A 56,505-nucleotide genomic window follows, 5' to 3' on the forward strand; every position below is an offset into this window, starting at 1 on the left:
GGGGCCGTTCTCTCAGGCTGCCGACGCCTAGTCACCAGAAACCCTTCAGGGTTCCCTCAGTTGTCGTCCTCGTCGATCAGGAAGCCGCGCATGGGCGAGGGCGCCTGACCCATCGGGGCCGGGCCCTGCGGACGCACCGGGGCCATCGGCTGGGTCATCGCCGGGGCCATCTGCTGCTGACCGCCGTAGGACGGACCGGACGGGCCGGGTGCACCGCCCATCGGCTGGCCGCCGCCGTACGACGGGGCGCTCGCGCCGGCCGGGGCCATGGAGGGCGCCGGGGACGGCGGGAGGGACGGGGCCGCAGGCGTGCGCGGCGGGGCGAGGGAGTCGTCGGCCTGGGTCTCCAGCTGACGCAGCTGCGACTCCAGGTACGACTTCAGGCGCGTGCGGTACTCGCGCTCGAAGCCGCGCAGGTCCTCGACCTTGCGCTCCAGCGTGGCGCGGGCGGACTCCAGGGAGCCCATCGCGACGCGGTGCTTCTCCTGCGCGTCCCGCTCCAGGGCGTCGGCCTTGGCACGGGCGTCACGCTCCAGACCCTCGGCACGCGAACGCGCCTCGCCGACGATCTTGTTGGCCTCGGACCGGGCCTCGGCGATCGCCTGGTCGGCGGTCTGCTGGGCCAGCGACAGGACGCGCGCGGCGCTGTCGCCACCGGGACCCTGACCCATCGGACCGGGGCCGCCCATGGGACCGGGACCCTGACCCATCGGACCGGGACCCTGACCCATCGGACCGGGGCCGCCGCCCATCGGGCCGGGACCCATCTGGCCCTGCATCTGACCCGGCATCTGGCCCTGCATCTGACCCGGCATCTGACCCTGCATCGGTCCCTGGCCCATCGGACCCTGGCCCATCGGACCCTGGCCCATCGGTCCAGGACCCATCTGGCCGGGGCCGGGGCCGGGACCCTGAGGGCCCTGGCCGCCCGGGCCGGCGGGCAGCTGCGGGGCGCCGCTGGGCAGCTGGGGCGGACCACCCATGGGGCCGCCCATCTGCTGCTGCGGCGGGCCCGATATCCCGGCGGGCACCGGAGCGCCCGGCCCTCGCATGCCCTGCTGCTGAGGATGCGGTGGTTGCTGGTCCTCCGGAGGCTTGCGCATGTTCTGCTGATTCTGGGCAGCAGCGCGCGTGGCCGCGGCCAGTTTGGCGCGCAGGTCCTCGTTCTCACGGAGTAGTCGGGTCAGCTCGGCTTCGACCTCGTCGAGGAAGGCATCGACCTCGTCCTCGTCATAGCCTTCTCGGAGGCGGACGGTCGTGAACTGCTTGTTCCGCACGTCCTCGGGGGTCAACGGCATCTCTTCACCTCAACGTAGTCATCGGCAGTCGGCAAGACCGTATCGTCCACAGTCACCTCGCGAGGTTCCCCACGACGGAGATCAGGATGTAGACGATGATCATCAGTACGAAGAAGGACAGGTCGAGCGCCACGCCCCCGAGACGCAGCGGCGGGATGAACCGCCGCAGAAGCTTCAGCGGTGGATCGGTGACAGTGTAGGTGGCCTCCAGAACGACCACCATCGCCTTGCCGGGTTGCCATGAGCGGGCGAACTGGAACACATAGTCCATGACCAGCCGAAAGATCAGCACGATGAGGAACACCATCAGCGCGATGTAAAGAACCTCCATGGCCACACGCATGATCGGTGCTTCCCTCTCCCCTGTTCCGTGCCAGTTCTACGGTGGTGCGTCTCAGCTCTGGTTGAAGAACCCGCCCTCTGCGATGCGGGCCTTGTCCTCCGCCGTGACATCGACGTTAGCAGGCGACAACAGGAACACCTTCTGCGTCACCCGCTCGATACTGCCGTGAAGACCAAACACCAAACCGGCGGCAAAGTCGACAAGTCGCTTCGCGTCTGTGTCATCCATCTCAGTCAGATTCATGATCACCGGGGTGCCCTCACGGAAGTGTTCCCCGATGGTACGGGCCTCGTTGTAGGTCCGGGGGTGAAGTGTGGTGATCCGGTACGGCTCTCGTTCCGACACGACCTTGGGCATGATCACCGGTGCGTTCTTCTCCAGGCTTGCGCGGTCTTGTGTGATGGACGCCACGGGCGCGATGCGCGCCGGACGCCCGGATTCCGCCGGGAGCGAAGCGGAATGCGACACCGGTTCGCGGGGCGTCGGAGGCTGCACCACTCGCACCGGTTCATCCCTTTGGGGCTGATGCACCCCATGCGACTGGTGCGGTGGGTCGTGCCGTCGGCGGTCCCGCTCGGGTTCCGGGTCCAGCTCGGGTTCGAAGTCGTCATCGGGGTCGAATCCCCGGCCGTCGTACCCATCGTCCTCCACGAGGCCGAGGTAGACCGCCATCTTGCGCATCGCGCCGGCCATGCTCTGAGTCCTCCGCTCTGTGGTGGATCCGCTGACGACCGCCAAGTGCCCGCGATCCACGAGGTCGTTGCGCCCCGTTGGGCGATATTGACCATATTTTCTGCTGTGGTCCGACTTCTTGGCGACGTTACCCGAGCCTGGGGCGGACTCCGAGTACCGCGCTTCCGACGCGCACATGTGTCGCACCGGCGGCCACGGCCTGCTCGAGGTCCCCACTCATCCCTGCCGAGACCATGGTGGCAGCCGGATGGGCCGAGCGCAGGTCGGTCGACAAATCCACGAGGCGCTCGAACGCGGCCTGTTGCCGGCCGGCGTACTCCCCGGTCAGCGGGGCGACGGTCATCAGCCCGTCGAGCCGGAGCGCTTCGGAGCGGGCGACGAGGTCGGCCAACTCTTCGATTCCGCCGGGCCCGACGCCTCCCCGCTCCCCGCGTCCGCTCTCCCCCGCGTCCAGCGCCACCTGGATGAGACAGCCGACCTCGCGCTCCGCCCGCACGGCCTCCCTGGAGAGCGCGGTGATGAGCCGGGAACGGTCGATCGACTGTACGACGTCGGCGTAACCAACCACGGATCGCACTTTATTGGTCTGAAGTTGACCAACAAAATGCCACGTCAGGGGCAAATCAGCACAGTCGGCGGCCTTGGGCGCCGCCTCCTGGTCCCGGTTCTCGGCGGTGTGGCGCACACCGAGTTCCGACAGGATCCGCACATCCGAGGCCGGGTACGTCTTGGTGACCACAATGAGGGTCACCTCTTCCCGCGCCCGGCCCGCGGCCGCGCACGCGGCGGCGATACGCCGCTCCACCTTCGCCAGGTTCGCGGCGAGTTCGTTCCTACGGTCCGTCATGCCCCATCAGTCCAGCCAGACATAGCCCGCGAGCCGACCGGTGGTGCGGTCGCGGCGGTACGAGAAGTGATCACTCGATTCCCGCGTGCACACCGGCGACTGCTCCCGGTCGTGCACCCCGAGGCGCTCGAGTTGCGCGTGCACGCCGGCGCTCACGTCGACGGCCGGTGTACCCCAACTCGTCTCGGAGTGCGCCGCCGGCTCGACGGCGGCCACCTCGGCGCGCATCGACTCCGGCACCTCGTAGCACCGGCCGCACACGGCGGGTCCGGTGCGGGCGGTGATGCGGTCGGGCCGGGCGCCGAGCGACTCCATCGCGTCGACCGCGGCCGGGACGACCCCCTTGACCATGCCGGGCCGCCCGGCGTGGACGGCGGCGACCACACCGGCGACCGGGTCGGCGAGCAGTACCGGAACGCAGTCGGCGGTGAGCACGGCGAGGGCGAGCCCGCGGGTCGCGGTCACCAGGCCGTCGACCGGCGGGATGAATCGCGTGGTCCACGGCCCGTCGACCTCGGCGACGTCGTTGCCGTGCACCTGGTTCATCCAGACCACCCGGTCCGGGTCGAGTCCGAGGGACTTGGCGGCCAGTTCGCGGTTGGCGCGTACCGCGCCGGGGTCGTCGCCGACCGCGCCGCCGAGATTGAGCTCCTCGAACGGAACGGCGCTCACCCCGCCCCACCGGTCGGTGAAGGCGAAGTGCGCGCCGCTCACGGTGTCGTGCCGACCTATCACTTGAGGAAGTCCGGTACGTCCAGCTCCTCCGCCGCGCTGTCGGAGTAGCTGCGCGGCGACGGCGTGATGGGCGGGGTCACGGGCTGCAGGTCCTGCACCGGCTCGGGGGCCACGGGCTCCGGCTCCTCCTTCGGCGTCACGCTGCCGAGCGAGCCGAAGGTCGGGCGGCTCTCGGGCTGGCGCACCGGGGCCGTCTCCTCGCGGCGGGCCGGGGGCGGGGTGGAGGACGAGCCGAGGACGTTGTCCCGCCGGGCCGGAGGCTGCCCGCCGTCGAAGCCGGCCGCGATCACGGTGACCCGGACCTCGTCGCCGAGGGCGTCGTCGATGACCGCGCCGAAGATGATGTTGGCCTCGGGGTGCGCCGCCTCGCTGACCAGCTGGGCGGCCTCGTTGATCTCGAACAGACCGAGGTCCGAACCGCCGGAGATGGACAGGAGCACGCCCCGGGCGCCGTCGATGGAGGCCTCGAGGAGCGGGGAGGAGATCGCCATCTCGGCCGCGGCCACCGCGCGGTCGTCACCGCGGGCCGAGCCGATGCCCATGAGCGCCGAGCCGGCCTCGGACATGACCGACTTGACGTCGGCGAAGTCGAGGTTGATCAGGCCGGGGGTGGTGATCAGGTCGGTGATGCCCTGCACACCGGACAGCAGTACCTGGTCCGCGGACTTGAACGCGTCGAGCACACTGACCTGGCGGTCCGAGATGGACAGCAGCCGGTCGTTGGGGATGACGATGAGGGTGTCCACCTCTTCGCGGAGCTCGGCGATACCGTCCTCGGCCTGGTTCGCCCGGCGCCGCCCCTCGAAGGTGAACGGGCGCGTGACCACGCCGATGGTGAGGGCACCCAGCGAGCGCGCGATGTTGGCCACGACGGGCGCGCCGCCGGTACCGGTGCCGCCGCCCTCACCGGCCGTCACGAAGACCATGTCGGCCCCCTTGAGGACCTCCTCGATCTCCTCACGGTGGTCCTCGGCGGCCTTGCGGCCGACGGCCGGGTTGGCCCCGGCGCCGAGTCCGCGCGTCAGTTCGCGGCCGACATCGAGCTTGACGTCGGCGTCGCTCATCAACAGCGCCTGCGCGTCGGTGTTGATGGCGATGAACTCGACGCCCTTGAGACCGACCTCGATCATCCGGTTGATGGCATTGACACCACCGCCGCCGACACCGATGACTTTGATGACTGCGAGGTAGTTCTGCGGTGCTGCCACGTCGAAGGCCTCTCGCCTCGAGTTACGTGTCGCCGCCTCGCGGTCCTGCCGCGATCCGACGACTGATGCCGAATGGGACGGTCCGAACGCCGACCCGAACCCTAACCCTGAAGTTTAGGGTTACCAGTGTGTCTGTTCCCTGAAGTCTTCGGAACAGGACACTAAGTCGACAAGTGGCGCCCGTTCAACGAACACGCCGAACCTCCCGTTTTTCTTTTCACCCTATGTGATCAGCCATAGCGGCGCTCAACCAGGGTGTTGGCCTGCGCTGATGTGCGTCAACTCCCCGATGACGCCGGGGCGGTGGGGACCCTGACGTCGAAGTGCCGTGCGCCGGGCGCCGCTTTCATCAGCGCGGTCAGGGTGCGGGCCTTCAGCCGGCCGTTCTCCCCGCTGCCCCAGGCGACGGTGCGGCCGCCCGTCAACTCCAGCGAGATGTCGTCGTAGGTACGGACCTTGACGACCCGGGTCTCACGGGCGACCGCGGCGGGAATCCGCCCGGCGACCACGACGGCCTCGCGCACCAGCCGGGCCTCGCCGAAGCGCCGCAGGCTCGCGGCGGCCGTACTCGAGCGGGAAAGCGACAATTCCAGCAGGGGCACGCCTTTCGGTGCCTGTGAAACCGTGGCGAACCGGACACCCTTCGCGTCCACTTCGACGAACTTTCCGCCCTTTTCCTCCACCATGACCGGAGTGCGCTCGACGACTTTCAACGCGATTCCGTGCGGCCATGAACGCACCACGTCAACCGAGTCAATTCGGGGCAATTCACGGCGCAGCCGGGTCTCGACCGCATCGGTGTCGACGGAAATCAGCTGCGTTCCGAGCCGTACGCCGGCGGTCGCGCGCACCTGGGTGGGCGTCAGAACCGTGGTACCGGAGACGGATACGTGCTCCACGCGCGTCCACTGCGAGCCGTACAGCACCCACAGGGAGCCGGCGCCCAGGCAGATCAGGGCCAGCGAAAGGATGACGATCGTACGAGGGCTCATCCGTCTCAGCCGGTGGACCAGAGGCGGGCCGGACGACGACTCCTGCTGACGTTCACCGCGCTCCGCGGTCGCCGGTCCGGCCACGCTCTCAAGCCCTTTCGTGCATACGGTCCTAACGGTGCGAGGCGATGGCCTCGTACACCATGCCGACGAGCAGGTCGTCGGCGTCCCGGCGGCCGAACTCCCCGGCGGCGCGGGACATCTGGTACAGCCGGTGCGGATCGGCGAGCACGGGCAGGACGTTCTGCTGCACCCACTCGGGGGTGAGTTCCGCGTCGTCGACCAGCAGTCCGCCGCCGGCCTTGACCACCGGCTGGGCGTTCAGCCGCTGTTCGCCGTTGCCGATGGGCAGCGGGACATAGGCGGCCGGAAGCCCGACGGCGGAGAGTTCGGCGACGGTCATCGCGCCGGCGCGGCAGAGCATCATGTCGGCCGCGGCGTACGCGAGGTCCATCCGGTCAAGGTAACTTACCGGGATGTAGGGCGGCATTCCCGGCATCTGCTGTACCTGGGGCAGTTCGTTCTTCGGGCCGACCACGTGCAGGATCTGGATGCCCGCCTGCTGCATCCAGGGCGCGACCTGCTGGACCACCTCGTTGAGCCGGCGGGCGCCCTGGGAGCCGCCGGAGACCAGCAGCGTGGGCAGGTTCGGGTCGAGCCCGAACGCCGCACGGGCCTCGGGGCGCACGGCCGCCCGGTCCAGGGTGGCGATGGCGCGGCGCAGCGGGATACCGATGTAACGCGCGCCGCGCAGCTTGCTGTCGGGCGTGGAGACGGCGACCTGCGCGGCGTACCGCGAACCGATCTTGTTGGCCAGGCCCGGGCGGGCGTTGGCCTCGTGGATGACGATGGGCACACCGAGCCGCTTGGCGGCCAGGTAGCCGGGCAGGGCGACGTAGCCGCCGAATCCGACCACGGCGTCCGCCTTGGTGCGCTCCAGGACCTGCTCGGCCGCCTTGATCGTGCCGCGCAGCCGGCCCGGGACGGTGATCAGCTCGGGGGTGGGCTTGCGCGGCAGCGGCACCGCCGGGATGAGCGCGAGCTCGTAGCCCCGCTCGGGGACGAGCCGGGTCTCCAGGCCGCGCTCCGTGCCCAGGGCCGTGATCCCCACGGTCGGGTCCTGCCTGCGCAGGGCGTCCGCGAGGGCGAGCGCGGGCTCGATGTGGCCCGCGGTACCTCCGCCGGCGAGTACGACATGCACCGAAATTCACCGCTCTCCGGACGGACGCGCCGCCGAGGCACGCCGTCGCATCGTGTTCCATCTCCGAGGCTCGCGACCGGATCCGCGGTCGGATCTCCGGCCGGGCGCGGAGCCTCCTGCCCGCTTTCTACCAAAGCGAGGTTGCCGCATGGCAAGCGCCGCCCGCGCAGCGGGCTCTTCACGCGCGAAGGCGATCAGCAGCCCGATGGCGAACATGGTCGGCAGCAGGGCGGATCCTCCGTAGGAGAACAGCGGGAGCGGGACGCCGGCGATCGGCAGCAGACCGAGCACCGCACCGATGTTGATCACTGCCTGCGCGGTGATCCAGGTGGTCACGCCTCCCGCGGCGTACCTCACGAAGGGGTCCTCCGTGCGTCCGGCCACGCGGATGCCCGCATAGCCTAGAGCGGCGAACAGGGCGAGCACCGACAGCGTCCCCCCGAGGCCCAGTTCCTCGCCGGTGACGGCGAAGATGAAGTCGGTGTGAGCTTCGGGGAGTTGACCCCATTTTTCCACGCTTGCACCGAGTCCGGAACCGAACAGTCCGCCGGAGGCCAGGGCGTAGATGCCGTGCACCGCCTGCCAGCACTTGTCCGCGTCGCTGGAGCCGACGCAGGCGAACCGGCCGAGGCGGTTGGGGCTCGTCTGGATCAGCAGGAAGCCGATCACGCCGGCGAACGACAGCACCCCCACGAAGAGCCGGGTGGGCGCCCCCGCCAGCCACAGCAGGCCGAACAGGATGGCGGTGAGGATGATCGCGGTCCCCATGTCGCCGCCGAGCATGATCAGCCCGAGCAGCATGAAGGCGACCGGGACGAGCGGCACCAGCATGTGCTTCCACTGGGCCAGCAGCCGCTTGTCCTGTTTGCGCGCGATCAGGTCGGCGCCCCACAGGACCAGCGCCAGCTTGCCGATCTCGCTGGGCTGGATCTGGAAGGAGCCTCCGAGCGAGATCCAGTTCTGGTTGCCGTTGACCGCCATCCCTATCCCCGGCACCTGCACCAGCGCCATCAGGGCCACCGCGCCCGCCAGGATCGGGTAGGCCAGCGCCCGGTGCAGCCTGACCGGCATCCGGGCGGCGAGCAACAGCAGCCCGGCGCCGATCGCGGCCGCGAGCAGCTGCTTGCGGAAGAAGTAGGAGCCCGGCAGTGCCTTCTGCAGCGCGGTGATCTGGGAGGCCGAGTAGACCATCACCAGACCCAGCACGGTGAGCAGCAGACTGGCGCCGAGGATCAGGTAGTAGGCGGTCAGCGGCCGGTCCCAGGCCCGGCGCGCGCGATCGATCAGGCTCCCCGAGGGACGCCGGCCGGGGGTCCGGCCGGCCGTCGGGCGCTTGACGGTCCGCTGCACGGGCGGGCGACCGGTACGGCTGCTGCCGGGGCTACCGGGCATCGGGTCCTCCGCTGTACGTCGGCCGCGCAAGTCCGGCTCGGCTCACGGGTCCCACGCCTCCCTCCCGAGGTCGCCCGGCAGCGGGGGCGGCCGGGATCAGGCGCCGAGTCCGGATACGGCCTCCGCGAACGCCTCGCCGCGCCTGTTGTAGTTGGCGAACATGTCCATGGAGGCGCAGGCCGGGGCCAGCAGTACCGTGTCGCCGGGCCGTGCGAGCCGCCGCGCCTCCTGGACGGCCTGGAGCATCGCCCCAGTGTCGGTCCGGTCGAGGTCGACGACGGGTACCTCCGGGGCGTGTCGCGCGAGGGCGTCACGGATGAGCGCGCGATCGGCACCGATGAGGACGGCGCCGCGCAGCCGCTTCGCCGAGTTCGCGACGAGCTCGTCGAAGGTCGCGCCCTTCGCCAGACCGCCCGCGATCCACACGATCGACTCGTACGCCGCCAACGAGGCCTGAGCCGCGTGGGTGTTGGTGGCCTTGGAGTCGTCGACGTAGGCCACGCCGTCCACGTCGGCCACGTGCGCGATGCGGTGGGCGTCCGGGGTGAAGGCCCGCAGACCGTCCCGGACGGCCTGCGCCGGGACGCCGAAGGCGCGTGCCAGGGCCGCCGCGGCGAGGGCGTTGGCGATGTTGTGGGGGGCGGGCGGGTGGACGTCGGAGACCTCGGCCAGCTCCTGGGCGTTCTTGTGCCGGTTCTCGACGAAGGCGCGGTCGACGAGGATGCCGTCCACGACGCCGAGTTGGGAGGGGCCGGGCGTGCCGAGCGTGAACCCGACGGCGCGGCAGCCCTCCTCGACGTCCGCCTCGCGCACCAGGTCCTCGGTGGCCTTGTCGGCGGCGTTGTAGACGCAGGCGACGCGGTTGCCCTCATAGATACGGCCCTTGTCGGCGGCGTAGGCCTCCATGGAGCCGTGCCAGTCGAGGTGGTCGGGGGCGAGGTTGAGGACGGCGGCGGAGTGGGCGCGCAGCGAGGGCGCCCAGTGCAGCTGGTAGCTCGACAGCTCCACCGCCAGTACATCAAGATCGCTGTAGCGCTCCTCGCCGAGGACGGCGTCCAGCAGGGAGACGCCGATGTTGCCGACGGCCGCCGTGCGCAGGCCCGCCGCCTCGAGGATGGAGGCGAGCATCTGCACGGTGGTGGTCTTGCCGTTGGTGCCGGTCACGGCGAGCCACGGAGCGGCGTCCGGGCCGCGCAGCCGCCAGGCGAGTTCGACGTCCCCCCAGACGGGTACGCCGGCCTGCCCGGCGGCGCGGAAGAGCGGCTTGTCCGGCCGCCAGCCCGGTGCGGTGACGATCAGCTCGGTGCCCTCCGGCAGGGTGTCCCCGTCACCGAGGCGCACGGTCACACCGAGCGCCTCCAGCTCGGCCGCCTGGGTCCGGGCGCGCTCGTCGTCGCCGTCGTTGACGACGGTGACGTGCGCGCCGAGACCGTGCAGGACCTTGGCCGCCGGGACACCGGAGACGCCGAGTCCCGCGACGGTGACGTTCTTACCCTGCCAGTCGATCACTTGTCCGCTGCCCATCCCGCATAGAAGAGGCCCAGTCCGACAATCACACAGATGCCTTGGATGATCCAGAAACGGACCACGACAAGCACTTCGGACCAGCCTTTGAGTTCGAAGTGGTGCTGGAGCGGTGCCATCCGGAAGACCCGCTTCCCGGTGAGCCGGAAGGAGCCGACCTGGATGACCACCGACATGGTGATGAGCACGAACAGACCGCCCAGCAGCGCGAGCAGCAGCTCGGTGCGGGAGCAGATCGCCAGACCCGCGAGCACACCGCCGAGCGCGAGCGAACCGGTGTCGCCCATGAAGATCTTGGCCGGCGAGGTGTTCCACCACAGGAAGCCGAGGCAGGCGCCCATCAGCGCGGAGGCCACGACCGCGAGGTCGAGCGGGTCGCGCACCTCGTAGCAGGCGTTGGGGTTGGTCAGCGTCATCGCGTTGGCGCAGGACTCCTGGAACTGCCAGACGCCGATGAAGGTGTAGGCACCGAAGACGAGCACGGAGGCACCGGTGGCCAGACCGTCCAGACCGTCGGTGAGGTTCACGCCGTTCGACATCGCGAGGATCATGAACAGCGCCCAGATCACGAACAGCACCGGGCCGATCGTCCAGCCGAAGTCGGTGATGAACGACAGTTTCGTGGAGGCGGGGGTGTTGCCGCGGTTGTCGGAGAACTGCAGCGCGAGCACCGCGAAGGAGATGCCGACGATCAGCTGGCCGGCCATCTTCGCCTTGGCGCGCAGACCCAGCGACCGGCGCTTGACGATCTTGATGTAGTCGTCGAGGAAGCCGACCAGGCCCATGCCGACCATCAGGCCCAGCACCAGCAGACCCGAGTAGGTCGGGGTGTAGCCGGTGATCACCTTGGCCAGGAAGTAGGCGGCGATCGTGGCCAGGATGAAGGCGATGCCGCCCATGGTCGGCGTACCGCGCTTGCTGGCGTGTTCACGCGGTCCGTCGTCGCGGATGTACTGGCCGTAGCCCTTGCGGGCCAGGAGCTTGATCAGCAGCGGGGTGCCGACCAGCGTCAGGAAGAGGCCAATGACTCCCGCGAACAGGATCTGCTTCATCATCGGGCTGCGACCTCGCCCTCGGTACCGGTCTCGAGCAGCGCCTGGGCGACACTCTCCAGGCCGACCGAACGGGACGCCTTCACGAGGACGACGTCCCCCGGGCGCAACTCGCTGCGCAACAGGTCGATCGCCGCCTGTGCGTCGGACACGTGCACCGACTCCTCACCCCACGAACCCTCGTTATATGCGCCCAGTTGCAGCCAGGACGCTTCCCTGCCCCCGACCGCGACGAGCTTGCTGACGTTGAGCCGGACGGCGAGCCGTCCGACCGCGTCGTGCTCGGCTAGCGCCTCGTCCCCGAGCTCGGCCATCTTGCCGAGCACCGCCCAGGTCCGCCGTCCCCCGCCCATGGCCACGAGCGCGCGCAGAGCGGCCCGCATGGACTCGGGGTTGGCGTTGTAGGCGTCGTTGACGACCGTTACGCCGTCCGGGCGCTCGGTGACCTCCATCCGCCAGCGGGAGAGGGAGCCCGCCTCGGAGAGCGCGGTGGCGATCTCAGTTACGGACATGCCCAGCTCATGGGCGACGGCGGCCGCGGCGAGCGCGTTCGACACGTGATGCTCACCGTACAGGCGCATCGTCACATCGCTTGCACCGGAGGGTGTGTGAAGCCTGAAGGCGGGCTGCCCGCTGTCCGTGAGTCTCACGTTCTCGGCGCGTACGTCCGCTTCGCCGGACTCTCCGAAAAGGATCACCTTCGCCTTCGTACGGGAGGCCATGGCCCGTACCAACGGGTCGTCGGCGTTGAGGATCGCGGTTCCGCCGTCCTCGGCCGCCGGCAGGCTCTCCACCAACTCGCCCTTCGCCTGGGCGATCTGCTCACGGCCGCCGAACTCGCCGATGTGGGCGGTGCCGACGTTGAGCACCAGGCCGACCTTCGGCGGGGTCAGTTCGGTCAGGTAGCGGATGTGGCCGATGCCGCGGGCACCCATCTCCAGCACGAGGAACCTCGTCTCCTCGGTGGCGCTCAGCGCGGTCAGCGGCAGCCCGATCTCGTTGTTGAGGGAGCCGGGCGTGAACACGGTCGGCGCCTTGCGCCGCAGCACCTGCGCGATGAGGTCCTTGGTGCTGGTCTTGCCCGCGGAGCCGGTGAGGGCCACGAGGGTCGCGCCCAGCCGTTCGACGACGTGACGGGCGAGGGCGCCGAGCGCGGCCTGCACGTCCTCGACGACGATCGCGGGCACGCCGACCGGGCGGGACGCCAGCACGGCGACCGCGCCCGCCCCGACGACGGCCGCGGCGAAGTCGTGGCCGTCCACGCGCTCGCCGACGAAGGCGACGAAGAGGCTGCCGGGCACCACCTCGCGGGAGTCCCGGACCACGGGCCCGGTGACCTCCGCGGACGGATCCGGTATGTCGTACGTCTGCCCGCCGACGACTGCTGCGATCTCGGCGAGGGAGAGGGCGATCACAAGTTCATCCCTGGGTCTTCTGGATAGCTTCGCGAAGCACCTGGCGGTCGTCGAAGGGACGGACCACTCCGGCGATGTCCTGGCCCTGTTCGTGGCCCTTGCCCGCGACCAGCACGGTGTCCCCGGGCTGCGCGCGGTCGACGGCGGCGGCGATCGCGGCGGCCCGCTCCTCGAAGAGGAGCACCTCGCCGCGCTCGTGCGCGGGCACCGAGGCCGCGCCCTCGAGCATGGTGGCGAGGATCGCCAGGGGATCCTCGGAGCGGGGGTTGTCGGAGGTCAGCACGACGATGTCGGCGAGCCGGGCCGCGGCGGCGCCCATCGGCGCGCGTTTGGTCCGGTCGCGGTCCCCGCCGCAGCCGAGCACGATGTGCAGCCGGCCCTTGGTGACCTTGCGCAGCGCCTTGAGGACCGACTCGACGGCGTCCGTCTTGTGCGCGTAGTCGACGACCGCGAGGTACGGCTGGCCGACGTCGACACGCTCCAGCCGGCCCGGTACGCCCGGAACGGCGGCGATGCCGTCGGCGGCGGACTGCGGGTCGAGGCCCGCGGTGGCCAGGGCGACCACGGCGGCCAGCGTGTTGGCGACGTTGAAGGGGCCCGGCAGCGGCGACCTGGCGGCGATCCGCCGGCCCTCGGGGCCGACCACGGTGAAGGTGGAGTCGACCGGGCCGACCTGGACGTCCTCCGCGCGCCAGTCGGCGTCGGGGTGGCCCTCGGCGGAGAAGGTGACGACCGGGACCGTGGCCTCCCCGGCCAGCCGGCGACCGTACTCGTCGTCGAAGTTGACCACGCCGAGCCTGCTGCGTTCCGGCGTGAACAGCTGCGCCTTGGCCCGGAAGTAGTCCTCCATGTCGGAGTGGAACTCCATGTGTTCCGGGCTGAGGTTGGTGAAGACACCGATGTCGAAGACGCAGCCGTCGACACGGCCGAGCACGAGGGCGTGGCTGGAGACCTCCATGGCGACCGCCTCGACCCCGCGCTCGCGCATGACCGCGAACAGGGCCTGGAGGTCGGTGGCCTCGGGAGTGGTGCGCTCGGACTTGATGCGCTCCTCGCCGATGCGCATCTCGACGGTGCCGATCAGTCCGGTGGACTTCACGGTCTTCAGGCCGCCCTCGACGAGGTAGGCGGTGGTGGTCTTGCCGGAGGTGCCGGTGATGCCGATCTGGAGCAGGTCGCGGCCGGGCCTGCCGTAGATCGTGGCCGCCAGCTCGCCCATCCGACCGCGCGGGTCGTCCACGGCCAGCACCGGCAGGCCGGTGGCGGCGGCGCGCTCGGCGCCGGACGGGTCCGTGAGCACGGCGACCGCGCCCAGGCTCGCCGCCTGGGTGACGAAGTCGGCGCCGTGCGTCCGGGCGCCTGGCAGGGCCGCGTACAGGTCGCCGGGGCGCACGGCGCGCGAGTCGTGGGTGATGCCGGTGACCTCGGCGGCGCCGTCCGGAGCGGTGACCCCCAGCTGATCGGCGAGCTCCGCGAGGGGTGCGGCGGAGGCCTGAACCGGTCGCGGCGGTCCCGGATATGTCACGGAAGCGCCCTTCTGGGTGGTTTGGGACTGATCAGCGTGTGGCACGGCGGTGAGCGTACCGGGCGTACCCGCCGTGGAGCTAAAAAGGGGATCGCGCGCAGCGCCGTCCGGCGCGGACGAGGGCCGGTGCGACGGGCGGTTCCCGGGGCCGGGAGTGATCGTTGTCACGGGCTGGTTCCTGGTCGTTCTGTTCCGGTCACGGCTTGAAGTCGACGGGCAGGTTCGCGGCCTGCGCACCGGTCGGTGGCACCTGGAGCGTCTTCAACGCGAACTCCATGACCTCCTTGTAGATCGGGCCGCAGATCTGGCCGCCGAAGTAGCTGCCCTTGGTGGCGTTCTGGATGGCGCAGTAGACGGTGACGCGGGGGTTGTCGGCGGGTGCGAACCCGGCGAAGGAGGAGGTGTAGCCGCGGTACCGGCCGGTGGCCGGGTCCACGCGGTTGGCCGTGCCGGTCTTGCCCGCCACCCGGTAGCCGGGGATGCGCGCCTTGGCACCGGTGCCCTGCTCGTCGTCGACCACGGATTCCAGCATGTGCGCGAGCGTCTTCGCCGTCCTGGCGCTCACGACCCGCGTCTTCTCCGGCTCGTCGGCCGGTGCGAAGCGGCCGTCGGCCCCCTTGGTCCCGCGCACCAGCGTCGGCTGCACGCGCACTCCGCCGTTGGCGATCGTGGAGTAGACGGAGGCCGCCTGCACGGCGTTGATGGAGAAGCCCTGGCCGAAAGGAATCGTGTACTGCTGCGAGGTGGACCACTTGTCGGGGGGCGCGAGGATGCCCCGGGTCTCGCCGGGGAAGCCGAGTCCGGTCGGCTCGCCGATGCCGAACTTGCGCAGGTAGGAGTAGAGGACCTTGTTGGCCTCCGGCTGGGTCCTGCCGAGCTGGCCGGTGGCCAGTATGGTGCCGATGTTGCTGGACTTGGCGAGCACGCCGTTCAGCGTGAGGTACCAGGTGTTGTGGTCGACGTCGTCCTGGAAGAGGCGGTCGCCGCGGTGCAGCCGGTTGGGCACAACGACGTGGGTGAGCGGCGTCGCCGCGTTCTCCTCCAGTACGGCGGCCATGGACATGACCTTGGCGGTGGAGCCGGGCTCGTAGGCGTCCTGGACGGCGGCGTTGCCGAGCGCGGCCGGGTCGGCGTGGGACAGGTCGCCCGGGTCGAAGCCCGGGGAGTTGGCCATGGCGAGGATCTCGCCGGAGCGGGTGTCCTGCACGATGACGTAGCCGCGGTCCGCCCCGGACTTCGCCACCTGCTCGGTGATGGCCTTCTGGGCGGCCCACTGGATGTCGCGGTCGATGGTGAGCTCGGTGTCGGAGCCGGGCACCGCGCGCGTCTCGGTGGAGCCCGCGGTGGGCACCTCGCGGCCCCCGGACTGGGCATAGCGGATCTTGCCGGGCTTGCCGGCCAGCTGTTCGTTCAGTAGCTGCTCGATACCGCCGCCGCCCTTGCCCTCGGCGTTGACCCAGCCCAGTATCCCGGCGGCGAGACCGCTGTTGGGATAGACCCGCTTGCTGCTGGGGTCGGAGAAGACGCCGGCGAGCACGTTGACGGTGGTCTTGTCCTTCTGGGCCTTCTTCGCCAGGGCCGTCTTCAGGTCCTTGATCTGCTTCCAGACCTGCGGGGTCTCGTGCCGGGCGAGCAGCACGTAGCGGGTGTTCGGCGTGCGGAGCTTCGCGGTGAGGGCCGCCTGGTCCTGGCCGAGGATCGGGGCGAGGAGCGCGGCCGCCTGCTCGGGGCCGTCGCCGATGTGCAGCTGGTCGCGGCTGAACATGGTGGGGTCGGCGGTGATGTCGTCGGCGTCCACGCTGGTCGCCAGGTCGACGCCGTTGCGGTCGGTGATGCGGCCCCGCTCGGCGGCCAGGGTGTGCACCACGTACCGGTTCTCCTCGGCCTTGGCGGCGTACGCGCTCGCGTCGACGGCCTGCACCTGCAACAGCCGTACGGCGAACACGAGCAGCACCAGGGTCAGCGCGAGGGCGACCAGCCGCAACCGGGGACGGGGGCTGCCGAGCCGGATGCGCGCGGCCTGGGGCCGGGCCGGGGCCGGGCGTCGGGCCGGCCGGGCACCGGGGCCGGGCCGCTGCCGCGCGGCCGGACGCGCCTGCCTGGCGGGTCCGGGCACCCGGCGACGCGGCGGTTCCCTGTCGGACACGTCCGTCACCTGCCGAAAGTCGAGATCGAAGCGAACCGGGACACAGCGACGCCGGCCGGGGCGCCGACCACGCCCCCCGAACACGACGGCACCCCCGGCCCAGCAGCCCCGGACAGGTCAGACACCCGGCGACGCGGCGGCTCCCTGTCGGACATGTCGGGCGTGGACGGCCCGGGGACCGGACGGCGCGGCCACTCCCCACCGGACACGCCCGCCAGCCTGCCGAAAGTCCAGGTCGGATCGGACCGGGACACAGCGACGCCGGCCGGGGCGCCGACCACGCCCCCCGAACACGACGGCACCCCCGGCCCAGCAGCCCCGGACAGGTCGGACACCCGGCGACGCGGCGGCTCCCTGTCGAGCGCGTCGGGCCCGGACGGCCCGGGGACCGGACGGCGCGGTGGTTCGCGGTCGGACACGTCCGTCACCTGCCGGGGGTCGGGATCGGGGCGGGGGGAGGTGCGGCCGGGAGGGCCGGGGTGGTGTTCTCCGGGGTCGGGGCGGGGCCCTGGGCGGGTGGCGGTGCCAGGCCCGCGGTTGCCGGGGCGGTGCCCTCCGTGGCGGACGGTGAGGGGGCCAGCGCCACGGGCGGCAGGAGCGACAGCGGCGTCTCCTGCGCGGGGGCGGCCGAGGGGACGCCCTTGACGGTCCCGTCGGCGCCCAGGAAGGCCGGGTCGCCGCCGGGCACCATGCCCAGTTGCCGGGCGCGGAGCTGGAGGGCGTCCGGGGCGGAGTAGGAGTCGATGTCCCGCTGGAGGGCCTGCTCCTCGTCGGTGAGGTTCTTGGTGTCCCTCTGGAGCGCCTCCCGCTGGAACGCGCCCTCGCTGAGGGCGGAGTTCAGCATCAGCAGCCCGATGAGGCCGCCGCCGAGCAGGAGCACGACGAGGAGGACGAACGGGGTGCGGGCGGCCTGGCCCCGGCCGGCCGGGAAGAGCCGGGCGAGTCGGGCGGCACGGCCCCTCAGTTCGGGTTTCCTGCTCACTGGTCCCCCTGGCTCACTCGACGTCCTCCCTGACGCGCTCGGCGCCGCGCAGCCGGGCCGGCGCCGCCCGCCGGTTCTCGGCGATCTCTTCCTCGGTCGGAAGTTCGGCACCGCGGGTGAGCAGCTTGAGCCGGGGCTGGTAGCGCTCGGGCACGACCGGGAGCCCGGGGGGCGCACTCGACGCGGCGCCGGCCGCGAACACCTGCTTGACCAGGCGGTCCTCGAGGGACTGGTACGACAGCACGGCGATCCGCCCGCCGACCTCCAGCGCCTTCACCGCGGACGGGATCGCCCGCTCCAGCACGGCGAGCTCGCCGTTGACCTCGATCCGCAGCGCCTGGAAGGTGCGCTTGGCCGGGTTGCCCCCGGTGCGCTTGGCGGCCTGGGGCAGCGCGTCGCGGATCAGCTCCACCAGCCGGGCGCTGTTGGTGAACGGCTCCTTCTCGCGTTCGCGCACGACGGCGGCCACGATCCGCTTGGCCTGCTTCTCCTCGCCGTACGCCCGCAGGATGCGGACCAGCTCGCCGGGCGGGTAGGTGTTGAGGACCTCGGCGGCGCTCATCCCGGTGCTCTGGTCCATGCGCATGTCCAGGGGGGCGTCCTGGGCGTAGGCGAAGCCGCGGTCGGCCTCGTCGAGCTGCATCGAGGACACCCCGAGGTCGAACAGGACGCCCCGCACGCGCGGGACGCCCAGCCGGTCGAGCACGTCGGGCAGCTCGTCGTAGACGGCGTGCACCAGGGTGGCCCGGTCGCCGAAGGGGGCCAGGCGCTCGCCGGACAGGCGCAGGGCCTCCTTGTCGCGGTCGAGGGCCACCAGCCGCGCCTCGGGGAAGCGGGTGAGCAGCGCCTCGCTGTGTCCGCCGAGGCCGAGGGTGCAGTCGACGACCACCGCTCCCGGCCGCTCCAGGGCGGGCGCCAGCAGATCCAGGCACCGCTGGAGCATCACGGGGACGTGTCGGCTGTCGCTCAAGGAGCCCTCTCAGTCCGGCGCGTCCCGCACGCACCGCCGGATCCCCGACCGCTCAGGAAAGAAACAGGGCCTGCCGGCGCCGGAAGCGTCAGCCGACCGGAAGCGGGAGGAGGCCGAGCCGTACGTACGCGCCGCGCACGTGGGGAGACCGCCGGCGCGTAGGCCGGGGTCTGTCGGGAATGCAGTCCAGCAGGAAGAGCCACGCCTCCCGCTTCGCGTCACTTTAGTGCACCCTGTCTCGCGGTCAATCAACCGGCCTGCGCGTCGCCCGACGGAGCAGCGACCCGCACGCCACGACGAGAATTCACTCGTACGGGTGTGGGTTGGCCCTGCGTGTGGGGTGCCTCACAACAAGCCATGACGGGGTTCTTTGTACCGTCTCACGACAGGACCCGGGCCCTGGCGCCCACTAACGTCATGAGTATGACGACTTCTGCATCAGTTCCCGCCGGGTCCGAGGGCGCCATAGACCGGCGTGGCACCGTCACCGACCGTCTCGCGGAGGCCAACCAGCAGTACGCGGCCGCGTTCAGCGATCCGGGGATGGACGCCCGGCCCGTGCTGAGGGTCGCCGTCGTGGCCTGCATGGACGCCCGTCTCGACCTGCACGCCGCGCTCGGCCTGGAACTCGGTGACTGCCACACCATCCGCAACGCGGGCGGTGTGGTCACCGACGACGTCATCCGCTCGCTCACCATCAGCCAGCGGGCCCTGGGCACGCGCAGCATCGTGCTGATCCACCACACCAACTGCGGCATGCAGTCCATCACCGAGGAGTTCCGGCACGACCTGGAGATGGAGGTCGGGCAGCGTCCGGCCTGGGCCGTGGAGGCCTTCCGTGACGTGGACCAGGACGTGCGGCAGTCGATGCAGCGCGTACGCACCTCGCCGTTCCTGCTGCACACCGACGACGTGCGCGGTTTCGTCTTCGACGTCAGGACGGGCCTGTTGCGCGAGATCGACCCCGTCTGACCGCCGCACGCGCGCCGGAAGTCCGGTGCGCGGCATGCCTCCGTCACCAGCGAAAGCCGCAAGACCCGACATATCGCGGCCAGTTGTCCACAGGCGAGTGACACGAATCGGTAACGGCGGCAAGAATGCGGGGGTGGCCTCACGCGGAACGTTTCACGCGTGGTGCCTGATTCGGGGTGGGCCGGTCCGCACAGCAGAGCGTCGGCCCGGAAAGTTGGGGTATCCCCCGCTCGCCGAAGAGCGTGGGGAAGGGCCGAGGAGGGCCGCCGGGTGACGACCTATGACGATCGAGCGAGCCATGGGGGTGCCCCCGCTCGAGCGGAGCCGAGAGTGGGGGACGATCTGACCGCCACGGTGGAGCGGGTCCGCCGTTCGGTGGAAGAAGTGATCGAGGGCAAGCCCGAGGTCGTACGGCTTTCGCTGACCGTGCTGCTCGCCGAGGGGCATCTTCTGATCGAGGACGTTCCCGGGGTGGGCAAGACGATGCTCGCCAAGGCGCTGGCGCGGTCCATCGACTGTTCGGTGCGGCGTATCCAGTTCACGCCCGACCTGCTGCCGTCGGACATCACCGGCGTCTCCATCTGGGACCAGCAGCGCCGGGACTTCGAGTTCAAGCCGGGCGCCATCTTCGCGCAGATCGTGATCGGCGACGAGATCAACCGGGCCTCGCCCAAGACCCAGTCGGCGCTGCTGGAGTCCCTGGAGGAGCGGCAGGTCACCATCGACGGGCAGACCTACGAACTGCCGTCGCCGTTCATGGTGGTGGCCACCCAGAACCCGGTCGAGATGGAGGGCACCTATCCGCTGCCCGAGGCCCAGCGCGACCGCTTCATGGCCCGGGTGTCCATCGGCTACCCGAGCCCGGACGCCGAGTTGCAGATGCTGGACGTGCACGGCGGGGTGAGCCCGCTGGACGACCTCCAGCCGGTGGCGCACGCGCACGAGATCGTGAAACTGATCGAGGCCGTGCGCGGGGTGCACGTCGCCGAGACGGTGCGGCGGTACGCGGTGGACCTGGTCTCCGCCACCCGCACCCATCCCGACCTCAGACTCGGCGCCTCGCCGCGCGCGACGCTGCATCTGCTGCGCGCGGCGAAGGCGTCCGCCGCGCTGAGCGGCCGGCAGTACGCGCTGCCGGACGACCTGCAGGCGCTGGCCGTGGCCGTCCTGGCCCACCGGCTGCTGCCCACCGCCCAGGCCCAGCTCAACCGCCGCACCGCCGAGCAGGTCGTCCAGGAGATCCTCCAGCGCACCCCGGTGCCCGCGGCGCCCCAGCAGTCCGGCGGCTTCGGCCTGGGCCGCGGCGCGCCCGCGTACGGCCAGCAGCCGCCGCGGGGTCTGTGATGGCCGACGCGGGGACGGCGCACGCGGACGACGACCGCAGGGACCGGGGCGGCGTCCGCACCGCGCTGGCCGGTCTGACCACCCGCGGGCGCTCCTTCCTGGCCGCCGGAATCGCCGCCGCGATCTGCGCCTACGTCCTCGGCCAGAGCGACCTGCTGCGGGTCGGGCTGCTGCTGGCGGCGCTGCCTCTGGTGTGCGCCACGGTGCTCTTCCGCACGCGCTACCGGGTCGCCGGTAGCCGCCGGCTCTCCCCCGCGCGCGTGCCCGCCGGCAGCGAGGCCCGGGTGCATCTGCGGATGGACAACGTCTCACGGCTGCCCACCGGCCTGCTGATGCTCCAGGACCGGGTGCCGTACGTGCTCGGACCGCGGCCGCGTTTCGTGCTCGACCGGGTCGAGCCGGGCGGCCGCCGCGAGGTGTCCTACCGGGTCCGCTCCGACCTGCGCGGACGGTATCCGCTGGGCCCGCTGCAACTGCGGCTGACCGACCCCTTCGGGATGTGCGAACTGACCCGTTCCTTCTCGGCCCACGACACCCTGACCGTGATCCCGCGGGTGGAGCCGCTGTCGCCGCTGCGCCTGAGCGGGGAGGCCAAGGGGTACGGCGACGGGCGGCAGCGCTCGCTGGCACTGGCCGGCGAGGACGACGTCATCCCGCGCGGGTACCGCTACGGCGACGATCTGCGCCGTGTGCACTGGCGGTCCACCGCGCGCTACGGCGAGCTGATGGTGCGCCGCGAGGAGCAGCCGCAGCGCGCCCGCTGCACGGTGCTCCTCGACACCCGGGCGCTCGCCTACCGGGGCGCGGGACCCGACTCGGCCTTCGAGTGGGCCGTGTCCGGCGCCGCGTCGGTGCTGGTGCACATGCTGGAGCGGGGCTTCTCGGTACGGCTGCTGACCGACACCGGCAACTCCGTGCCAGGCGAGGGCGGCGACGGGTTCGCGGGCGCCAGCCAGGAGTCGGCGGACGCGGCCGGACTGATGATGGACACCCTCGCCGTGATCGACCACTCCGACGGGGCGGGCCTGTCCCGCGCCTACGACGTGCTGCGCGGCGGCAACGAGGGACTGCTGGTGGCCTTCCTCGGCGACCTCGACGAGGCGCAGGCCGACGTCGCGGCCAAGATGCGGCAGCGCAGCGGCGCAGCGGTCGCCTTCGTCCTGGACAGCGAGACCTGGGTCCGGGAACCGGGCGACGTACCGGGGCCGGCGTCCCGGACCGACGACCGCCTCCGGCTGCTGCGCGACGCGGGCTGGACAGCCGTGCCGGTGCCCCGGGGCGCCGGCCTGGACGACCTGTGGCGCCGCGCGGACCAGGAGCGCACCAGCGCGGGCGCGGCCGGCGGGACGGGGCCGGGCGGGGGATGGTCATGATCGACGTGACGGTCGATGTGACGGACGGGGCAACCCCGGGCCGGCGCCGGAACCAGCGCGACGTGCCCACGAGCGGCACCCGCACGATGACCATGAACGGCGTGACGGACCGGGCGACCCCGAACCGACGTAAGAACCAGAGCGACGTGCCCACGAGCGGCACCCGCACGATGACCATGAACGGCATGACGGACCGGGCGACCCCGAACCGACGTAAGAACCAGCGCGACGTGCCCACGAGCGGCACGGGCGTCGTGGAGGGGCGGGTATGAGCGGGCGGACGCGGTTGGCGCTGTGTGCGGCGGCGGCGACGCTGGCGGCGTCGTGCGCGCTGCTGCCGCTGGTCTCCCCCGCCTCGTGGATCCTCCAGGCCATCCTGATGCTGGCGGTGCAGTCGGGGGTCGGCGCGGTGGCCCGGCGGGTGCCGCTGGCGCGGCCGCTGACCGTGGCGGCGCAGGCCCTGGCCACGCTGATGCTGCTCACCCTGGTCTTCGCCCGGGGACAGGCCTTCGCCGGGCTGTTCCCGGGCCCGGAGGCCTTCCGGCACCTGGCCGAACTGCTGCGGGAGGGCGCGGACGACGTCGGACGGTACGCCATTCCGGCGCCGCAGACCGACGGCATCCGCCTGATGCTCGTCGGCGGCGTCCTGGTGATCGGGCTGATCGTGGACACGCTCGCGGTGACCTTCCGCAGCGCGGCCCCGGCGGGCCTGCCGCTGCTCGCCGTGTACTCCGTGGCCGCGGGCCTGTCCGACGGCGGCGCCGGCTGGTGGTGGTTCCTGATCGCGGCCGCCGGCTACCTGGTACTGCTGCTGGCCGAGGGCCGGGACCGGCTCTCGCAGTGGGGGCGGGTGTTCTCCGGGGCACCGCGCGCGGGGGGCGGCGAGCAGGGCGGCGCGACCGCTCCGGTGCGCACCGGGCGCCGGATCGGCGCCCTCGCCCTCGGCATCGCCCTGGTGGTGCCGCTCGCCCTGCCGGCGATGCAGGGCGGGCTGCTCGGCGGCACCGGAACCGGAGTCGGCTCGGGCAGCGGCAACGGTGGCACGATCTCCGCGGTGAACCCGCTGGTTTCCCTGCGCGACAGCCTGAACGTCGACGAGGATCACACGGTCATCACCCTGCGCACGGACACGTCCGACACCTCGAACCTGTACCTGCGGATCCTGTCCCTGGACGACTTCGACGGCACCACCTGGAAGCCGTCCCAGCGGCACATCGTGAGCGTGCCCGACCCGCTCCCCGCCCCGCTGGGCCTGGACGGCGGCGTCAAGCGTACGGAGATCACCACGACGATCTCGGCGGCGGACTCGTACGTCCAGGACTGGCTGCCGATGCCGTACCCGCCGAGCGCCGTGCGGATCAAGGGCAGTTGGCGCTACGAGCCCGTGGGCATGACCCTCGTCGGCGACCACAAGCAGACCACGCGCGGGCTGACCTACGAGGTGAAGAGCCTTCAGGTGCGGCCGACCGCCGAGCAGCTCGCCACGGCGCCGGAGCCGTCGGCGGCACTGAGGCGCGAGTACACCAAAGTGCCCAAATCTCTGCCGGCGGACGTCGCGAGCACCGCCCGCCGGGTCACCGAGGGCGCGACGAACCACTACGAGCAGGCGGTCGAGCTCCAGGACTGGTTCGCCCTCGACGGCGGCTTCCAGTACGACACGCAGGTCGAGGCGGGCAGCGGACCGCGGGCCATCTCGCGGTTCCTGAAGGACAAGCGCGGATTCTGCGTGCACTACTCCTTCGCGATGGCCGCCATGGCCCGCACCCTCGGCATACCGGCCCGGGTCGCGGTGGGCTTCGCGCCCGGCACCCTGCAGAGCGACGGAACCGTGGCGGTGGGCCTGAAGGACGCGCACGCCTGGCCCGAGCTGTACTTCGAGGGCGTCGGCTGGACCCGCTTCGAGCCGACCCCGACGCGCGGCTCGGTGCCGGCGTACACCCAGTCGGACACGCCGGGCACCAGTCTGCCGGAGCAGACGGCGCCGTCCCAGGACGCGAGCACGGCGCCCTCCGCCGCGCCGTCGGCGAACCAGAGCTGCCCGCCGGAGCTGCGGCGGCTCCAGGAGTGCGGCGGCCCCTCCGCGCAGGCCGGGCAGGTCCAGGGCGACGGCGGCCCGAAGTGGTACGCCGTCCTGGGGTGGACGCTGGGCGGCCTGCTGGTCCTCGCCCTGCCGCTGTCCCCGCTCCTGTGGCGCCGGCGGATGCGCGCCGTGCGGCTGGGCGCGCACGGGCGCGGCGAGGCGGACGCGGGGCCGCACATCCTGGCGGTCTGGCAGGAACTGGGCGACACCGCCTGGGACTTCGGGATCCTGCCGGACGAGTCGCAGACCCCGCGCAGGGCGGCCGCCCGGATCGTCCGCCTCGGGCGCCTCGACGAGGTGGCCGCCGCCTCGGCGCACCGGCTGGCGGACGCGGTGGAGCAGGTCCTCTACGCGCCGCGCCCGCGTCCGGTGGCGGGGCTCGCCGAGGACGTCCGGCGGGTCGCCGGCGGCCTGCGGGACACGTCGTCCCGGCGCACCAGGCTGCGGGCCGCGCTCGCCCCGCGCTCCATGGCGCGCGTGGTCTGGGCGGCGTCGGCCCGGTGGAACGCGCTCGGGTCCCGTGTCAGTGCCCGTGTCGCCGCCCGGACGACGCTGCGCGGGCCGTCGGAGCAGCAGGGCTCGGGGGACGGGGCCGGGGCCTCCGGCTGAGGGGCCCTGCCGAGGTCTCGGGCTGGGGGTCCGGCCGGCTGAGGTTCCGGCTGAGGCGGCCGGCTCCCGTTCCGGCTCCCGGACATGCGTGAGGGGGTGACCACCAGTGGTGGTCACCCCCTCACGCACAACCGTGGTGCTCGGCGGGCTAGCGGCCGCCCTGCTCGTCGCGGCGGCGCTGCCAGCGCTCCTCGATGCGGTCCATCATGGAGCGCTTCGCACGGGCCTGACGGCGGGCCTGCGGGCCGCCGGCGGCCTGCTCGCCCGGCTTGGGCGCCTTGCGCCAGCCGGTCACGACCAGTACGGCGCAGCCCAGCATGACCAGGAAGCCCACCACACTGACCCAGATGAGCTGCTGGACGACCATTCCTGCCATGAGGAGCGCGATACCTACGAGGAAGCCCACGACCGCCTGGTAGACCCGCCGCCGGGTGTACGTACGCAGCCCGCTTCCCTCGAGCGCCGACGCGAACTTGGGATCTTCGGCGTACAGCGCTCGCTCCATCTGCTCGAGCATGCGCTGCTCGTGCTCCGAGAGCGGCACGGAGTCCTCCTCATCGTGCAGTCGCCGGGGCGACTCGGGGGGTCCCTTCAGGATAGGCAGGGAATCGCCCCCGTGAAACCCGCCCCTCTGCGCCAATTGGCCAACCGGAATCCGCCATGTCGTCCCGGTCCGCTGAGGCTTGCATTCCCCGGCGGGCGGGCCGTCATGCCGGACGGTCTCCCTCGATCATACGGCGCGAAGCGGCCGACCGGGCGGCCTGTGGCGGACTGCATGCCCGGCCGAAGGGCCGGTCGGCGGCCCGCCCCGCGAAGCGGCTCAGTCCTCCGCCGCACCCCGGGTCTCACCGAGTACGTGGAGCTGCGTGGCCACGGAGTGGAACGCGGGCCGTTCGGCCGCCGCCGCCTCCAGTTGCAGCAGGGCGTCCAGCGCTCCGGGCTCGGTGTCCACGAGCACCCCGGGCACCAGGTCGGCGAAGATCCGCACCCCGTGCACGGCGCCGACCCGCAGGCCCGCGCCCTCGACGAGCGCGGTGAGCTGCTCGGCGGTGAAGCGGCGCGGCACCGGGTCGCCCTCGCCCCAGCGCCCGTCCGGGTCGTCGAGCGCCTGCCGGGCCTCCTTGAAGTGCCCGGCCAGAGCGCGCGCGAGCACGGCCCCGCCGAGACCGGCGGCGAGCACGCTCAGGACGCCCTCGGCGCGCAGGGCGGCCACCGCGTTGCGCACGCCCTCGGCGGGGTCGTCGACGTACTCCAGGACGCCGTGGCACAGCACGGCGTCGTAGCCGCCGCGCTCGACCACGTCGAAGAGGCCGCGGGCGTCGCCCTGGACGCCCCGCACCCGGTCGGCCACGCCGGCCTCGGCGGCACGGCGCTCCAGCGCGAACAGCGCGTTGGGGCTGGGGTCGACGACGGTGACCCGGTGGCCGAGCCGGGCGGCGGGCACGGCGAAGTTGCCGCTGCCGCCGCCGGTGTCGAGGACGTCCAGGGACTCCCGGCCCGCGGCCTTGACCCGGCGGTCGAGGGCGTCGTGCAGGACCTCCCAGACCACGGCGGTACGGAGAGAAGCGCGGGGGCGAGAGGGATCGGGGCGCGGCGACGTCGGCTGAGGGTGGTGGGAGACGGGCGGGCGCATCGGGTCCGACACGGCAGTTGACTCCTCGGCGCGGCACCGCCTCTTGCACGGCGGAGCGATCGGACTGCCCCTCCCCGCCCGGCGCACGGGAACTGGAAGGGCTTCAGGCGCCTTCCACCCTATTGCCTCCACCCCCCGACCTGCCGCTCGGCTCCGCCGCCGCCGCAGGCGCCACCCCGCCGTGGCCGTTCGCCGGGGCGGCAACTGCCGTACGGGCGCGCGCCGTGCGTGTCAGCCCGCGTCCGGCAGGTCGCGGCACGGGGTGCGCTCGGGGTGGGAGGGGTTCGCTCCGGTCGGTTCGCCCGCCCCGGTCGCGGGGTCGATGTCGGTGTCGGGGCGGGGCTGGGGCAGGACCGGCTGGAGGAGGAGCATGCGTTCGACCAGGCGGATGAACATCGCCACGTCCCGTATCAGGTCGTCGGCGTCCCGCCGGCCGGCCGCGCCCCGGATCCCGGCCTCCGCACGGGCGCGGCGCGCGGCGCCCGCGGCGAACAGCGCGCTCCACTCGGCGAGTTCGGGTGCGATCTCGGGGAGCACTTCCCAGGCACTCCTGATGCGGGCCCGGCGGCGCGGGGTGGGATCCGGACGTCCCCGCGCGGCGAGTACGGCGGCGGCGGTGCGCAGCGCGGCGAGGTGGGCCGTCGCGTACCGCTCGTTCGGCGTGCGGTGGGTGGTGGCCTCCTCCAGGCTCGCGCGGGCCTGGGCGAGCAGGCCGAGGGCGGCGGGAGGGGCCGGGGAGCGGCGCGGGACGGGGTGCACGTCGCTCGCCGGGCCGGTCAGTGAGGGGGCAGGGCCGGTGGCGCGGTGCCGACGGGCGGCGGCTGCGGACGAGTTGGCCATGACGAACCTCCTGTCGTCTGGGTGACGGCACGGGTGCCGTATGTGCCCATCGTGAGGTATGGCACTGACAATCCGTTCTGACCTGGGATTCTGCTTCGCCCGTACGTTCGGCTGCCCGGGGTCGGCGGCTCTCGGGGCGCGCCCCCCCCCGACCGCGCCGCCGGCCTCGCCTTCCGCGTCCTGCGGGAGGTGCCGACCTGTGACAATCAGGGCCATGGAACGCAGCAGCGCCACGCCGGGCGGCCGTACCCGCCGCGAGGCCACCCGGCAGAAGCTCTACGAGGCGGCCGTCACCCTCATCGCCGAGCAGGGGTTCTCCGCCACCACGGTGGACGAGATCGCCGAGCGGGCGGGGGTCGCCAAGGGCACGGTCTACTACAACTTCGCCAGCAAGTCCGTCCTCTTCGAGGAGTTGCTGCGGCACGGCGTGGGACTGCTCACCGCCTCCCTGCGCGAGGCGGCCGAAGAGACGGCGCGGGAGGGCGGCAGCCGGGTGGACGCCCTGGACGCCATGGTCCGCGCCGGGCTCGTCTTCATCGACCGCTACCCGGCCTTCACCCAGCTCTACGTGGCCGAGCTGTGGCGCACCAACCGGTCCTGGCAGTCCACGCTCCTGGTGGTGCGGCAGGAGGCGGTCGCGGTCGTCGAGGGCGTACTGCGCGACGGCATGGCGAACGGGGAGTTCGGCGAGGACGTCGACGTGCCGCTGACCGCGGCCGCGCTGGTCGGCATGGTGCTGGTGGCCGCGCTGGACTGGAAATCCTTCCAGCCCCAGCGTTCCCTGGACGACGTGCACGCGGCGCTGTCCCGGCTCCTTCAGGGACGGGTCGGCGAGCGCCTCTGATGCCGCGGCCGCCAGGCGCGCTCGGGCCGGGCGGGCGACAACGCCGGTGCGCCGTGGCCGCGTCCCCCGCGGGCCACCGCGCACCGGCGTTTCCCGTACCCCCGTCGAGCCCCGTCCGGTCGTTTCCCCCGGGCTCCCCCGTGCCTCGCTCCCGGCGGCCTGGGCCGGCGGAAGGAGCGGTCGAGGGCCGCGCCGTTCCGCCGCCCCGTGTCGGCGGGGCCGGCGCCGTGCCCCCTTCCGTGCTCCCACTCTCTCGTGCACGCGGTTCGCGGCCCATCCGCGCGCGTACTCATCTCGCTTGCTAGGTACGGATACTCACTCCTGTGTGCCCGCGCCCAGGACGCCGGGCGGCCCGCTGACTACGATCGCCTCCGTGTCCGTACTCCCCATGGTGTTCACAAGCGGCTGGGCCAGCGGCATCAACGCGTACGCGGTGGTGCTGCTGCTCGGTGTGTTCGGCGCGACGGGACTGAGCGACGACGTCCCCGGCACCCTGCAGCGGCCGGAGGTGCTGATCGCGGCGGGCGTGCTGTTCCTGCTGGAGGCGGTCGCCGACAAGATCCCCTACGTGGACTCGGTGTGGGACACGGCGCACACCGTGATCCGCCCGGTCGCCGGGGCCTGGGTCGGCGCGCTGCTCGCGGGGCAGAGCGGCTCGCTGTCGGACGTCACGGCGGGCCTGGTCGGTGGAGGTACGGCGCTGGCCAGCCATCTGGTGAAGGCCGGGACGCGGATGGCGGTCAACACCTCCCCCGAGCCCGTGAGCAACATGCTCGTGAGCCTGGCCGAGGACCTCGGAGTGGCCGGACTCGTCACCTTCGCGATCTTCCATCCGGTGGCCGCGGCGGTCGTCGCGGGCGTCCTGCTGCTCGCCGGGGCCGTGATCGTCGCCTTCCTGGTCTCCCGGATCCGCCGCTTCCTGCGCCGCCGGGCCCAGCGCCGGGAGGAGAAACGCCGGCTCGCGGCCGAGGCGGGGTCACCGCCGGGCTGACCGCGCCCGCGGCCCCGCGCATCCGGGGAAACCACTGGTCAACGCCCCCGTGGCCGGGGTTGTCGGTGGCGGCCGATAAAGTCGCGCACATGGCACGGATTGCGGTGATCGGCGCCGGGATGGGCGCGATGGCGGCCGCCGCCCGGCTGGCCGTCGCGGGCCACCGGGTGACGGTGTACGAGCGTACGGAGACGTACGGCGGCGCGCTGCGCCGTTTCGAGCGGGACGGTTTCGCCTTCGACACCGGCCCCGGCCTGCTCCCGCTGCCCGCGGTCTACCGCGATCTGTTCCTCAAGACCGGCAAGGAGCCGCTGGAGGACCGCGTCGAGCTGGTCCAGGTGGACCCGTCCGCACGGCACGTCTTCGCCGACGGCACCGAGGTGTCCCTGCCGAACGTCTCGCGCGCGGGCGTCGTCGCCGCTCTGGACGAAGCCCTCGGCGCGGGCGCAGGACGGCGCTGGGGCGACTTCCTGGTGCGGGCCCGCGAGGCCTGGGACCGCGCCCGCCGCCCGCTCCTGGAAGAGCCGCTGTGGCCCAACTGGCAGGTGCTGGCCGAGCGCGAGCCCTACCCGGCGGTGCCGCACAAGCGCCTGCTGCGCACCCGGCAGGCCGGCACGCTCGCCGAGGTGGGCGCCTGGGAACTGCGCGACCCACGCCTCGCCGCCCTCCTGGAGAGCCACGCGCTCGCGTACGGCCTCGATCCGCGGACCGCCCCGGCGAGCGCGGCCGTACTGCCGTACCTGGACCACGCCTTCGGCACCTGGTACGTGCGCGGCGGCCTGCGCGAACTGGCGCGCGCGGTGTACGAGCGGTGCCTGGACCGCCGGGTCGAGTTCGTCCTCGGCACCGAGGTCACGGGGATCGTCGACAAGGACGGCCGGGCGGCGGGCGTGGAGCTCGCCGACGGGACCGTGGCCGAAGCGGAGTTCGTGGTCGCCGGTGTGCCTCCCCGGACGCTGGACGGCATGGTCCGGGGTACGGCCCTGCGCGATGCGGGCGAGGTGCCGCCGCAGCCCGGAGCGCCCAGCCGCCTGACCGTGCTGCTGGCACTGCGCGGCGGCCGTCCCGAGGGGACGGCCCACCGGACCGTGGTGCACACCGAGGACCGCGCAGCCGAACTCGACGCGCTGTTCGGTACGGCCCCGGAGCTGCCCGAGCGGCCCACGGTCGCGGTGTCGCGCCCGGGCGATCCCGCGCTGGTCCCGGACCCGGAGCACGAGGCGGTCACGCTCACGGCGACGGTCCCGGCATCCGCCTCGGCGGATCCGCGGAAGCAGGCCGACCGCATGATCGCCGTCGCCTCGCGGGCGATACCCGGGCTCCGCGACCGCCTGCTCTGGCACGAGGTGCGCACCCCGGCCGACATCGCCCGGGTGACGGGCGCGGAGGGCGGGGCCGTCCCCGCGCCGGCGTTCGCGGCCGCCGGGGGGCGCCTGCTGCACCCGGCGAACACCACGGGACTCACCGGCCTGTTCACCGTGGGCGGCTGGTCGCACCCCGGGGGCGGGCTGCCGCACGCCGGGATGTCGGGGGCGCTGGTGGCCGGACTGATCGTGGAGGGACCGGAGTTCCGCGGCTCCCAGTGAGCCGGGGAGCGTTCAGAAACGGTACTGCTCGTCGAAGCCCGTGCCGTGCTGCGGCTGACCGTGGTTGTTGTCCTGGTACGGGTAGGACTGCTGCTCCTGCGGGAGTTCGCCGCCGTAGGACTCGTCGGTGCGCTGCTGCGGGACCCACACCCCGCCGGCCGGGGTCTCACCGCCGTAGCCACCGGCGTAGGCGTCCTGGGTGCCGTAGCCCTGCTGCCCGTACCCCTGCTGGCCGCCGTAGCCGGTGTCGTAGGAGCCGCCGCCGTAGGTCTGGGTGCCGGCGTACGGGTCGGAGTAGGCGGCGTACTGCTGCTGGCCGGAGGCGTCGTAGCCGTAACCCTGCTGCCCGTAGCCGGAGTAGTCGTAGGTGTGGCTCTGGTCGGCGCCCTGGGCCGCGGTGGCGTACTGGTCCTGGGTCTGGTCGGCCCCCGGGTAGGGCGACTGCGTGCCGTCCCGGTGGGCCGGGTCGCCGTAGACGCCGTAGGAACCGGTGTCGTCGGGCAGGGGCTGCGGCTCGTACACCGCGGTGGCCTCGGCGGCCGCGGGCTGGCCGGGGCGGGCGGGGGTGAAGACGTCGTCGCGGTCGTCGTCGCCGTGGCCGTAGGACAGGCCCTCGTGGCTGGGCAGGGCCTGCATGGTGCCGGTCTCGCCGTCGGACACCTCGAGGTCGGAGACCTCCAGGGTCGGGTCCTGGTACTCGGCCTTGCCGCGGCGGCGCGGCTTGTCGCCTTCGGCTCCGGGACGGTTGACCGCCCAGCCCGCCGCGAAGCCGCGCCGGAAGGACAGCGTGACGTAGGTCTGGCCGACCGCGAAGGCGGCCGCGCCCAGACCGATCACGACGACGGACGGGATCAGGACCCCGAGGACGACACAGAGGAAGCCGGCGAAGGCCAGCAGCCGCCAGCGCAACCGTGCCTTGTACTGCAGCAGCACCTCGCCCAGCAGCCACAGCGCGACGATGCCGAACGCGATGTAGAGGACCGTCCAGCCCATGTACGCCCCTCTCCCAGTGGCCGCTACGCAGTGTGTCGTACGCGGGTGCGGCCGGTCTAGGTCCGCGGCCGGTGGTGCAGACCCAGGTTTTCGTAGATTTCCAGCGTCGCCGTGGAGTTGTTGAGCGTGATGAAGTGCAGCCCGGGCACTCCCTCGGCCTGCAGTCGTGCGCAGAACTCGGTGGCGAACTCGATCCCAAGGGAGCGTACCGCCGCCGGATCGTGCTCCGCCGCGCGGATCCGCTCTTTGAGGTCGTCCGGGATGGCGGCGTTGCTGAGTTGGGGCAGCCGCTCGAGCATCTTCACGCTCGTGACCGGCATGATCTCGGGAATGACGGGTGTCGCGCAACCGGCCGCGGCAACGCGGTCGCGCAGGCGGAGGTACGACTCCGGATCGAAGAACATCTGCGTGATGGCGTAGTCGGCGCCCGCGCGGCACTTGTCGACGAAGTGCGCGACGTCGGTGTCCCAGTCGGCGGAGCGGGGGTGCATCTCGGGGAAGGCCGCCACGCCGACGCAGAAGTCGCCCGACTCCTTGATGAGCCGGACGAGTTCGGCGGCGTACGTCAGTCCGCGGGGGTGCGGGACCCACTCGCCCATCGGGTCGCCGGGCGGGTCGCCGCGCACGGCGAGCATGTTGCGGATCCCGGCGTCGGCGTACTGGCCGATGATGTTGCGCAGCTCGGCCACGGAGTGGTTGACGGCAGTGAGGTGCGCCACAGGGGTGAGCGTCGTGTCGGACACGATCTGCTCGGTCGCCCTCACCGTGCCCGCGCGGGTGGAGCCGCCGGCGCCGTACGTGACCGAGACGAAGTCGGGGGCGACGGCCTCGATCCTGCGCAGCGCGTTCCACAGGCTGCGCTCGCCCTTCGCCGTCTTCGGCGCCCAGAACTCGAAGGAGTACGTGCTCTTGCCGGTGGCGAGCATGTCACGCACGGTGCGCGCGCGATCAGTCCTGGTGGATGCGGTTCCGAGGGCCATACTGGCAGGCTATCCAGGGTGCGGCGGTCTCCCAACCGAGCCCTGGAAATTTGCCTGAATTGTCGGCTTCTTGTCCATCCCTCGGACAACAGGGCCGGAAATGAGCGGGTCGGGCCGGGTCTGCCGTCCGAGCTATGAGACGACCGCTGCCGCGCCCGGCCGTGTCGCGCCGCGCCCTACCCCGCCTGGCGCAGCCGCGCGGCGAACTCGGCCGCCGCCGCTCCGGGGTCGTCGGCCTCGGTGATCGCCCGGACCACGACGACGCGGCGGGCGCCGGCCTCCAGGACCTGGTCCAGATTGCCGAGGCCGATGCCGCCGATGGCGAACCAGGGCCGGTCGGTCCCGAGCGAGGCCGTGTACCGGACCAGGTCGAGGCCGGGGGCGGGGCGGCCGGGCTTGGTGGGCGTGGGCCAGCAGGGTCCGGTGCAGAAGTAGTCCACGCCGGCCTGCACGGCCGCGGCGGCGGCCTCGTCCTCGGCGTGCGTGGACCGGCCGATCAGGACGCCGTCGCCGAGGATCGCGCGGGCGTCGGGCACGGGAAGGTCCCCCTGCCCCAGGTGCAGCACGTCGGCACGGGCCGCGTGGGCGACGTCCGCGCGGTCGTTGACCGCGAGCAGCTTCCCGTGCCGGGCACAGGCGTCGGCGAACACCTCCAGCCGGTCCAGCTCCTCCCCGGCCTCCATGCCCTTGTCCCGCAACTGCACGACGTCGACCCCCGCCGCCAGCACCGCGTCCAGGAACTCGGCCAGGTCCCCCTGCCGCCTCCGGGCGTCCGTGCACAGATACAGGCGCGCGTCACCGAGCCGGTCACGGGCGTCGGCTGCGGCAGCGGTCTCAGGCATACGCGGGTTCCCCCCGGCTCGTCGGTCGGGTGGTTCGTCCGACCACCCGAACGGACCCTACCCGCCGCGCCCACCGGGCCGACGAGGACACCGAGGCCCCGGCGGGGGGCCGGGGCCGGGTGCGCAGGCGGGTGGCCGGGTCAAACGGCGAGGGCCTGGGCGCGGCGCTTCACCTCTGTGCCGCGGTTCTCACTCAGGGCCTGGGCGGGGGTGCCCGGCAGGGTCGGGTCGGGGGTGAACAGCCATTCGATCATCTCTTCGACCGTGAAGCCGTCGTCCCTCAGGAGCGTCAGGGTGCCGGACAGGCCCTTGACGACCTTGTCGCCGTCGATGAAGGCGGCGGGGACGTGCAGCGCGCGGTTCTCACCCCGGCGTACGGCGATGAGCTGGCCCTCCTTGACCAACTGCCGCACACGTGTCACCTCGACGCCGAGTTGTTCGGCGATGTCGGGAAGGGTGAGCCAGGCAGGGACGAGAGCGTCGATCTTCGTGTCAATCTCGGTCACGGAAACAAGCGTGCCATCTGCCACTGACACTCGGAAGCCAGGCCCGTCCACTCGGGGCCGCGCGCCTCACGCCGTCGCCGCCTTCAGGGGCTTCGCCGGGTCCGCCAGCAGCCGCGGATCCATGGGCGTGCCGGACTCGATCAGCCGCCGTCCCTGCGCCAGATCCCGCGGTCGGCCGACGGCCAGCAGAGCGACGAGCCGGCCCTCGCGGAGCCAGCAGACCGTCCACGCCGGTCCGGTGCGATCGCCGCGCCAGACGACGGTGTCGGCCGACGCGTGGTGGCCGGCGTACTGCACGAAGCGCCCGAACTGCTCGGACCAGAAGTACGGGACCGGGTCGTAGACCACGGGGGTGAGGCCGACGATGTCGGCCGCGACCGTGCGCGGGCCCTGGAGCGCGTTGTCCCAGTGGTGGATCAGCAGGCGCTCGCCGTACCTGCCCGAGGGGAAGGAGGCGCAGTCGCCGACCGCGTACACGTCCGGCACGGACGTGCGCAGGTGGTCGTCGGCCAGCACGTCCCCGTGCCGGCCCAGCTCGATGCCGGAGCCGGCCAGCCAGCCGGTGGCGGGGCGCGCGCCGATGCCCACCACGACGGCGCCCGCGGGCAGCCGCGCCCCGTCGTCGAGCACCACCACGCCGGGTTCGACGCGCTCCACGCGCGCGTGGGTGCGCAGTTCGGCGCCGCTGTCGGCGTACCAGGCGGTCATCGGCTCGGCCACCTCCGCGGGCAGCGCCCCCGCGAGCGGCCGGTCCGCGGCCTCCACGACGGTCACGGCGCAGCCCGCCTCGCGCGCGGCGGTGGCGAACTCGGCGCCGATCCAGCCCGCGCCGACGACCACGATGTCGTGCTGCCCGGTGAGCACCGGCCGCAGCCGTTCGGCGTCGTCCAGGGTGCGCAGCAGGTGGACCCCGGGAACGCCCTCCGCGCCGGGCAGCCGGATCGGTTCGGCACCGGTGGCCAGGACGAGGACGTCGTACGGCACCGGACCCGCCGAGGTCTCCAGCACATGCGCGTCGGGCCGCACGGCCAGCGCCTCGCAGCCGAGCCGCAGTTCGAGGCCGAGCGCCTCGAAGTCGATGTCGAAGGCGGAACCCTCGGCCTTGCCCAGCAGGACGGCCTTGGACAGCGGCGGCCGGTCGTAGGGCTGGTGGGGTTCGGCGCCGATCAGTGTCACGGTGCCGGTGAAGCCCTGCTCGCGCAGGGCGACCGCGGTCTGCACCCCGGCCATGCCCGCGCCCGCGACGACCACGCGCCGCGGCCCTGATGTGCCCTGTTCCTGCGTCTGGTCGCTCACCTGATCACCATAAGTCAACTGACAAACCGTCAGTCAGGGGCGTGCGAGGTGACCTGCTCCACAACCTCTTCCACCACGCTCGTCCCACTGCCGGGCTGCGACTCCCAGCGCCAGGTCTCCTCCAACCGCATCCGCCCGTCGGGCAGTTCGACCACCGTCGACACGCAGTGCCCGGAGGAGGTGGTCCCGTCCTGCTTGAGCTGGACGTACCGGAAGTCGAGCCGGTCACTTTCCCTGGTACCCACCAGATGGCCGCGTACGACGTCGCCGCCCGCGTACTCGGCCCAGATCTCCCCGCTCCGCTCGTGATACGTGAAGCGGGTGCGCGTGCCCACCTGGCCCGGGGCCTGGTCGGCGACCGGGGCGAGAACGCGGCCGTCGAGCGAGGGAAAGGGCCGGGCGGAGCCACCCGCCCGAGAGTCGTGACGGGAGACGGGCGGGCGGGTCATGGCGAGAGGCTCCCTTACCAGGGCAATGCTCTGCGGGCTAGGGTGGCCACCGTACAAGCACTCGCGGGAGCCCGGACGCACCGGGCTGAGAGGGAGGCTGGCGGCCTCCGACCGTACGAACCTGATCCGGGTCATGCCGGCGAAGGGAGGGGCTGGACGCCCATGTCGTTGCCACGTACGTCAGACGTCCTCGTCGTGGGGGGCGGGATCATCGGGCTGGTGACGGCCTGGCGCTCGGCGCAGCGCGGGTTCACCACGGCCGTGGTGGACCCCGAGCCGGGCGGCGGGGCCGCACAGGTGGCCGCCGGGATGCTGGCCGCCGTCACCGAACTGCACTACGGCGAGCAGACCCTGCTCGGACTCAACCTGGCCTCCGCCCGCCGCTACCCCGACTTCGTGGCCGAGCTGACCGGGCTGACCGGCCACGACCTCGGCTACCGCCGCTGCGGCACCCTCGCCGTGGCGCTGGACGCCGACGACCGCGCCCACCTGCGGGAACTGCACGACCTTCAGCGCCGTTCGGGCCTGGACTCCGAGTGGCTGTCCGGGCGGGAGTGCCGCCGGCTCGAGCCGATGCTCGCGCCGGGCGTGCGCGGCGGGCTGCGGGTGGACGGCGACCACCAGATCGACCCGCGGCGGCTCGCCGGTGCCCTGGTCGCGGCCTGCGAGCGGGCGGGGGTGGTCTTCCACCGCGGCTGGGCCGAGCGGCTCACCGTCACCCGCGACCGCGCCACGGGTTGTGTGCTGCGCGACGGCACCGCGCATACCGCGGACCGGGTGGTGCTCGCGGCGGGCAGCCACAGCGGACGGCTCGGGGGCGTCCCGGACGACGTGCTGCCACCGGTGCGGCCGGTGAAGGGGCAGGTGCTGCGGCTGACGGTGCCGAAGCGGTACGCGCCCTTCCTGAGCCGTACCGTGCGCGCCGTGGTGCGCGGCAGCCAGGTCTACCTGGTGCCGCGGCTCAGCGGCGAGCTGGTCGTCGGGGCCACGAGCGAGGAGCTGGGCTGGGACACGACGGTGACGGCGGGCGGCGTGTACGAGCTGCTGCGCGACGCGCACGAGCTGGTACCCGGGATCACCGAGCTGCCGCTCACGGAGACCCGGGCGGGACTCCGGCCCGGCTCCCCGGACAACGCGCCGCTGCTCGGCCCGACCGGGCTTGACGGCCTGCTGCTGGCCACCGGGCACTACCGCAACGGCGTGCTGCTCACGCCGGTCACCGGTGACGCCATGGCGCACGTCCTGACCACCGGCGAGCTGCCGGACGAGGTCCGTCCCTTCTCCCCCGGGCGTTTCCACGCCAGGGCACTCACGGAGCAGCCCGTATGAACATCTCCGTCAACGGCGAGCCCCGCCGGGTCACGCCCGGCACGTCCCTCGACACCGTCGTGCGGACCCTGAGCGCGGCGCCCTCCGGGGTGGCCGCCGCCCTCAACGAGACCGTCGTCCCGCGCGCGCGGTGGTCGTCCACGGCCGTGACCGAGGGCGACCGCGTCGAAGTGCTGACCGCCGTCCAGGGAGGCTGAGCCATGGCCGACGATCCCTTCGTCCTCGGTGGTACGTCCTTCACCTCCCGGCTGATCATGGGCACCGGCGGCGCGCCCAGCCCGGAGGTGCTGGAGCGGGCGCTCACGGCCTCCGGCACCGAGCTGACCACGGTCGCCATGCGGCGGGTGGACCCCTCGGCGCACGGCTCCGTGCTGTCGGTGCTGGAGTCGCTCGGGATCCGGGTGCTGCCCAACACCGCGGGCTGCTTCACCGCGGGTGAGGCGGTGCTCACCGCCCGGCTGGCGCGGGAGGCGCTGGGCACGGACCTCGTCAAGCTGGAGGTCGTCGCCGACGAGCGCACGCTGCTGCCGGACCCGATCGAGCTGCTGGACGCGGCGGAGACGCTGGTCGACGACGGGTTCACGGTGCTGCCGTACACGAACGACGATCCGGTGCTGGCGCGGAAGCTGGAGGACGTGGGCTGCGCCGCGGTCATGCCCCTGGGCTCGCCCATCGGGTCCGGGCTCGGCATCCGCAACCCGCACAACTTCCAGCTGATCGTGGAGCACGCGCGCGTGCCGGTGATCCTGGACGCCGGGGCCGGTACGGCCTCGGACGTGGCGCTGGCCATGGAGCTGGGGTGTGCCGGGGTGATGCTCGCCTCGGCGGTGACGCGGGCGCAGGAGCCGGTGATGATGGCCGCGGCGATGCGGTCCGCCGTGGAGGCGGGGCGGCTGGCCCGGCTGGCCGGGCGGATCCCCAAGCGGCACTTCGCTCAGGCGTCGTCCCCGGCCGAGGGCCTGGCCGGACTGGATCCGGAGCGGCCGGCCTTCTAGGCCCACCTCCTCCCACCGGCGCGTGGGCCGCGTCACAGGTCGGCTTCAGTCCCGCCGCGAGAGCGTCCGCGATCGGTGCGTGTCCGTGGCGGCTCGTAGACTCGCCTGCGTGGATACGACCCTTCAGGACCCTCTCGTCGGGCAGGTGCTCGACGGCCGTTATCGCGTCGACGCGCGGATCGCCGTCGGCGGGATGGCCACGGTCTACCGGGCCCTGGACACCCGCCTGGACCGGGTCCTCGCGCTCAAGGTGATGCACCCCGCGCTCGCGGCCGACGGCTCGTTCGTGGAGCGGTTCATCCGGGAGGCCAAGTCGGTCGCGCGGCTGGCCCACCCGAACGTCGTGCAGGTCTTCGACCAGGGCACGGACGGGTCGTACGTGTACCTCGCCATGGAGTACGTGGCCGGCTGCACCCTGCGCGACGTGCTGCGCGAGCGCGGGGCGCTCCAGCCGCGCGCGGCGCTGGACATCCTGGAGCCGGTGCTCGCCGCGCTGGGGGCCGCGCACCGGGCCGGGTTCGTGCACCGCGACATGAAGCCGGAGAACGTCCTGATAGGCGACGACGGCCGGGTCAAGGTCGCCGACTTCGGGTTGGTGCGGTCCGTGGACACGGTGACGAACACCACCGGTGCCGTCCTCGGCACCGTCTCCTACCTGGCGCCGGAGCAGATCGAGCGCGGCACCGCCGACCCCCGGGTCGATGTGTACGCGTGCGGGGTCGTGCTGTACGAGATGCTGACCGGCGGCAAGCCCCACCAGGGGGAGTCCCCCGCCCAGGTGCTGTACCAGCACCTCCACGAGGACGTGCCGGCCCCGTCGGCCGCCGTGCCGGGACTCGCCTTCGAGCTGGACGAACTGGTCGCGGAGGCCACCGCGCGCACCCCGGACATCCGGCCGCACGACGCGGTCGCGCTGCTCGCGCGGGTCCGCGAGGCGCGGTCCGCGCTCGGCCAGGACCAGCTGGACGCACTGCCGCCGCAGGCCCTCACCGCGGAGCACGACAACGCGGAGGACCGTACGAGCGTCATCCCGCGCGCGCTGACGACGCGGATCGGCGGCGGGGACGGCGGGACCGGTGGGGACGGCGCGCGGTCCGAGGCCGCCCTCAACCGCACCAGCCGTCTTCAGGCTCCCCCGCCCCCGCAGCCGCCGGCCGGCGCGGCACGTCCCGGGCGGCCCCGGCGCACACTGCTCACGGTGGTCGTCGCCGTCCTGCTGGTCCTCGGGGCCGGCGGGGGCGTGTGGTACATCAACTCCGGACAGTTCACGAAGGTCCCGCCGCTGCTGGCGAAGACCGAGGCGCAGGCCAGGGAGCGGCTCAAGGAGGCCGGTCTCGGCGTCGACCGCGTCGAGCACGCCTACAGCGACACGGTCGGGCGCGGCACGGTCATCAGCACCGACCCGCAGGCGGGCGCGCGGATCCGCAGCCACGACTCGGTGACGCTCACGGTCTCCGACGGGCCCGAGACCGTGCGGGTGCCCGACCTGAAGGGCCACCGGCTGGGCGAGGCCCGGAGCCTGCTGAAGAAGGAGGGCCTGGAGCCGGGCATGGTGAGCCGGGAGTTCAGCGACGACGTCCCCCACGACGCCGTGATCGGCACGGACCCCGAGGCGGGCACCGAGCGGCGGGCCGGCTCGGCGATCGCGCTCACCGTCAGCAAGGGCCGCGCGGTGGACGTGCCGGACGTCACCGGCGACGACCTGGACAAGGCGCGGTCCGAGCTTCAGGACGCCGGCCTGAAGGTGCGGATCTCCGCGGAGCAGGTCAACTCCGATTACGACAAGGGCCGGGTCGCCCGGCAGAGCCCGGAGGGCGACAGCCAGGCCGCCCAGGGCGACACGGTCACACTGACGCTGTCCAAGGGTCCGGAGATGGTCGAGGTGCCGGACGTGACCGGCAACAGCGTCGGCGACGCGAAGAACACCCTCCAGAAGGCCGGCTTCCAGGTGCAGGAGGACCGCGGGCTGCTCGGACTGTTCGGCGACACCGTCAAGAAGCAGTCGGTGAAGGGCGGAGACCGGGCACCGAAGGGCTCGACGATAACGATCACCATCCGGTGACGGCCGCCCGGCGGCCACCGGCCGCCGGGCACGTGACACCCTGAACGGGTGAGCAGTCAGCGGTCCCGCCCTCTCCCCGGCCCCTCCCGCAACCCGATCGGCGGCCATGTGCCCGTCGCCGGCGGGCTGCACTCCGTGGGCCTGTCCTACGCCCGTGACCTCGGGGCCGAGACCGTGCAGGTCTTCGTCGCCAATCCGCGCGGCTGGGCCACGCCCGCGGGCAACCCGCGGCAGGACGAGCAGTTCCGCGCGGCCTGCGCGGAGCAGTCGGTTCCGGCGTACGTCCACGCCCCGTACCTGATCAACTTCGGCTCGCACACCGAGGCGACCGTGGAGCGGTCGGTGGAGTCGTTGCGGCACTCGCTGCGGCGCGGCCGGGAGATCGGCGCGCTGGGCGTCGTCGTGCACACCGGGAGCGCGACCGGCGGCCGGGACCGGTCCGTCGCACTGAAGCAGGTGCGGGAGCACATGCTTCCGCTGCTCGACGAGCTCACCCACGACGACGACCCGTATCTGCTCCTGGAGTCCACCGCCGGCCAGGGTGCCTCGCTGTGCTCGCGCACCTGGGACTTCGGGCCGTACTTCGAGGCGCTGGACGCCCACCCGAGGCTGGGCGTGTGCCTGGACACCTGCCACATATTCGCGGCCGGGCACGACCTGACCGGCCCGGACGGCATGCACCGGACGCTGGACCTGCTGGTGGAGACGGTCGGCGAGGGCCGGCTGCGGCTGATCCACGCCAACGACTCCAAGGACGTGGCCGGCGCGCACAAGGACCGGCACGAGAACATCGGCGCCGGCCACATCGGCGAGGACCCCTTCCGCGCCCTGATGACCCACCCCGCCACCCAGGGCGTCCCGCTGATCATCGAGACCCCGGGCGGCAAGGAGGGACACACGGCGGACGTGGAGCGCCTGAAGCGGCTCAGGGACGGATGACGGAGGGGTGACCCGTCACCGGGACGGCCGCCGGGGCCGGCGTCAGAGTTCCGGCCCGTCTCCCGGTTCCTCCTGGTAGGAGTAGCGCTGTTCCTTCCAGGGGTCGCCGAGGTTGTGGTAGCCGCGTTCCTCCCAGAAGCCGCGGCGGTCGGCGGTCATGTACTCCACGCCACGGACCCACTTGGGGCCCTTCCAGGCGTACAGGTGGGGGACGATCAGGCGGAGCGGGAAGCCGTGCTCGGCGGTGAGCAGTTCGCCGTCCTTGTGGGTGGCGAAGAGGGTGCGCTCCGAGGTGAAGTCGGACAGGCGCAGGTTGGAGCTGAACCCGTACTCCGCCCACACCATCACATGGGTGACGTTCGCCGCGGGCGGGGCGATGTCCAGGACGGTGCGCGCGGGGATGCCGCCCCACTCGGCGCCGACCATGCTGTACTTCGTGACGCAGTGCAGGTCGGCCACCACGGTGGTGTACGGAAGGGCCGTGAACTCCTCGTGGGTCCAGCAGTGCTTCTCGCCGTCGGCGGTGGCGCCGAAGACCCGGAAGTCCCAGCGCTCGGACCGGAACTTGGGCACCGGCCCGTAGTGCGTGACCGGCCAGCCGCGCTGGAGCCGCTGTCCCGGCGGAAGTTCCGGCTGCGCCGCCCCCGTCGGCACTGCTCCAGACGCGTCCCCTGACGCGCGTTCCACCGGCTGACCCATGACTCCATCCTGACAGACCGGAGAGGGTGCACATGACCAGCCGGGGGGCGATTCGGACAACTCGCACTAAGTATGCACTTACTGGACGGCCGTGTGTGCCGGTGCAATCATGCGCGAGATCGGCCCAGAGACGTCCGGAAGGAGCCCCGCCGCCATGCAAGGCGACCCCGAGGTGATCGAACTGCTCAACGAGCAGCTGACCGCCGAGCTCACCGCGATCAACCAGTACTTCCTGCACTCCAAGATCCAGGACCACAAGGGCTGGACGAAGCTCGCCAAGTACACCCGCGACGAGTCGTTCGACGAGATGCGGCACGCGGAGCTCCTGACCGACCGGATCCTGCTGCTGGACGGCCTGCCGAACTATCAGCGCCTCTTCCACGTCCAGGTCGGGCAGACGGTGGCCGAGATGTTCCGGGCCGACCGGCAGATCGAGGTCGAGGCCATCGACCGGCTGCGCCGGGGCGTGGACCTGATGCGCGACAAGAACGACATCACGTCGGCGAACATCTTCGAGGCGATCCTCGCCGACGAGGAGCACCACATCGACTACCTGGACACCCAGCTGGAGCTGGTCGACAAGCTGGGTGAGGCGCTCTACCTCTCGACCGTGGTCGAGCAGAGCCAGCCGGACCCGTCGGGCCCCGGAACGCACGGCTTCTCCAGCCCCTGAGGCGGCCAGTGGCCTGGACACCTAGGCGGCGTCGCCCAGCTCCTTCGGGCTCGCGCCGGAAGCCCCGCCCGTGAGCGGCGCGAGCGCCGGGCCGCCCTGGTCGATCAGCTCGCGCCGCGGGCAGGTGCCGCGGCCGAGCAGCGCCTGGATGCGGCGTACGCACCCGCCGCAGTCCGTGCCCGCCTTGCAGGCGGAGGCGATCTTGCGGGGCGTGCAGGCGCCGTTGTCCGCGTGCTGCTTGACCTGCTGCTCGGTGACACCGAAGCAACTGCACACGTACACGCGGTTCACCTCCCGCCGGGATCGGTTCCATGGTGCCGTCCCGACTTCTCGGTGAGGCAAACCTAACCTTACTCACCGCACGAATGCCCGAAAAGGGGATGGGGCGCGGATCCCATGTGATCCGCGCCCCACTTCACGTTCACGCTCCCGCGAGGGGCGCGCGCCTCACTGGTCCCGGTACATCTCCGCGACCAGGAACGCCAGGTCCAGGGACTGGCTGCGGTTCAGACGCGGGTCGCAGGCCGTCTCGTAGCGCTGGTGCAGGTCGTCGACGAAGATCTCGTCCCCGCCGCCGACGCACTCGGTGACATCGTCGCCGGTCAGCTCCACATGGATGCCGCCGGGGTGCGTGCCGAGCCCCTTGTGCACCTCGAAGAAGCCCTTGACCTCGTCGAGCACGTCGTCGAAGCGGCGGGTCTTGTGACCGGAGGCCGCCTCGAAGGTGTTGCCGTGCATCGGGTCGGTCACCCAGGCCACCACCGCACCCGAGGCCGTGACCTTCTCCACCAGCTCGGGGAGCCGGTCGCGGATCTTGTCGGCGCCCATGCGGACGATGAACGTCAGCCGGCCCGGCTCCCGCTCGGGGTCGAGGCGGTCGATGTACCGCAGTGCCTCCTCGGGCGTGGTCGTCGGGCCCAGCTTGACGCCGATCGGGTTGCGGATGCGCGAGGCGAACTCGATGTGCGCGTGGTCCAGCTGCCGAGTGCGCTCGCCGATCCACACCATGTGCCCGGAGACGTCGTACAGCTGCCCGGTGCGCGAGTCGACGCGGGTCAGCGCCGATTCGTAGTCGAGCAGCAGCGCCTCGTGCGAGGAGAAGAACTCGACGGTCTTGAACTCCTCCGGGTCCGTGCCGCAGGCCCGCATGAAGTTCAGCGCGTTGTCGATCTCGCGCGCGAGCTGCTCGTAGCGCTGGCCGGACGGGGAGGACTTCACGAAGTCCTGGTTCCAGGCGTGCACCTGGCGCAGGTCGGCGTAGCCGCCGGTGGTGAAGGCGCGCACCAGGTTCAGCGTGGAGGCGGACGCGTGGTACATCCGCTTCAGCCGCTCGGGGTTCGGGACCCGGGCGGCCTCGGTGAAGTCGAAGCCGTTGACGGAGTCGCCGCGGTAGGTCGGCAGGGTCACGCCGTCGCGGGTCTCGGTCGGCTTGGAGCGCGGCTTGGAGTACTGGCCGGCGATCCGGCCGACCTTGACCACCGGCACCGAGGCGGCGTACGTCAGCACGGCGCCCATCTGGAGCAGGGTCTTGAGCTTGTTGCGGATGTGGTCGGCGGACACCGCGTCGAACGCCTCGGCGCAGTCGCCGCCCTGGAGGAGGAACGCCTCTCCCTTGGCGACGGCCGCCATCCGGGCGCGCAGCTGGTCACACTCGCCCGCGAAGACGAGCGGCGGATACGACTCGAGGTCCGCGATCACTGCGCGCAGAGCCTCGGTGTCGGGGTACTCGGGCTGCTGCGCCGCGGGCAGGTCTCGCCAGGTGTTGCCAGCGCTCGCGCTGGTCTTAGCGTTCACGGTCACCCCACCAAGATTACGGGGTCGCCCGGCGGGTCCCTTCCTCCGTTCATCCAATGAGACGGACGGCGCCCGGTCGCGGGACGTCCCGCCCGGCACCGTTCAGTCGCCGGTGCCGACGTCCAGCTGGTCCCGGTCGATGTTGATGGTCACCGCGCCGTACGTCTCGGTCCTGTTGCCCGCGTACTGGTGGATGCGCTGGTGACCAGCCCACAGGTGGGCCGGGATGGCGGTGTGGAGGGTGCTGTTCTCGTCGTTCCAGTGCGCGAAGTGGATCACGTCGGGCAGGGTGACCTTCCCGGCGTTGCCGACCAGGTCGGCGACCAGGGACGAGACGCTGCCGTACGCGCCGGACCGGTAGCCCAGCTCGTGCAGCCGCTCGGTCCAGGCCTCCAGATAGCCGAGTACGCGCTTGGTGAGGGTGCCGCCCGTCGCGTACTGCTCCAGGTCGTTGTAGAGCACCGCCCCCTTGGCGAAGCCGAGCGCCACCGCCTGGGCGGCCGCGTCCTCCGCGGCCTCCTTGCCCTGCGGCACCGGATCGGTGATCGACGCGCAGGAGTTCTGGCAGCTGCCGGCGCCGGAGGAGGGCTGCGGGCCGACGTAGAGCGGGAAGAAGCGCCACCCGTTCGCGTACTGCGTGCGCACCCACTCGGCGGTCAGCCTCGCCTGGGCGCAGGCGCGGTTGACCCCGCCGATGTAGACGCCGACGGCCCGGTACGGCGAGCCGGACCTCCAGGCGTTCATGGCCGTCCGGCTGGGAGCGGTGCAGGTGTCGAAGCCCCTGCCCTGGTACGCGGTCGCGTCGGCGGGCACGGCGCCCGCGCTCGGCGCCCGGGCGGGCCCCGCGGCGCGTGCGGTGGCGACGGGCAGTCCGGCGCTGCGCAGCACCCGCTGGATCTCCGCGCGGTCCTCGCCGTACGGGGCCGTGATGGAGATTCCCTCGTTGGTGGCGGTCGCCCGGTAGACGCGGGACGTGCGGTCCTCGGTCACCGAGGCCTTCGCCGCCACCGCGGGCTGCACCCAGAGGACCTCGGTGCGCCCGACGGCACGGGCCGGGCAGTCCTGGTGCTCGCCGGGGGTGCCGAGGTAGACGGCGTGCCGGTCGAAGCGGACGCAGGCGGTCGGCTCCTGGTCGAGGTCGACGACGGGCCAGCCGGCCGGGACGGTGAACGTGTGACCGCGGTAGCTGACGGTCTTCGTGGCGTCGTCGGCCGCCGGCCGGGCGGCGGCCGGCGCGGCGGCGGCGAGCACCGCGCAGGCGCTCAGCGCGCTCAGCGCACGCCTCGTACGGAGGCGGGGCCGTGCCGGGTGGGGCGATCGTGGTGCGGGAATGGCGTACTCCTCGGTCGGGCACGAGCGCGCGGCGAACGCCGGGGCCCGAGCGGCACACGGTCGACGCGGACCGTCCTTCCACCCCGCGCGGCCGCCGGAAACCGGCCTGTGCTGCGTACGGGCGACACGGCCGCCGAGGGCCGGACGGGGCCGCGCGGCGGCCCGATGCGGTAGGGTGCCGGGCATGTTCGCGCACTCGACCCAGAACCAGAACTGGTGGTGGACCGCTCCTCCGGCGGCCCGCTGACTGCGCGTATCCCACACTTCGCGAAGGCCGCCCGAGGGGCGGCCTTCGGCGTTTCCGGCGCCTTGGCCGTTCCTCACCGACATCAACCGGCATCAACCGGCATCAACCGGCATCGACCGGCATCGACCGGCATCGACGGAAGAGGAACCCATGGACCTGGCACGGCTGCTGCACGACCCCCGCCCGTTCGCCCTGCTGCGCCGCCGTACCCCGGGGCACGACCAGGACCTGGTCGAGGTGCTGCTCGGCCCGGTGACCGCCCGCGACCACCTGGCCGACCTACCCGACGAGGGCCTGGCGCTCGTACCGTTCCGGCAGATCCGCGAGCGCGGCTTCGACGTCCGGGACGACGGCACCCCGCTACTGGTGCTGACGCCCGAGGAGACGGGCACGGTCCCGCTCGCCGAGGCCCTGGCGCAGCTCCCCGCGCACCAGGTGCGTGTGGAGGGCGGCGGCTTCGACGTCGGCGACGAGGAGTACGCGGAGATCGTCGGGCGGGTGCTGCGCGAGGAGATCGGCGCGGGCGAGGGCGCGAACTTCGTGATCCGTAGGACGTACGAGGGGGAGGTCCCGGGCTTCGGGCGGGCCGACGCGCTGGCGCTGTTCCGGCGGCTGCTGGAGGGCGAGCGGGGGGCGTACTGGACGTTCGTCGTGCACACCGGGGACCGGACCCTGGTCGGCGCCAGCCCCGAGGTGCACGTGCGCATGTCCGGCGGGACGGTCGTGATGAACCCGATCAGCGGGACGTACCGCTACCCGGCCGAGGGGCCGACGCCCGAGCACCTGCTGGGTTTCCTCGCCGACGGCAAGGAGATCGAGGAGCTGTCGATGGTCGTCGACGAGGAGCTCAAGATGATGTGCACCGTCGGGGACATGGGCGGGGTGGTCGTCGGCCCGCGTCTGAAGGAGATGGCGCACCTCGCGCACACCGAGTACGAGTTGCGCGGCCGGTCCTCCCTGGACGTGCGCGAGGTGCTCAAGGAGACCATGTTCGCCGCGACCGTCACCGGGTCGCCGGTGCAGAACGCCTGCCGGGTCATCGAACGCCACGAGACCGGCGGGCGCGGCTACTACGCCGGTGCCCTCGCCCTCCTCGGCCGCGACTCCGGCGGCGCCCAGATCCTGGACTCCCCCATCCTCATCCGCACCGCCGACATCGACGCCCGTGGCCGGCTGCGCGTGCCGGTCGGCGCCACCCTCGTCCGCGGCTCGGACCCGGCGGGCGAGGTCGCCGAGACGCACGCGAAGGCGGCGGGCGTGCTGGCGGCGCTGGGCGTACGGCCCGCACGGCCGCGCGCGGAGCGGTCGCGGCCCCGGCTCGCCGACGACCCCCGGGTGCGGGCGGCGCTGGACGGGCGGCGCGCGATGCTCGCGCCGTTCTGGCTGCGGATGCAGAACGGGGTCTCCGCCGCACGGGCGCAGTCGGAGGCAGGGGAAGGCGCGCCGGGGCTCACCGGGCACACCCTGGTCGTGGACGGCGAGGACACCTTCACCGCGATGCTCGCGCACGTGCTGCGGTCGTCGGGGCTGACCGTCACCGTGCGCCGCTACGACGAGCCCGGACTGCGCGCGGCCGTGCTCGCGCACCAGGGGCCGGTCGTCCTCGGCCCGGGTCCCGGCGACCCGTGCGATCCGGACGACCCGAAGATGCGGCTGCTGCGCGCGCTGACCGCGGAAGTGCTCACCGGGCACCGGCACGGCGTTCTCGGGGTCTGCCTCGGACACGAGCTGATCGCGGCCGAACTCGGCCTGGACATCGTCCGCAAGGAAGTGCCCCACCAGGGCGCCCAGACCGGGATCGACCTGTTCGGCCGGGCCGAGACCGTGGGCTTCTACAACAGCTACGTGGCGCGCTGCGACGACGAGGCGCACGCCGAGCTGTCCGCGCACGGAATCGAGGTCAGCCGGAGCGCGTCCGGTGAGGTGCACGCGTTGCGCTCCGCGAGGTTCGCGTCGGTGCAGTTCCACCCCGAGTCCGTGCTGACGCTGAACGGCCAGGCGATCGTCCGCGCGCTGCTGGCCGAGCAGTTGAGCGGCGCCGGCACGCACTGCGAGCCGCGGCCCGTCCGGTAACCGGGTACGCGCGCGCCGAGGGCGCCGCCGGTCAGGTCGACGGCGCCCTCGGCGCGGTCCGCGGGAGGCCGGTGGCGGGTCAGCCGAAGAAGACCCCGACCTCCTCGTACCGCTTCGGGTCGACCGTCTTCAGCTTGACGGTGGCCTCCGCGATCGGGACGCGGACGATGTCGGTGCCGCGCAGGGCGACCATCTTGCCGAAGTCGCCGTCGCGGACGCAGTCGATGGCGTGCAGCCCGAACCGGGTGGCCAGCCAGCGGTCGAAGGCGCTGGGCGTGCCACCGCGCTGGATGTGGCCGAGGACGGTGGTCCGGGCCTCCTTGCCGGTGCGCGCCTCGATCTCCTTGGCCAGCCACTCGCCGACCCCGGACAGCCGCACGTGCCCGAAGGAGTCGAGCGAGGCGTCCTTCAGGACCATGTCGCCGTCCTTGGGCATGGCGCCCTCGGCGACGACGACGATCGGGGCGTAGGACGCCTTGAAGCGGGAGGTGATCCAGGCGCACACCTGGTCGACGTCGAAACGCTGCTCGGGGATGAGGATGACGTTCGCGCCACCGGCGAGGCCGGAGTGCAGGGCGATCCAGCCGGCGTGACGGCCCATCACCTCGCAGACCAGGACCCGCATATGGGACTCGGCGGTGGTGTGCAGCCGGTCGATCGCCTCGGTGGCGATGCCGACCGCGGTGTCGAAGCCGAAGGTGTAGTCGGTGGCCGACAGGTCGTTGTCGATGGTCTTGGGCACGCCCACGCAGGGCACGCCGTACTCGTCGCTCAGCCGCGCGGCGACGCCGAGGGTGTCCTCGCCGCCGATCGCGACGAGCGCCTCGACCTCCTGCTTGGCGAGATTGTCCTTGATCCGCCGGATGCCGTCCTCCTGCTTGAGGGGGTTGGTCCGCGAGGAGCCGAGGATGGTGCCGCCGCGGGGCAGGATGCCGCGCACCGCGGGGATGTCGAGACGGATGGCGTCGTTCTCGAGTGGGCCCCGCCAGCCGTCCCGGAAGCCGACGAAGTCATAGCCGTACTCCTGCACGCCCTTGCGGACGATGCCCCGGATGACGGCGTTGAGCCCGGGGCAGTCGCCGCCTCCGGTCAGTACTCCGACCCGCATGGAAAAGTCCCTTCGCCGCGGTTGCCTGGTGAAGGTCACGCTAATGGTGACGCACATCACTTCGGCATGGGGCGGAGAGTCAATTCCACTGAATTGTCGGGTAGTTGATCAAGGCGAATCCACTCGAAAGGGTGGTTGCCGCGCGTACGCGGCTTTACTCGCCGTCGAGCCCGCGCTCGATGGCGTACCGCACCAGCTCCACCCGGTTGTGCAACTGGAGCTTGCCCAGGGTGTTCTGCACGTGGTTCTGGACCGTGCGGTGGGAGATCACCAGGCGCTCGGCGATCTGCTTGTAGCTCAGGCCCTTGGCGACCAGCCGCAGCACCTCGGTCTCGCGGTCGGTGAGCCGGGGCGCCTTCGGCTCACCGGCGTCCGCGGCGGGCGCGGGCTCGGCGGCCAGCCGCCGGTACTCGCCGAGCACCAGGCCCGCGAGCCCCGGTGTGAACACCGGGTCGCCCACGGCCGTGCGGCGCACCGCGTCCAGCAGTTCCCGGGTCGAGGCCGACTTCAGCAGGTAGCCCGTCGCGCCCGACTTCACGGCCTCCAGCACATCGGCGTGTTCACCGCTCGCGGACAGCACCAGCACGCGCAACGCCGGGTTGGCGCCGACGAGTTCCTTGCAGACCTGGACCCCGGGCTTCGCGGGCAGGTTCAGGTCGAGCACGAGCACGTCGGGCGCGGCGGCCCGGGCGCGGCGCACCGCCTGCTCGCCGTCGCCCGCGGTGGCGACCACCTCGAAGCCGGACTCGGCCAGGTCGCGGGCCACGGCGTCGCGCCACATCGGGTGGTCGTCGACCACCATCACCTTGATCGGGCCCTGCTCCGCGCTCATCGGCTCTCCGCCTTCCCCCGTGTCCACGGCGCGCCCTTCGCGCTCTTCGTGTTCTCGCTGTCGTTCGTGGTGTTCGTGTTCTCGCTGTCGTTCGTGGTGTTCGTGTTCTTGGGCACGTTCAGTTCGACCTCCGTGCCCTGGCCGGGCACCGAGATCAGCTCGGCGGTGCCGCCGATGTCGCGCAGCCGGCCCCGGATCGACAGGGCCACACCGAGCCGGCCCTCACCCTCGGCCTGGGCGAGCCGCCCCTCGGGGATGCCGGGACCGTCGTCCCGCACGGTCACGATCACCGACTCCGGCTCGTCCTCGACCAGGATCCAGGCCCGCGCGTCCTCGCCCGCGTGCCGGCGGACGTTGTCCAGGGCGGCCCCGACGGCGGCGGCCACCTCGTGGGCGGCGGCGGGCCGCAGCAGCACCGGGGCGCCCGGTTCGGCGAGGCTGATCCGGGCGCCGGCGTACGGGGCGAGCAGCGCGCGCAGATCCACGGGCCCGTCGGCGTCGTCGTCCGTGTCCTCGTCGACGGTCCGGACGACCGCGCCCCCGGCCGTATCTCCGGACATGTCCCTCGACGCCCCGGGGAGCGGGACCAGCCCGCCGGCGACCAGGGTGCGCAGCGCCACCTCCTGCTCACCCGCCAGCCGGCCCAGTTCGGCGGCCTCGCCTCCGACGACCGCGCCACGCCGCTGCACCATGGCCAGCACCTGGAGCACGCCGTCGTGGATGTCCCGGGCCAGGCGCTCCCGTTCACGGGTGGCCGCCTCGATCTCCAGGGCGCGGGCGAGGGTGCGCTCGGAGGCGCGGGCGACCTCGACGACGTAGCCGATGGCGATGGAGGCGACCCAGACCAGGATCACGTTGTGCACGGTGTCGCGGGTCGGGGCGCCGCGCTCGACCAGGTTGGCGAGGGCGACCGCGGTGGAGGCGACGGCGGCCCAGCGCCAGCCGCCCTTGACGGCGAAGGCGAGGACGGAGCCGGCGGTCCAGATCGACGGCAGGGTCGGGCCGCCGTCCGCGATCCGCGCCTGGGTGTCGGCGACGGGGGTGAGGAGGATGCCGGTCAGCGCCAGGGCGAGGTCGGCGGCCAGGAAGCGCTTGGTGCAGCTCGCGGCGTTCGCGACCTTGGGCAGCGTGGCCAGGGTCCACACGGACAGCACGCAGTAGTAGCCGATGGCGACCCAGGGGCGCGGGAACCGGCCGTAGCCGGTGGTGAACAGGCCGACCGCGTAGAGCATGGTCAGCACCCGGTATCCGGCGAGCGCGCGCCACAGCGGCTGCTCGACCGACATCCTCATCACGCGTTGCCGCTTCGGCATGTCCCCCCCCTTGGCGGTTCGCCCTACTCCGCCTGCTTCTCCTTCTCGGCCTCTTCCGTCCCGGCCGGTCCGGGCGACGCCTTCGCCGCCTTCCGGGCCTCGTCGGCCGTCTTTCCCGCCGCCTTCCCCGCTTCCTTCCCGGCCTTGGCCGCCTCCGCGATCTGCCGCTTGGCCGCGGTCGCGTAGATGTCGACGTACTCCTGGCCGGAAAGGTTCATGATCTCGTACATGACCTCGTCCGTCACCGCCCGCAGCACGAAACGGTCGTGCGCGAGGCCCCGGTAGCGGCTGAAGTCCAGCGGCTTGCCGATGCGTATGCCCGGGCGCATCAGCTTGGGTACGACCTTCCCGGGAGGCTGGATCTTCTCCGTGTCGATCATGGCGACCGGGATGACGGGCGCTCCGGTGGCCAGGGCGACGCGGGCCAGGCCGCCCGGCTTGCCTCGGTAGAGGCGGCCGTCGGGCGAACGGGTGCCCTCCGGGTAGATGCCGAACAGCTCGCCTCGCTCCAGCACCTCTATGCCGCTCTTCACCGCCGCCTCACCCGCGCCGCGCGACCCGGAGCGGTCCACGGGGAGCTGGCCCACGCCCTTGAAGAACGCGGCCGTCAGCCGGCCCTTCACACCCGGCGTGGTGAAGTACTCGGCCTTGGCGATGAAGGTGACCTTGCGGTGGAGCACCGAAGGCAGGAAGAAGGAGTCCGAGAAGGACAGGTGATTGCTCGCCAGTATGGCGGGGCCCTCGGCCGGGATGTTCTCCATGCCTTCCACCCAGGGCCGGAAGGCGAGCTTCAGCGGCCCCCCGATGGCGACCTTCATCGTGCCGTAGAACAACCGAGTGCCTTCCTGTGTGTGTCGATCAGACGATACCGCCGGGTACGACCCGTGGGACCGACGGCCCTGGTCGGTGTCAGTGCGGTCGCGTACGGTGAAGTACCTGCAATCGACGACCACAGGAGAGCAACGTGCCGGTGCTCCCCGGAGCCGAGCCGTTCCGCCACGAGGGCGGGGAGGTCGGCGTCCTCCTCTGCCACGGCTTCACCGGTTCCCCCCAGTCCCTGCGCCCCTGGGGGCGGTACCTCGCCGAGCGCGGTCTGACCGTCTCGCTCCCGCTGCTGCCCGGGCACGGCACGCGCTGGGAGGACATGCAGCTCACCGGCTGGCCGGACTGGTACGCGGAGGTGGACCGCGAGCTGCGTGTCCTGCGCGAGTCCTGCACGCGGGTGTTCGTGGCCGGACTGTCCATGGGCGGCGCGCTGGCGCTGCGGCTGGCCGCCCGGCACGGGGACGCGCTCGCGGGCGTCGTGGTCGTCAACCCGGCCAACAAGGTGCACGGACTGTCCGCGTACGCCCTGCCGGTGGCCCGCCATGTCGTACGGACCACGAAGGGCATCGCGAGCGACATCGCGCTGGAGGGCGCCGCCGAGCTGGGGTACGACCGGGTGCCGCTGCACGCCGCGCACTCGCTCAGGAACTTCTTCCGGATGGTCGACGGCGAGCTGCCGCAGGTCACCCAGCCGCTGCTGCTTCTGCGCAGCCCGCAGGACCACGTGGTGCCGCCGGTCGACTCGGCCCGGATCCTCGGCCGGGTCTCCTCCACGGACGTCACGGAGGTCCTGCTGGAACACAGCTACCACGTCGCGACGTTGGACCACGACGCGGACCGGATCTTCGATGAGAGCTACGCCTTCATCGGCCGGCTCGCACCCAGTGTCGGCAAGGAAGGGACGACCGCAGGTGGCTGAGCACGACTCCGACCGCGAGGACCTCGACGGCCGCGAGCCGGTGGAACCGGCCGAACCGGTCACGCCGGCCGGCCCCGTCGGGCCGGCGGATGCCGTCGGGCCGACCGAGCAGCCCGCCGAGCCCGGTGTGCCCGCCGGGAAGGAAGGCGTCGCCTTCGACGAGGCGGCCGCGTGGGCGGCGATCGTCGCCGGGTACGGCGCGGAGCCGCCGGACCCGCCGGGCTCCAGGCCGTTCCGGCCGATCGAGGACCTGGCGCTGCCGCCGGACCCCGGGACGCCCGACGAGAAGCTGTGGAAGGAGAGGAAGGACGGCAGGGCCGAGGACGCCCAGGGCGACACGAACGACGAGAGCGGCAAGGACGGCGAGGGCGGGGGGAGCACGGAGGGCCCGTCCGGCCGGCTGGGCAGCTCGGTCTCCTTCGCTCCCGGTGTCGGCAAGTCCGGTGCGGGGCCGCGCGACTACTCGCTCGCCGAACCGTCCGACGAAGACTTCGAGGAGGGCGACGAGGGCCATTTCGTCCCGCCGGAGCCGCCCCCGCTGCCGTCCGCCGACCCGACCGCGAAGTTCGCCTGGCTCGCGGTGATCGGCGGGCCCGTCCTGCTCCTGCTGGCCGTCCTGCTCGGCTGGGACATGACGTGGTGGCTGACCATACTCGGCATCGGCGGCTTCCTGGGCGGCTTCGCGACGCTGGTGATGCGTATGAAGCCGGGCGACGACGACGAGGACGACCCGGGCCGCGGGGCGGTGGTCTGAGCCCGGGGCCGACCGGCCGACCGGACGTCGGCCCCGCGCACCGGACCCCGGTCCTGCAGCCGGCTTCCGGTCACAGCACCAGTGCTGTGGCCGGAAAGGTTTGCCGGGAAGCTCGCGGCGTCCGGTGCTGGGGGCACCTCCCACGCCCTTCAGGCAGTGGGGGAGCCTCGCAAGGCGGAGCATTGCCCGCGTACGGGATGTACTCGGGTGATGCGACAACGCGGCGTGGGGGTACCCCCGGCCGAAGGCTGGGGGAGTGCCGTGCCGGGCGTCACGAGCCGGTGAACCTTTCCGGTCACAGCACTAGGCAAGCGCCGGGACCCTGAGGGCGGCCAGCACCGGCAGGTGGTCCGTGGCCGCCCTCAGGTCCGCCTCCGTCACGCCGGGCCGGCCGAGGGGCACCCCGCAGCCGAGGACCTCGACGCCGCGGGTGGCGAAGACCGCGTCGATGCGCCGGTGCGGATCGGCGGACGTCCAGGTGTCCTCCGCGCCCCAGGGGGCGGTGGCCCAGCCGTCCTGGAGCGAGCCGGCCAGCCGCCGGAACGCCGGCCCGTCCGGCCGCTCGTTGAGGTCTCCGCCCGCCACCGCGTGTTCCACACCCATCCCCGCCAGCCGGTCCAGAAGCTCACCGGCCTGCTCGTACCGCTCGTCCGCGTCGAGCGAGAGGTGGCAGCTGACGACGCCGAGCCGGGCGCCCCCGAACCGGACGACCGCCGTCGCGAGGCCCCGCCGGTGCAGTCCGGGGGTGAGCGGCAGCAGTACGTCCTCGGTGCGCTCCACGACGGCCCGGAGCGAGCAGAGGATCGCCGGGCCCGCGGCCGTCGCGCCGCCGGTGAGGATGACCAGGTCGGCGGCCGCCGCGAGCCGGGCCAGCTTCTTGCGCCAGCGGAAGAAGCGCGGCGCCTCCTGCACGAGGACGAGATCGGGCGCACAGGCGCGGATCACCCGGGCCAGCGCCTCGGTGTCGTCCCGCATCGACCGGATGTTGTGGCTCAGGACGCGGATGACGGCGGAACCATCGGGCTCCGTACGGGAGTTGGGCAGCAGCATGACGATCAACATACGCCGCGGCCGTGTCGGAGCGGGTACGGCGACGCCCACCGGTCCCGGCCGGACGGGGACGGTGGGCGCGCTCGGGGTGCGACCGGCACTACATGATCGGGTCGGGCTCCCGGGCGAGGTCCGCGGCGCCCACCAGACCTGCCTCGTTGCCGAGCTGGGCGGCGAGGACGTCGGCGACCGGGCGCCAGTTGCCGCCGACCAGCCAGCGCTTGTAGGACTTGCGGATCGGATCCAGGACCAGCTCGCCCTCGTCGGAGAGACCGCCGCCGACGATGAACGCGGACGGGTCGAACAGCGAGGCCAGGTCGGCCAGGCCGGCGCCCACCCAGCGCGCCAGCTCACGGTAGGAGTCGACGGCCACCGGGCAGCCCTGGCGGGCGGCCACGGAGATGTGCTTGCCCTCGATGCCGTCGGGGGTGCCGTCACCGAGGGCGAGCAGCACCTCCGCGCTCTCGGGGGCGGCGTTGGCGCGCTGCTTGGCGTACCGCACCAGGGCGCGCCCGGAGGCGTACTGCTCCCAGCAGCCCTGCGAGCCGCAGCCGCACAGCAGGCCGTCCGGGACCATCCGGATGTGGCCGAACTCGGCGGCCACGCCGAAGTGGCCGCGGCGCAGCTTGTTGCCGATGACGATGCCGCCGCCCAGGCCGGTGCCGAGCGTGATGCAGATGACGTTGCGGTGGCCCTTGCCGGCGCCGAACTTGTACTCGCCCCAGGCCGCGGCGTTGGCGTCGTTCTCCACGACGACCGGCAGGCCGACGCGCGCCTCGACCTCCTCCTTCAGCGGCTCGTTGCGCCAGTCGATGTTGGGCGCGAAGTAGACCGTGGAGCGCTGCCGGTTGACGTATCCGGCGGCGCCGATGCCCACACCGACGATCTCGTGCCCCGCGCGTGCGCCCTCCACCGCCGAGGCGATGGCGTCCACGATGGCCTCGGGCGTACTGGGGGTCGGCACCTTGAAGGTCGAGAGGATGTTGCCTTCCTCGTCGACCACGCCGGCCGCGATCTTCGTGCCGCCGATGTCGACGCCGATGGTGAGTCCCATGAATCCCTCAGTTCCGGTCGAGCCCCGCTACGGCCAACCGTACCCGAGGCCCTGCCGTCGGATTCGCGTCCTCCGGACGCTGGTCCAAGTCGTCCGGCCGGTCAGTCCACGTCGATGCGCTCGCCGCCGCCGGTGCCCTCACCGGGGTCGCGGCGGTCGTCGGAGCCGGTGTCCGGCTCGCCGGGTTCGTCCCGCGAGGACCCGCCCGTGCCTGACGACGTCCAGCGGTGCTCCTGGGACTCGACGGCCGAGCGGTACGCGGCGAGGAGTTCGCCGCCGGCCGCCGCCAGATGTTCGAAGACCTCGGGGTTGCGCTCCACGACCGGCTCGACGGCCGCCTTGGCCTGCTGGACCATCTGCCGCACCACCTGCTCGGCAGCGGGTCCGGCGAGCGCGCCGAGCAGCGGTGCCTGGAGCGACGACAGCCTGTCGGCGACGGTGTCGACGAACTTGCGCAGTTCCTCGGCGGCCGAGCCCGGCGGCGGGCCGTACCGCTCGCGGCGGCGGGCCTGCTCCGCGGCGAGGTCCTCGGCACAGGCCGTGGACCAGGCGTCGGTGTCCGTGGCGCGCCGCTCCCCCGGCTTCTCGGCTTCGCTCGAACGGGGGGTGTCCCCACGGCCGCCGGGCTCCTCCTGAGCGGCGTCGTCCCGAGCGGCGTCGGACGGTGGGCGCTCTTCGCTCATGGCGGACTCCTGACTACGGTTCGTCCCTACGACGTTACCCGAACGGGGGTACGCGGTTCATCTCTCGCGGGGCCACAGCGCGGGGTCCGGCGCGAACCGGATCCGCAGCTCGCCGTCGCGCAGGGCGGCCCCGTCGACGGTGCACCGGCGCAGGGCCGAGGGC

The 56,505-nt window shown here is 72.5% G+C and carries 54 protein-coding genes and 1 riboswitch (1 of these 55 running past the window's edge); of the genes, 17 read left to right on the plus strand and 37 right to left on the minus strand.

The features are described 5' to 3' along the window. Positions 1–56 precede the first annotated feature (56 nt). The 16 genes from ACIQMV_RS03015 to rsmH form a co-directional block, all read right to left on the minus strand. Positions 57–1,298 carry a DivIVA domain-containing protein gene (locus ACIQMV_RS03015; protein ID WP_402590677.1) on the minus strand — a complete coding sequence of 414 codons (1,242 nt, stop codon included), beginning with the start codon at positions 1,296–1,298 and terminating at the stop codon, positions 57–59. Positions 1,299–1,350: 52 nt separating this feature from the next. Next, positions 1,351–1,641 carry a YggT family protein gene (locus ACIQMV_RS03020; RefSeq protein WP_141361753.1) on the minus strand — a complete coding sequence of 97 codons (291 nt, stop codon included), beginning with the start codon at positions 1,639–1,641 and terminating at the stop codon, positions 1,351–1,353. A gap of 51 nt (positions 1,642–1,692) precedes the next feature. After that, positions 1,693–2,334, minus strand: coding sequence for a cell division protein SepF (locus ACIQMV_RS03025; RefSeq protein WP_141361751.1), 642 nt, complete (start codon positions 2,332–2,334; stop codon positions 1,693–1,695). A 127-nt stretch (positions 2,335–2,461) separates the two neighbouring features. Continuing rightward, positions 2,462–3,181: a YggS family pyridoxal phosphate-dependent enzyme gene (locus ACIQMV_RS03030; protein WP_141361749.1), complete on the minus strand. Its 720-nt coding sequence runs from the start codon at positions 3,179–3,181 to the stop codon at positions 2,462–2,464. Between the two features lie 6 nt (positions 3,182–3,187). Then, complete coding sequence (pgeF, locus tag ACIQMV_RS03035; protein ID WP_402590680.1) at positions 3,188–3,916, minus strand: peptidoglycan editing factor PgeF; 729 nt, start codon at positions 3,914–3,916, stop codon at positions 3,188–3,190. Beyond that, entirely contained in the window at positions 3,913–5,124 is a 1,212-nt protein-coding gene (gene ftsZ / locus ACIQMV_RS03040; RefSeq protein ID WP_401771694.1) for a cell division protein FtsZ, read from the minus strand. Before ftsZ ends, pgeF begins: the two co-directional genes overlap by 4 nt. Before the next feature lie 278 nt (positions 5,125–5,402). Continuing rightward, entirely contained in the window at positions 5,403–6,200 is a 798-nt protein-coding gene (locus ACIQMV_RS03045) for a cell division protein FtsQ/DivIB (RefSeq protein WP_401771691.1), read from the minus strand. A 28-nt stretch (positions 6,201–6,228) separates the two neighbouring features. After that, on the minus strand, positions 6,229–7,317 hold the full coding sequence (murG, locus tag ACIQMV_RS03050) for an undecaprenyldiphospho-muramoylpentapeptide beta-N-acetylglucosaminyltransferase (protein ID WP_141361741.1): 1,089 nt from the start codon (positions 7,315–7,317) through the stop codon (positions 6,229–6,231). Between the two features lie 6 nt (positions 7,318–7,323). Continuing rightward, positions 7,324–8,709: a putative lipid II flippase FtsW gene (gene ftsW / locus ACIQMV_RS03055; RefSeq protein WP_402590683.1), complete on the minus strand. Its 1,386-nt coding sequence runs from the start codon at positions 8,707–8,709 to the stop codon at positions 7,324–7,326. Positions 8,710–8,805: 96 nt separating this feature from the next. Further along, complete coding sequence (murD, locus tag ACIQMV_RS03060; protein WP_141361737.1) at positions 8,806–10,233, minus strand: UDP-N-acetylmuramoyl-L-alanine--D-glutamate ligase; 1,428 nt, start codon at positions 10,231–10,233, stop codon at positions 8,806–8,808. Beyond that, the gene (gene mraY, locus ACIQMV_RS03065) at positions 10,215–11,285 is read right to left on the minus strand and encodes a phospho-N-acetylmuramoyl-pentapeptide-transferase (RefSeq protein WP_401771772.1); all 1,071 of its coding nucleotides are present in this window, start codon (positions 11,283–11,285) and stop codon (positions 10,215–10,217) included. The genes murD and mraY overlap by 19 nt, the downstream gene beginning before the upstream one ends. Then, positions 11,285–12,700: a UDP-N-acetylmuramoyl-tripeptide--D-alanyl-D-alanine ligase gene (gene murF, locus ACIQMV_RS03070; RefSeq protein WP_402590686.1), complete on the minus strand. Its 1,416-nt coding sequence runs from the start codon at positions 12,698–12,700 to the stop codon at positions 11,285–11,287. Before murF ends, mraY begins: the two co-directional genes overlap by 1 nt. Positions 12,701–12,704: 4 nt before the next feature. Next, complete coding sequence (locus tag ACIQMV_RS03075) at positions 12,705–14,393, minus strand: UDP-N-acetylmuramoyl-L-alanyl-D-glutamate--2,6-diaminopimelate ligase (RefSeq protein ID WP_402590688.1); 1,689 nt, start codon at positions 14,391–14,393, stop codon at positions 12,705–12,707. Positions 14,394–14,421: 28 nt separating this feature from the next. Beyond that, a complete protein-coding gene (locus ACIQMV_RS03080; protein ID WP_402590690.1) occupies positions 14,422–16,371 on the minus strand; it encodes a peptidoglycan D,D-transpeptidase FtsI family protein in 1,950 nt (649 codons plus the stop codon). A gap of 424 nt (positions 16,372–16,795) precedes the next feature. After that, positions 16,796–17,353, minus strand: a complete 558-nt coding sequence (locus ACIQMV_RS03085; RefSeq protein ID WP_402590692.1) for a septum formation initiator family protein — start codon at positions 17,351–17,353, stop codon at positions 16,796–16,798. A 13-nt stretch (positions 17,354–17,366) separates the two neighbouring features. Then, the gene (gene rsmH, locus ACIQMV_RS03090) at positions 17,367–18,323 is read right to left on the minus strand and encodes a 16S rRNA (cytosine(1402)-N(4))-methyltransferase RsmH (protein ID WP_402590694.1); all 957 of its coding nucleotides are present in this window, start codon (positions 18,321–18,323) and stop codon (positions 17,367–17,369) included. A 423-nt stretch (positions 18,324–18,746) separates the two neighbouring features. On the opposite strand from rsmH, the gene ACIQMV_RS03095 reads away from it, so the two are divergent. The 5 genes from ACIQMV_RS03095 to ACIQMV_RS03115 all read left to right on the plus strand — a co-directional run bounded on the left by ACIQMV_RS03095 (position 18,747) and on the right by ACIQMV_RS03115 (position 24,701). Beyond that, the gene (locus tag ACIQMV_RS03095; RefSeq protein WP_141361725.1) at positions 18,747–19,295 is read left to right on the plus strand and encodes a carbonic anhydrase; all 549 of its coding nucleotides are present in this window, start codon (positions 18,747–18,749) and stop codon (positions 19,293–19,295) included. 270 nt (positions 19,296–19,565) lie between these two features. Further along, the gene (locus ACIQMV_RS03100) at positions 19,566–20,639 is read left to right on the plus strand and encodes an AAA family ATPase (RefSeq protein ID WP_401771672.1); all 1,074 of its coding nucleotides are present in this window, start codon (positions 19,566–19,568) and stop codon (positions 20,637–20,639) included. Next, entirely contained in the window at positions 20,639–22,012 is a 1,374-nt protein-coding gene (locus ACIQMV_RS03105; protein WP_402590696.1) for a DUF58 domain-containing protein, read from the plus strand. Before ACIQMV_RS03100 ends, ACIQMV_RS03105 begins: the two co-directional genes overlap by 1 nt. Then, entirely contained in the window at positions 22,009–22,284 is a 276-nt protein-coding gene (locus ACIQMV_RS03110; RefSeq protein ID WP_402590698.1) for a hypothetical protein, read from the plus strand. Before ACIQMV_RS03105 ends, ACIQMV_RS03110 begins: the two co-directional genes overlap by 4 nt. Further along, positions 22,281–24,701: a DUF3488 and DUF4129 domain-containing transglutaminase family protein gene (locus ACIQMV_RS03115; protein ID WP_402590700.1), complete on the plus strand. Its 2,421-nt coding sequence runs from the start codon at positions 22,281–22,283 to the stop codon at positions 24,699–24,701. The genes ACIQMV_RS03110 and ACIQMV_RS03115 overlap by 4 nt, the downstream gene beginning before the upstream one ends. Positions 24,702–24,849: 148 nt before the next feature. On the opposite strand, the gene ACIQMV_RS03120 is transcribed toward ACIQMV_RS03115, so the two are convergent. From ACIQMV_RS03120 to ACIQMV_RS03130, 3 genes are all read right to left on the minus strand, one after another. Then, a complete protein-coding gene (locus ACIQMV_RS03120) occupies positions 24,850–25,245 on the minus strand; it encodes a DUF3040 domain-containing protein (RefSeq protein WP_141361715.1) in 396 nt (131 codons plus the stop codon). 276 nt (positions 25,246–25,521) lie between these two features. Next, positions 25,522–26,346 carry a bifunctional 2-polyprenyl-6-hydroxyphenol methylase/3-demethylubiquinol 3-O-methyltransferase UbiG gene (locus ACIQMV_RS03125; protein WP_172632996.1) on the minus strand — a complete coding sequence of 275 codons (825 nt, stop codon included), beginning with the start codon at positions 26,344–26,346 and terminating at the stop codon, positions 25,522–25,524. Between the two features lie 219 nt (positions 26,347–26,565). Further along, on the minus strand, positions 26,566–27,174 hold the full coding sequence (locus tag ACIQMV_RS03130) for an SAV_6107 family HEPN domain-containing protein (RefSeq protein ID WP_402590703.1): 609 nt from the start codon (positions 27,172–27,174) through the stop codon (positions 26,566–26,568). Between the two features lie 214 nt (positions 27,175–27,388). Between ACIQMV_RS03130 and ACIQMV_RS03135 the strand changes: the two genes are divergently transcribed. The 3 genes from ACIQMV_RS03135 to ACIQMV_RS03145 all read left to right on the plus strand — a co-directional run bounded on the left by ACIQMV_RS03135 (position 27,389) and on the right by ACIQMV_RS03145 (position 30,595). Next, a complete protein-coding gene (locus ACIQMV_RS03135; RefSeq protein WP_141361713.1) occupies positions 27,389–28,018 on the plus strand; it encodes a TetR/AcrR family transcriptional regulator in 630 nt (209 codons plus the stop codon). 373 nt (positions 28,019–28,391) lie between these two features. Further along, positions 28,392–29,009 (plus strand): DUF4126 domain-containing protein, encoded by a 618-nt coding sequence (locus ACIQMV_RS03140; RefSeq protein WP_141361711.1) that lies wholly within the window; start codon positions 28,392–28,394, stop codon positions 29,007–29,009. 89 nt (positions 29,010–29,098) lie between these two features. Next, entirely contained in the window at positions 29,099–30,595 is a 1,497-nt protein-coding gene (locus ACIQMV_RS03145) for a phytoene desaturase family protein (protein WP_402590705.1), read from the plus strand. A 12-nt stretch (positions 30,596–30,607) separates the two neighbouring features. On the opposite strand, the gene ACIQMV_RS03150 is transcribed toward ACIQMV_RS03145, so the two are convergent. From ACIQMV_RS03150 to ACIQMV_RS03175, 6 genes are all read right to left on the minus strand, one after another. Next, positions 30,608–31,588, minus strand: coding sequence for a hypothetical protein (locus ACIQMV_RS03150; RefSeq protein WP_402590707.1), 981 nt, complete (start codon positions 31,586–31,588; stop codon positions 30,608–30,610). Positions 31,589–31,644: 56 nt separating this feature from the next. Beyond that, positions 31,645–32,568, minus strand: a complete 924-nt coding sequence (metF, locus tag ACIQMV_RS03155) for a methylenetetrahydrofolate reductase [NAD(P)H] (protein ID WP_141361705.1) — start codon at positions 32,566–32,568, stop codon at positions 31,645–31,647. A gap of 176 nt (positions 32,569–32,744) precedes the next feature. Continuing rightward, entirely contained in the window at positions 32,745–33,410 is a 666-nt protein-coding gene (gene thiE / locus ACIQMV_RS03160; protein ID WP_141361703.1) for a thiamine phosphate synthase, read from the minus strand. 140 nt (positions 33,411–33,550) lie between these two features. Further along, a complete protein-coding gene (locus ACIQMV_RS03165; RefSeq protein WP_141361701.1) occupies positions 33,551–33,916 on the minus strand; it encodes a helix-turn-helix domain-containing protein in 366 nt (121 codons plus the stop codon). 66 nt (positions 33,917–33,982) lie between these two features. After that, positions 33,983–35,212, minus strand: coding sequence for an NAD(P)/FAD-dependent oxidoreductase (locus ACIQMV_RS03170; RefSeq protein WP_402590710.1), 1,230 nt, complete (start codon positions 35,210–35,212; stop codon positions 33,983–33,985). Between the two features lie 29 nt (positions 35,213–35,241). Continuing rightward, positions 35,242–35,661, minus strand: a complete 420-nt coding sequence (locus ACIQMV_RS03175; protein ID WP_402590712.1) for a hypothetical protein — start codon at positions 35,659–35,661, stop codon at positions 35,242–35,244. 53 nt (positions 35,662–35,714) lie between these two features. Next, positions 35,715–35,826: riboswitch (TPP riboswitch) on the plus strand. Here ACIQMV_RS03175 and thiO point away from each other — a divergent pair. From thiO to ACIQMV_RS03200, 5 genes are all read left to right on the plus strand, one after another. Next, positions 35,824–36,990, plus strand: coding sequence for a glycine oxidase ThiO (gene thiO, locus ACIQMV_RS03180; RefSeq protein WP_402590714.1), 1,167 nt, complete (start codon positions 35,824–35,826; stop codon positions 36,988–36,990). Its footprint overlaps the riboswitch before it by 3 nt. Then, entirely contained in the window at positions 36,987–37,187 is a 201-nt protein-coding gene (gene thiS / locus ACIQMV_RS03185; protein WP_402590716.1) for a sulfur carrier protein ThiS, read from the plus strand. The genes thiO and thiS overlap by 4 nt, the downstream gene beginning before the upstream one ends. A 3-nt stretch (positions 37,188–37,190) precedes the next feature. Continuing rightward, on the plus strand, positions 37,191–37,985 hold the full coding sequence (locus ACIQMV_RS03190; RefSeq protein WP_402590718.1) for a thiazole synthase: 795 nt from the start codon (positions 37,191–37,193) through the stop codon (positions 37,983–37,985). Between the two features lie 109 nt (positions 37,986–38,094). Next, positions 38,095–40,047, plus strand: coding sequence for a Stk1 family PASTA domain-containing Ser/Thr kinase (gene pknB / locus ACIQMV_RS03195; protein ID WP_402590720.1), 1,953 nt, complete (start codon positions 38,095–38,097; stop codon positions 40,045–40,047). Positions 40,048–40,095: 48 nt separating this feature from the next. Next, a complete protein-coding gene (locus ACIQMV_RS03200; RefSeq protein WP_402590722.1) occupies positions 40,096–40,986 on the plus strand; it encodes a deoxyribonuclease IV in 891 nt (296 codons plus the stop codon). A 42-nt stretch (positions 40,987–41,028) separates the two neighbouring features. Here ACIQMV_RS03200 and ACIQMV_RS03205 read toward each other — a convergent pair whose 3' ends face one another. Next, positions 41,029–41,685, minus strand: a complete 657-nt coding sequence (locus ACIQMV_RS03205) for a sulfite oxidase-like oxidoreductase (RefSeq protein WP_141361687.1) — start codon at positions 41,683–41,685, stop codon at positions 41,029–41,031. Positions 41,686–41,839: 154 nt separating this feature from the next. On the opposite strand from ACIQMV_RS03205, the gene bfr reads away from it, so the two are divergent. After that, positions 41,840–42,358 carry a bacterioferritin gene (gene bfr / locus ACIQMV_RS03210; protein ID WP_141361684.1) on the plus strand — a complete coding sequence of 173 codons (519 nt, stop codon included), beginning with the start codon at positions 41,840–41,842 and terminating at the stop codon, positions 42,356–42,358. A gap of 21 nt (positions 42,359–42,379) precedes the next feature. On the opposite strand, the gene ACIQMV_RS03215 is transcribed toward bfr, so the two are convergent. From ACIQMV_RS03215 to ACIQMV_RS03225, 3 genes are all read right to left on the minus strand, one after another. Continuing rightward, entirely contained in the window at positions 42,380–42,640 is a 261-nt protein-coding gene (locus ACIQMV_RS03215; RefSeq protein WP_141361682.1) for a bacterioferritin-associated ferredoxin, read from the minus strand. Positions 42,641–42,805: 165 nt separating this feature from the next. Then, a complete protein-coding gene (locus tag ACIQMV_RS03220; RefSeq protein WP_402590725.1) occupies positions 42,806–44,158 on the minus strand; it encodes a class II 3-deoxy-7-phosphoheptulonate synthase in 1,353 nt (450 codons plus the stop codon). Between the two features lie 96 nt (positions 44,159–44,254). Next, positions 44,255–45,403 (minus strand): glycoside hydrolase domain-containing protein, encoded by a 1,149-nt coding sequence (locus ACIQMV_RS03225; protein ID WP_402590727.1) that lies wholly within the window; start codon positions 45,401–45,403, stop codon positions 44,255–44,257. 478 nt (positions 45,404–45,881) lie between these two features. Here ACIQMV_RS03225 and ACIQMV_RS03230 point away from each other — a divergent pair, with 478 nt between their 5' ends. After that, entirely contained in the window at positions 45,882–47,804 is a 1,923-nt protein-coding gene (locus ACIQMV_RS03230) for an anthranilate synthase family protein (RefSeq protein WP_402590729.1), read from the plus strand. Between the two features lie 79 nt (positions 47,805–47,883). Here ACIQMV_RS03230 and ACIQMV_RS03235 read toward each other — a convergent pair whose 3' ends face one another. The 4 genes from ACIQMV_RS03235 to ACIQMV_RS03250 form a co-directional block, all read right to left on the minus strand. Next, positions 47,884–48,912: a 6-phosphofructokinase gene (locus tag ACIQMV_RS03235; protein WP_141361674.1), complete on the minus strand. Its 1,029-nt coding sequence runs from the start codon at positions 48,910–48,912 to the stop codon at positions 47,884–47,886. Positions 48,913–49,066: 154 nt separating this feature from the next. Next, the gene (locus tag ACIQMV_RS03240) at positions 49,067–49,744 is read right to left on the minus strand and encodes a response regulator transcription factor (protein WP_141361672.1); all 678 of its coding nucleotides are present in this window, start codon (positions 49,742–49,744) and stop codon (positions 49,067–49,069) included. After that, positions 49,741–51,057, minus strand: coding sequence for a MacS family sensor histidine kinase (gene macS, locus ACIQMV_RS03245; protein ID WP_402590732.1), 1,317 nt, complete (start codon positions 51,055–51,057; stop codon positions 49,741–49,743). Before macS ends, ACIQMV_RS03240 begins: the two co-directional genes overlap by 4 nt. A 23-nt stretch (positions 51,058–51,080) precedes the next feature. Then, positions 51,081–51,875, minus strand: coding sequence for a 1-acyl-sn-glycerol-3-phosphate acyltransferase (locus ACIQMV_RS03250; RefSeq protein WP_141366742.1), 795 nt, complete (start codon positions 51,873–51,875; stop codon positions 51,081–51,083). 146 nt (positions 51,876–52,021) lie between these two features. On the opposite strand from ACIQMV_RS03250, the gene ACIQMV_RS03255 reads away from it, so the two are divergent. Continuing rightward, entirely contained in the window at positions 52,022–52,801 is a 780-nt protein-coding gene (locus tag ACIQMV_RS03255; RefSeq protein WP_141361668.1) for a carboxylesterase, read from the plus strand. Beyond that, positions 52,794–53,555: a hypothetical protein gene (locus tag ACIQMV_RS03260; RefSeq protein WP_402590734.1), complete on the plus strand. Its 762-nt coding sequence runs from the start codon at positions 52,794–52,796 to the stop codon at positions 53,553–53,555. The genes ACIQMV_RS03255 and ACIQMV_RS03260 overlap by 8 nt, the downstream gene beginning before the upstream one ends. 303 nt (positions 53,556–53,858) lie before the next feature. On the opposite strand, the gene ACIQMV_RS03265 is transcribed toward ACIQMV_RS03260, so the two are convergent. The 4 genes from ACIQMV_RS03265 to ACIQMV_RS03280 all read right to left on the minus strand — a co-directional run. Continuing rightward, on the minus strand, positions 53,859–54,617 hold the full coding sequence (locus ACIQMV_RS03265; protein ID WP_402590736.1) for an endonuclease/exonuclease/phosphatase family protein: 759 nt from the start codon (positions 54,615–54,617) through the stop codon (positions 53,859–53,861). A gap of 88 nt (positions 54,618–54,705) precedes the next feature. Further along, the gene (locus ACIQMV_RS03270; RefSeq protein ID WP_402590738.1) at positions 54,706–55,659 is read right to left on the minus strand and encodes an ROK family glucokinase; all 954 of its coding nucleotides are present in this window, start codon (positions 55,657–55,659) and stop codon (positions 54,706–54,708) included. 101 nt (positions 55,660–55,760) lie between these two features. Then, positions 55,761–56,342, minus strand: coding sequence for a DUF5304 domain-containing protein (locus tag ACIQMV_RS03275; protein WP_402590740.1), 582 nt, complete (start codon positions 56,340–56,342; stop codon positions 55,761–55,763). 57 nt (positions 56,343–56,399) lie between these two features. Further along, positions 56,400–56,505 carry the 3' portion of an ArsA family ATPase gene (locus tag ACIQMV_RS03280; protein WP_402590742.1) on the minus strand. The gene runs 1,064 nt beyond the window's last position, so 106 of the gene's 1,170 nt are visible here — the last part of the coding sequence; its start codon lies off the right edge, out of view; it ends in the stop codon at positions 56,400–56,402.

Origin of the sequence: Streptomyces sp. NPDC091412 (assembly GCF_044756885.1) — a bacterium.
GTDB lineage: Bacteria > Actinomycetota > Actinomycetes > Streptomycetales > Streptomycetaceae > Streptomyces.

Coding starts and splice junctions, on each gene's coding strand:
- thiE (WP_141361703.1), bottom strand. CDS start 33,410: ATGCCTGAGACCGCTGCCGCAGCCGACGCCCGTGACCGGCTCGGTGAC.
- mraY (WP_401771772.1), bottom strand. CDS start 11,285: ATGAAGCAGATCCTGTTCGCGGGAGTCATTGGCCTCTTCCTGACGCTG.
- ACIQMV_RS03250 (WP_141366742.1), bottom strand. CDS start 51,875: ATGAAGGTCGCCATCGGGGGGCCGCTGAAGCTCGCCTTCCGGCCCTGG.
- ACIQMV_RS03095 (WP_141361725.1), top strand. CDS start 18,747: ATGACGACTTCTGCATCAGTTCCCGCCGGGTCCGAGGGCGCCATAGAC.
- ACIQMV_RS03105 (WP_402590696.1), top strand. CDS start 20,639: ATGGCCGACGCGGGGACGGCGCACGCGGACGACGACCGCAGGGACCGG.
- murD (WP_141361737.1), bottom strand. CDS start 10,233: ATGGGCAGCGGACAAGTGATCGACTGGCAGGGTAAGAACGTCACCGTC.
- ACIQMV_RS03145 (WP_402590705.1), top strand. CDS start 29,099: ATGGCACGGATTGCGGTGATCGGCGCCGGGATGGGCGCGATGGCGGCC.
- ACIQMV_RS03135 (WP_141361713.1), top strand. CDS start 27,389: ATGGAACGCAGCAGCGCCACGCCGGGCGGCCGTACCCGCCGCGAGGCC.
- ACIQMV_RS03265 (WP_402590736.1), bottom strand. CDS start 54,617: ATGTTGATCGTCATGCTGCTGCCCAACTCCCGTACGGAGCCCGATGGT.
- ftsW (WP_402590683.1), bottom strand. CDS start 8,709: ATGCCCGGTAGCCCCGGCAGCAGCCGTACCGGTCGCCCGCCCGTGCAG.
- thiO (WP_402590714.1), top strand. CDS start 35,824: ATGTCGTTGCCACGTACGTCAGACGTCCTCGTCGTGGGGGGCGGGATC.
- ACIQMV_RS03275 (WP_402590740.1), bottom strand. CDS start 56,342: ATGAGCGAAGAGCGCCCACCGTCCGACGCCGCTCGGGACGACGCCGCT.
- macS (WP_402590732.1), bottom strand. CDS start 51,057: ATGCCGAAGCGGCAACGCGTGATGAGGATGTCGGTCGAGCAGCCGCTG.
- ACIQMV_RS03175 (WP_402590712.1), bottom strand. CDS start 35,661: ATGACCCGCCCGCCCGTCTCCCGTCACGACTCTCGGGCGGGTGGCTCC.
- ACIQMV_RS03270 (WP_402590738.1), bottom strand. CDS start 55,659: ATGGGACTCACCATCGGCGTCGACATCGGCGGCACGAAGATCGCGGCC.
- thiS (WP_402590716.1), top strand. CDS start 36,987: ATGAACATCTCCGTCAACGGCGAGCCCCGCCGGGTCACGCCCGGCACG.
- ACIQMV_RS03235 (WP_141361674.1), bottom strand. CDS start 48,912: ATGCGGGTCGGAGTACTGACCGGAGGCGGCGACTGCCCCGGGCTCAAC.
- ACIQMV_RS03190 (WP_402590718.1), top strand. CDS start 37,191: ATGGCCGACGATCCCTTCGTCCTCGGTGGTACGTCCTTCACCTCCCGG.
- ACIQMV_RS03110 (WP_402590698.1), top strand. CDS start 22,009: ATGATCGACGTGACGGTCGATGTGACGGACGGGGCAACCCCGGGCCGG.
- ACIQMV_RS03030 (WP_141361749.1), bottom strand. CDS start 3,181: ATGACGGACCGTAGGAACGAACTCGCCGCGAACCTGGCGAAGGTGGAG.
- ACIQMV_RS03025 (WP_141361751.1), bottom strand. CDS start 2,334: ATGGCCGGCGCGATGCGCAAGATGGCGGTCTACCTCGGCCTCGTGGAG.
- ACIQMV_RS03020 (WP_141361753.1), bottom strand. CDS start 1,641: ATGCGTGTGGCCATGGAGGTTCTTTACATCGCGCTGATGGTGTTCCTC.
- ACIQMV_RS03230 (WP_402590729.1), top strand. CDS start 45,882: ATGGACCTGGCACGGCTGCTGCACGACCCCCGCCCGTTCGCCCTGCTG.
- ACIQMV_RS03130 (WP_402590703.1), bottom strand. CDS start 27,174: ATGGCCAACTCGTCCGCAGCCGCCGCCCGTCGGCACCGCGCCACCGGC.
- bfr (WP_141361684.1), top strand. CDS start 41,840: ATGCAAGGCGACCCCGAGGTGATCGAACTGCTCAACGAGCAGCTGACC.
- ACIQMV_RS03150 (WP_402590707.1), bottom strand. CDS start 31,588: ATGGGCTGGACGGTCCTCTACATCGCGTTCGGCATCGTCGCGCTGTGG.
- ACIQMV_RS03115 (WP_402590700.1), top strand. CDS start 22,281: ATGAGCGGGCGGACGCGGTTGGCGCTGTGTGCGGCGGCGGCGACGCTG.
- metF (WP_141361705.1), bottom strand. CDS start 32,568: ATGGCCCTCGGAACCGCATCCACCAGGACTGATCGCGCGCGCACCGTG.
- ACIQMV_RS03205 (WP_141361687.1), bottom strand. CDS start 41,685: ATGGGTCAGCCGGTGGAACGCGCGTCAGGGGACGCGTCTGGAGCAGTG.
- ACIQMV_RS03015 (WP_402590677.1), bottom strand. CDS start 1,298: ATGCCGTTGACCCCCGAGGACGTGCGGAACAAGCAGTTCACGACCGTC.
- ACIQMV_RS03240 (WP_141361672.1), bottom strand. CDS start 49,744: ATGAGCGCGGAGCAGGGCCCGATCAAGGTGATGGTGGTCGACGACCAC.